Consider the following 57,161-nt stretch of genomic DNA (forward strand, 5'->3'; position numbering starts at 1 on the left):
AAGTCACACCATAAGTGGTGCTGCAGAAGGTTTTGATCTCTTCGTTGCTGCCCGGTTCCTGCTCCAGAAACTGGTTGCAGGGGAAACCCAGCACGCTAAAGTTTTTGTCCTGCCAGGCTTTCTGCAGTGACTCAAGCTGCTCATACTGCGCCGTCAGCCCACATTTTGACGCCACGTTGACCACCAGCAGTACGTTGTCCTGATACTGTGCCAGCGTCGTTTTTTCGCCGTCCAGGGTAACCAGTTCTGTCTGATAAATGCTCATTGTCGATTCCTGTTGTTGAGACCAAGATGCCAGCCATTGCTAGCGCGAAGATTTCACTAATAGCACGATAAACAGCGGTGCGCCGAGGGTGGCGGTGACCACGCCAATCGGCAACTCTGCCGACGTCAGCACCAGTCGGGCGATAATATCTGCCCCGAGGAGCACCGCAGCCCCTGCCAGCGCCGAGGCGGGCAGCAGGTATCGGTGATCGCTAAAACCGCTTAAGCGTAACAGATGAGGGATGACCAATCCGACAAACCCGATGGCACCGGCCATCGCCACGCTGGCGCCAACCAGCCAGCCCATCGCCAACACTAACAGGTTACGCCATAACAATAACGGCAGGCCTAGCTGACGCGCCGAGGTTTCCCCCAGTGAAAGTAAATTCAGCGTCCAAGCGGTGGCTGTCAGCAGCAGAGTGACCGGCAACAGCGCCAGCATCATCCAGCCATAGCGCCAGTCAATACCGCCAAAGCCGCCCATCATCCAGTACATTAACTGCCGTAGATCGAGGCTGGTGCTAAAGTACACGGCCCATGTCATCACTGCGCTACAGATAATGCCGAGCGCAACTCCCGTGAGCAATAAGCGGCTAGCTGAAAGCTGACGATGGGCAAAGTGCAGCAGGATCAGCGTGATCAATAATGCGCCCGCCATCGCCGCCAGCGTCAGGCTCCATAATGAGCCATTGCCCAGCATGACACCCAACACTAACCCAATGCCCGCGCCATTGGATACGCCAAGCAGGCCGGGTTCTGCCAGCGGATTGTTGAACAGCGCCTGCATCACCACACCACACACCGCCAGCGCAGCGCCCACCAGCAGCACCGCCAGCGTCCGCGGTAAGCGCAACTGCCAGACGAAGAGTTCACCGTTAGAGGAAAACCATTGGGTTGGCGATATCCAGATGTCTCCGGCGCACAGGCTGAGAATAAACAGCAGCAGCAGAATGGCACCGAGCAGCATCAGCCAGCGCTGGCTACGACGATCGGCCTGACGGGCAAGCTGGTCCAACAGAGTCATAGATAAGATTGGCGGAGAAAACAGAGATTTGATTGTAGTGGGATTGTGGCAAAAAGAAAGCGGCACCGAGTGGGTGCCGCTAAGCAACGCTTACTGATGAGGCGGGATCGGTTGACCGTGATTATCACGCTTGTCGTGGCTATCACGCGAGTCATGATGCTGGTCGCGCGGCTGCGGTTTGTTATCGTGGTGCGGCGCATTGCCCGGGTGCTGTGGCTGCCAGCCGTTACCGTTCCAGTAACCGTGCGGGCCTTTGGTGCCGATGCGTTGATTGTGGTGCTGTTTCCACCAGGTTGGCGCACGCCAGTCGTAGCCATCCCAGTAGTAGCCACGTTTATCTTGATCACCGATATGAATAGAAACACCCGGTGTGTTGATGTTAACGGAAACATTGGCGTTAGCCAGCAGCGGCATGCCTAACAGGATGCCCAGTAAAAGTGCTGTCTTTTTCATCAGCAATACCCCTTGTTATGTGATGGCGCTGTTATAACAAATGGATTGCCGCAGTCACTATCAGCCAGTGCCGATTTTCATCCTATTTTCCGGATACTTACGAAATCCTGACATTATGGAAAGATTGCGCAGAACGGCCATTTTACAGCCAATAAAAAAGGCCGCTAAGCGGCCTTTTTGTCATACTGAAATTAGTCAGCGTCCTTCGGTGTCGCGTTCTCAACGCGACTTTTCAACTTCTGTCCCGGACGGAAGGTCACCACTCGGCGGGCAGTGATAGGAATATCTTCCCCCGTCTTCGGGTTACGGCCCGGACGTTGATTTTTGTCACGCAGATCAAAATTACCAAATCCGGACAGTTTAACCTGTTCTCCGTTTTCTAACGCGCGGCGAACTTCTTCAAAGAAGAGCTCAACCAACTCTTTGGCATCGCGTTTGCTCAACCCGAGTTTTTCAAACAGGTACTCTGACATTTCAGCTTTTGTAAGCGCCATAGGTTCAATCCCTCAAGGTTGCCTGGAATCGCTCTTTTAATGCCGCAACGCATTTGGCAACGGTCGCGGCAATCTCCTCTTCTTCGAGTGTCCGGCTGGTATCCTGCAAAATCAGGCTAATCGCGAGGCTCTTTTCGCCCTCGTTCACGCCCTTACCACGGTACACGTCAAACAAGTTTACGCCAACTACCTGATTTACGCCAACTTTCTTACACTCCGCGATGATATCTGCTGCAGGCACGTTTTCAGCCACTACCACAGCGATATCACGACGGTTCGCCGGGAAGCGTGAAATCTCGCGCGCGTCAGGCAGGACGCGGTCTGCGACCTTATTCCAAAGCAGTTCAAACACTAAGGTGCGGCCGTTGAGATCCAGCTTACGTTCCAACTCCGGATGAACCACTCCGATAAATCCGATTCGTTCGCCGCGTAAATAAATTGCCGCGCTCTGTCCCGGATGCAGCGCCGGATTGACTTCTGCACGGAAAGAAATCTCATCGAGTTTACCGGTCAAATCCAGTAACGATTCTAAATCGCCTTTTAAATCATAGAAGTCAACTGTCTGACGCGCCAGATCCCAATGCTCTTCATAGCGATTACCGCTCAGAACGCCCGCCAGCATAAGATCCTGGCGGATACCGAGATCGGCCTGCGTATCAGGAACAAAGCGCAAACCGCTCTCAAACAGGCGCACACGGCCTTGCTGACGATTCTGGTTATACACCACCGCACCAAGCAGACCGGTCCACAGTGACAAGCGCATTGCCGACATATCGCTGGAAATCGGGCTTGGCAGGATCAGCGCTTCTTCACCCGGATGCAACAGCTGCTGCACTTTCGGATCAACGAAGCTGTAGGTAATCGCTTCCTGATAGCCTTTATCGACGAGCAGGTTACGCGCACGCTTCAGCGACAGATCCGCTTCGCGATGCTTCGTCATAATCAGGCTGGCTTTCACCGGCACGTCTGGAATGTTGTTGTAGCCGTATACGCGGGCCACTTCCTCAACCAGATCTTCTTCAATCGCCATATCAAAACGCCAGCTTGGTGCAACGGCTGTCCACTCACCATTGCCTACGGTCACTTCGCAACCGAGACGCGTCAGGATATCGGTAACCTGCGCATCGGCGATCACGTGACCAATCAGGCGGTCGAGTTTTTCGCGACGCAGCGTTATGGTGGCGCGCTCAGGCAGTTTGCTGGCGTCGGTTTGATCGATAACCGGACCCGCTTCACCGCCGCAAATGTCCAGCAGCAACTGGGTCGCACGCTCAATGGCTTTGAATTGCAGTGCCGGATCAACACCACGCTCGTAACGGTGTGACGCATCGGTATGCAGGCCCTGACGACGAGCACGGCCGGTGATCGCCAGCGGTTCAAAGAAGGCACACTCGAACAACACATTTTGGGTTTCTTCGTTCACACCAGAGTGCTCACCACCAAAAATGCCGCCCATCGCCAGCGCTTTCTGATGGTCAGCAATCACCAGCGTGTCGCTGCTGAGTTTCGCTTCGGTGCCATCCAGTAAGGTCAGGACTTCACCCTCTTCCGCCATGCGTACCACAATGCCGCCGTCAATGCGGTCGAGGTCAAAGGCGTGCATCGGCTGACCGAGTTCCAGCAGAACGTAGTTGGTGATATCCACCACCGGGTCGATAGAACGGATGCCGCAGCGACGCAGTTTTTCACGCATCCACAATGGCGTTGCCGCTTTCACATTGATGCCTTTTACAACGCGGCCCAGATAACGTGGGCAAGCGTCGGTGGCATCTACGCGAATCGGGAAGGTATCGGTAATGGTCGCTTTAACCGGCTCAATCGTTGGCTCGGTGAGCGGCAGACCGTTGACTACCGCCACATCGCGCGCAATACCGATAATACCAAGGCAATCGGCACGGTTTGGCGTCACGCTGATTTCGATGGTGTTGTCATCCAGCTGCAGGTAGCTGCGGATGTCAGTGCCGATAGGCGCATCAGCAGGCAGTTCAATAATGCCGCTGTGATCGTCGGAAATACCCAGCTCAGAGAACGAGCACAGCATGCCTTCGGAAGGCTCACCACGCAATTTCGCCGCTTTGATTTTGAAATCGCCCGGCAGCACCGCGCCTACGGTCGCCACGGCGACTTTCAAGCCCTGGCGGCAGTTTGGCGCGCCACAGACGATATCCAGCAGGCGCTCGCCGCCCACGTTGATTTTGGTCACGCGCAGTTTGTCTGCGTTCGGATGCTGGCCGCACTCCACCACTTCACCCACGACCACGCCATGGAACGCACCGGCGACCGGATCCACGCCGTCCACTTCCAGGCCGGCCATGGTGATTTGCTCAGACAGCGCAGCGCTGTCCAGGGCTGGATTTACCCATTCGCGTAACCAGAGTTCACTGAATTTCATTGGATAACCTGCCCTTATTTAAATTGTTTGAGGAAACGTAAATCATTTTCGAAGAAGGCGCGCAGATCGTTCACGCCGTAACGCAGCATGGTGAGACGCTCCATTCCCATGCCGAAAGCGAAGCCAGAGTAGACTTCCGGGTCGATGCCCACATTGCGCAACACATTTGGATGCACCATGCCACAGCCCAGCACTTCCAGCCACTTGCCGTTTTTACCCATCACATCCACTTCCGCGGAGGGTTCGGTGAACGGGAAGTAAGAAGGACGGAAGCGAATCTGCAGGTCTTCTTCAAAGAAGTTGTTCAGGAAATCGTGCAGCGTGCCTTTCAGGTTGGTGAAGCTGATGTCTTTATCGACAATCAGACCTTCCATCTGATGGAACATTGGGGTGTGGGTTTGATCGTAGTCGTTACGATACACGCGACCTGGCGCGATGATGCGGATCGGCGGCTGCTGGTTTTTCATGGTGCGGATCTGCACGCCAGACGTCTGGGTACGCAGCAGACGGGTGGCATCGAACCAGAAGGTATCGTGGTCAGCACGCGCCGGATGGTGGCCAGGAATGTTGAGTGCGTCGAAGTTATGATAGTCATCTTCGATTTCCGGACCAGTGACCACCGCAAAGCCCAACTCGCCGAAGAAGTTTTCGATACGATCGATGGTGCGGGTCACCGGGTGCAAACCGCCGTTCTCAACGCGACGACCAGGCAGCGAGACATCAATGGTCTCTGCGGCGAGGCGCGCATTCAGCTCAGCGCTTTCCAGGGTGTCTTTACGTGCGTTAAGACGATCCTGCACCTGCTGCTTCGCTTCGTTAATCACCGCGCCTGCTGCCGGACGGTCTTCCGCTGGCAGTTCACGCAGGGTGGTCATTTGCAGCGTCAGATGCCCTTTCTTACCCAGGAATTCGACGCGCACGGCGTCCAGGGCGGCGATATCCGACGCCTCGTCGATAGCGGCCGTGGCACGGGCCACCAGGTCTGCGAGTTGGGACATGATTTCCTCTTCTTCCAGCCGGGCTGGTCAGTTCTTGTAAGGACCGTGAGATCCGATTAAGTGTCGCCAGAAACAAAAAAGCCTCCACGAGGGAGGCTTTCAGCGCGATTTTTCGTTTCTTTTCTTATGCGCAAAAGCCCCCGATTGTCAGGCGCTAAAGTAAAAAAAGAAACGGAAAATAGCAGCGTGCATGCTTGCGTTACCTTGTCTTGATAGAAACCGCACTATTGAAAAGCCCAGCGGTTAAAATGTCAATCTTTTGCGTGAGTTGCAGGCAATAAAAAAGGGAGCAAGCTCCCTTTTTCATCTGACTTACGCCAGAGCTGATTTTGCTTTTTCGACCAGTGCCGCGAAGGTCACTTTGTCGAATACAGCGATGTCAGCCAGAATCTTACGGTCGATTTCAATAGAGGCTTTTTTCAGGCCATTGATGAAACGGCTGTAAGAGATACCGTTCTGACGGGCCGCAGCGTTGATACGCGCGATCCACAGCTGACGGAACTGACGCTTACGTTGACGACGGTCACGGTAAGCATACTGACCAGCTTTGATAACAGCCTGGAAAGCAACGCGGTAAACACGTGAACGTGCACCGTAGTAGCCTTTAGCTTGTTTTAAGATTTTCTTGTGACGTGCGCGAGCAATTACACCACGTTTTACGCGAGCCATGTGAGCTCTCCTATATCATATTCTGTGATGCCCTATTCCCTGCAGTACGCAAAGTGTTCAGGCAGATTTATAAAAAGTTTACTTATGCGTACGGCAGGCAGGCAACAACCAGACCCAGATCGCCTTTAGACACCATGCCTTTCGGACGCAGGTGACGTTTACGCTTGGTAGACTTCTTAGTCAGAATATGACGCAGGTTCGCGTGCTTACGCTTGAAGCCGCCAGATGCGGTCTTCTTGAAGCGCTTAGCCGCGCCACGGACAGTTTTAATCTTTGGCATTTTTACAAATATCCACTTCGCATTGTTAATAAAATGAATCAGACAGGCGAATAAGATTCCGCACAGCGCGAACGCTGCGCGGAATTATTACTTGAAGGCCTACTGTTTCTTCTTCGGTGCGAGCACCATGATCATCTGGCGGCCTTCGATCTTAGTCGGGAAGGACTCGACAATGGCCAGATCCAGATCTTCACACAGGTCTTTACGGACGCGGTTAAGCACTTCCATACCGATCTGCTGGTGCGCCATTTCACGACCACGGAAACGCAGCGTGATTTTGGCTTTATCGCCCTCTTCCAGAAAGCGAATCAGGTTGCGTAGTTTGACCTGATAGTCGCCATCATCGGTACCAGGACGGAATTTAATTTCCTTAACCTGGATAACTTTCTGCTTCTTCTTCTGTTCCTTAGAAGATTTACTCTTTTCATAAAGGAACTTGCCGTAATCCATAATACGGCAAACCGGCGGTTCGGCGTTCGGGCTGATTTCAACTAAATCTACGCCAGCTTCTTCGGCTTTCTCAATTGCTTCGCGCAATGTCACAATGCCAAGTTGCTCGCCGTCTACGCCAGTTAAGCGCACTTCGGTAGCACGGATTTCGCCGTTGATACGGTTCGGACGCGTCGGTTGTACTCGTTTTCCGCCTTTAATAACCTTATTCCTCTAATTGGTGAAGATGTCGGCTGCGAATCTCTTGTTGCAGCTTCTCAACAAACACATCTACGTCCATGCTCCCGAGGTCTTTACCACGGCGGGTGCGCACGGCAACTTTGCCTGCTTCCACCTCTTTCTCACCGCAAACCAGCATATAAGGGACGCGACGTAATGTGTGCTCGCGGATTTTAAAGCCTATCTTCTCGTTTCTCAAGTCTGCTTTGACACGAATGCCAGCTTTCTGCAATTTCTTTGTCAATTCACTGACATATTCTGCCTGACTGTCGGTAATATTCATCACCACAGCCTGCACGGGGGCCAGCCAGCTCGGGAAGAAGCCCGCGAACTCTTCGGTCAGGATGCCGATAAAGCGCTCCATTGAACCGAGAATCGCACGGTGAATCATTACCGGCGTCTGACGATCGTTGTTTTCGCCCACATAAGTGGCGTCCAAACGTTTTGGCAGGGAGAAGTCTAGCTGAACGGTGCCGCACTGCCATGCGCGGTCGAGGCAATCGTACAGGGTAAACTCAATTTTCGGGCCGTAGAAGGCACCCTCTCCTGGCTGATATTCGAACGGAATTTCGTTCTCCTTCAGCGCTTCTGCTAAATCCACTTCCGCACGGTCCCACATTTCATCGGTACCGATACGTTTCTCCGGACGGGTCGACAGTTTCACCACGATTTTTTCAAAACCGAAGGTGCTGTACATGTCGTACACCATACGAATACAGCTGTTCACTTCATCACGAACCTGATCTTCGGTACAGAAGACGTGCGCATCGTCCTGGGTAAAACCACGGACGCGCATCAGGCCGTGCAATGCGCCTGATGGCTCATTACGGTGGCAGCTACCAAATTCAGCCATACGCAGCGGCAGGTCACGGTAGGATTTCAGACCCTGATTAAAGATCTGAACGTGGCCAGGGCAGTTCATTGGCTTGATGCAATATTCACGGTTCTCTGAAGAGGTGGTGAACATCGCTTCTTTGTAGTTTTCCCAGTGGCCGGTTTTTTCCCACAGCACACGGTCCATCATAAACGGACCTTTCACTTCCTGGTAATCGTACTCTTTCAGCTTGGTACGGACGAACACTTCCAGTTCACGGAAGATGGTCCAACCGTCGTTGTGCCAGAACACCATACCTGGCGCTTCTTCCTGCATATGGTACAGGTCGAGCTGCTTACCGATTTTACGGTGATCGCGCTTCGCCGCTTCTTCCAAACGCTGCAGATAGGCAGCCAGCTGCTTCTTGTCGCCCCACGCTGTACCGTAAATACGCTGCAGCATTTTGTTGTCGCTGTTGCCGCGCCAGTAAGCACCGGAAATTTTCTGCAGTCTGAAGTGATGGCAGAAACGCATGTTCGGCACGTGCGGACCGCGGCACATGTCGATGTATTCTTCATGATGATACAAACCAGGTTGATCATCGTGGCTGATGTTTTCGTCAAGAATGGTGGTTTTGTAGCTTTCGCCACGCTCAGCAAACACATCACGTGCTTCCTGCCAGCTCACCTTCTTCTTCACCACATCGTAATTAGTCTCAGCCAGCTGGTGCATACGCTTTTCCAGCAGCTCAAGATCTTCCTGCGTCAGTGTGTGATCCAAATCGACGTCATAATAGAAGCCGTTATCGATCACCGGACCAATCGCCATTTTGGTATTCGGCCACAGTTGTTTAATCGCATGCCCTAACAGGTGCGCACAAGAGTGACGAATAATTTCCAGACCGGCTTCATCTTTGGCGGTGATAATTGCCACCTGAGCATCTTCGGTGATCGGATCAACCGCGTCCACCAGCTCGCCATTAACACGACCGGCAATACAGGCTTTCGCCAGGCCCGGTCCAATATCCAGAGCGATGTCCATCACGCTGACCGGACGGTCAAATACGCGCTGGCTGCCATCAGGAAGAGTAATTACTGGCATTTCATATCCTTAATTGCAGTGGTAAGCCACACGAAAGCCTACATGCAACATTGAGTTCTGTTTGAGTAACCCGGCGTAATGTCAGACCCACGTTGTCGGAATGACGCCAGGAATGTAAAGCGCCGGAGATAATAGCAGCTTTCTGCCGCGATCTAAACCCGCGAAAAATGCGCTAAGCCATCGACAGATAAAAAAAAACCGCTGCGCGGCGCTAGCCGGCAACGGTTTTTTCATCACGGCTCGCTTACATCGCGTAAGAAAGCTGGATGGTGGTTTTGGTGTCGGTACGATCCGGCGCAGACTCTGGCGGATTATTATTCCAGGTCACGTTGTAAGCCAGCTTCAACGCGAAGTGTTCGTTGATGGCCACCTGCAAGCCGGTTTCGGAGTTCAGCGTTGTATCTTCACCGAAGCTGCTTAACACGGAAACACCCTGGATGAATTTGGTCGTGTCAGTCAGTTGCCACTGGTAGCTCACAGCACCGTATCCCAGCGCCTTGGTTTCGTGACCACCTTCATGGAAATCATCGTAACGGACACCGGGACCGAATTCAGCTCGCAGCGAGTGCACAGGACCGTTCAGCAACTGGCGACCATAACCGGCAGTCAGTACATCGCGCGAATCATAACCGTTGAAACGGTCGCTCAACCAGCTCGCCTGACCGAACAGATAGTCCGCACTGTTCATATTGTAACGAGTACGACCACCGATGTTGTAAGTCTCTGAGGAACGCTCATCGTTGGATGAGTTGTTCGCGGCGTTGCCCCATAAGCTGTAAGCGGTGTTGGTCTGATACCACGTCATATTGGTTGAGGCGCTCAATGATGAACTGGTGGTATTCCCTGTCTGTGCCAAATAACCGGCTGACGCGCTGCCTTCAAACGGTTTTTTTGCCGTTGAAGGGTCATCCATAGAGGTAAAAACGGTGTTATCAGCAAATGCCTGGTGACAAAATGCTCCAGCAGAGAGCAATACAACAGCGGACAGCTTATTAAAGGCTTTCATTAAATGTGACCCGTACGGCAGTTTAAAAAAGAGTGAGTCTGAAGAGTTTTCCCGGCCAATCAATGCAATTTACGGTAAGTTTTGTAAAAAAGTATGAAGGTGCCAGAAATGCCAGGTTCCGCGCTGGAACCGCATGGTTAATAGGAGCTTTCCCATTTCCGCTGCGCATTATAAGAGGCAATTAACCAAATAGCAGCCCAATTGATACAAGAATTTTCTGAAGCCAGTTGACGCAGATTTACGCCCCCTTTTCTATCTCAATTGCGCAGAATTCGCTCTATTCGCAGCGCTGGTCTACGCTGGAATTTGTTCCATAACAACGAGGTGAATGATGAGTGACCACGATTTGAAACGTTACATTGTCACGCTAAGCTATTCCGATGAGAGCTTAGGCGATCTGCAATCTCTGAACAGTGTGATGGTCAATGGCGGATACACCACGACCCTGTATGACGACGAAGGCCGTTCACATGAATTGGGGACCAACAGTTTTGGCATCATCACTGCCCTGGAACAACATGAGATTGCGGAATACGCCGCCGGGCTGGCCGATGTTGCTTTGCACCGCCAGGCAGAGGTGAAAATCAGCACGCTATCCGAATTTCTTAAGGCAAAACCCTGACGCGCCACAAATAATCGCCTCACCACTGGTTTTGCTGAAGTTTTGAACGCTACAATCAAACTTACGCAGCGAATAAAGAGGATTACCCAATGTGGTCAGCCATTAGTCGTCTGTTAAGCGAACACGCCGGTGAAGCTGAAATCACTGAACGTTACGAACTCCCTGGTGGCGATGTGCATCCTGCCTGGCACCTCCGCTACGGCGATCTCGACGTTTTCGTTAAATGTAATACGCGCGATATGCTCACTCTGTTTAGCTGGGAAGCGGACCAGCTGGGCTTGCTGGCGCGGACACAGACGGTCCGGGTGCCTAAAGTATATGGCGTCGGGAATGACCGCGACAGCAGCTTTTTGCTGCTGGAATATATCCAGCCAGAGGCGCTGAACGAACAGAGCGCCTTCCAGCTTGGCCAGCAGTTGGCTCACCTCCATCAATGGAGCGAGCAACCGCAGTTTGGACTCGATTACGATAACAACATCACCACCTCCCCCCAGCCCAACAGTTGGCTACGACGCTGGTCGGTGTTCTTTGCTGAACAGCGTATTGGCTGGCAACTGCAACTGGCCGCTGAAAAAGGGGTGCAATACGGCAATACCGAATTGATCGTCGATTGCGTGCAACGCGCGCTGGCCAATCATCATCCTCAGCCTTCTCTACTTCACGGCGATTTATGGCCTGCTAACTGCGCGGATAGCAGCAGTGGGCCATGGCTGTTTGACCCCGCCTGCTATTGGGGCGACAGGGAGTGCGATCTCGCGATGTTGAATTACTACGTCGAATTGCCACGCCAGATTTACGAGGGATATCACTCGGTGTGGCCGCTGGCGGAAGGGTTTTCGCAGCGACAGCCCGTGTATCAGCTCTACTATTTGCTCAACCGCGCCAACGTGTTTGCCGGTAACTGGACAAACGCCGCACAATTCGCGATTGACCAGTTGTTAAATGAAGATGCATTGGGACAACGTCAGGCCAGGCCGGCCTGACGCCTTACAGCATGCCCAGTAATTTCAGGACAAAATAACCCGCAATAGCAATCACAATTGGCAGGATATAGAGCGGGAAAATTTGCAGCAAAATAGTATGTCGCGGGACATGGATCTTCTCTTCCAGCTGAGCACGTGTGCGCCCTTCAGCTCCTTTGGCTTGTTCAAGAATCAACTGATCTTCAATACCTTCCTTGATGTGACGCGACTGACGCCACATGCGCGCGCCTGACGCCTGCAGCGCAATGCCGACGAAAATCAGGATGTAGATGACCCAGAAGCCAATATTGGCACCGCCATGAAACTCCGGTACCGGTGAGTTTTGCCAAAACAGGTTCAAAAACGGCGTATTGAACTTGATCATGTCGACCATGACATGGACAAAATCAAGCATCACTGCATCAATGCCCGGCTGCTTTTCACTGTGTTTAAACATGAAGCCGAGAATTGAGATAATGGTGGATAGCAGCGCCGGAATAAAAATTACCCAGCCAGCCACTCGCTTAAGGATGGCGATGCGGCCAGCCTGTTGGTAAGTCATGGTGTCTCCCTTCACATACAATAGTTTTGCCCTAAGTCTACCTGCACTGCGGCTTTTTTTCCTGAAAAATGCGTAACCTGCCGTGAGTCGGATTTCCCGGCTGCGCATGATAAGGTAGGGCAAATTTCAAACGGAGCTGTTGTATGTCTTATCGTCGCCCGGTGTTGGCCGCTATTTTTGATATGGACGGATTGCTGATCGACTCTGAACCCTTGTGGGATCAGGCAGAACTGGATGTGTTTGCGAGTCTGGGTGTGGATATTACCCGCCGCCATGAACTGCCCGATACGCTGGGTTTGCGCATCGATCAAACCGTCCGTATGTGGTTTGAAGCTTTGCCGTGGAACGGCCCGGATCAGGCGGAAGTGACGCAACGTATCATTGCTCGCGCACTGGCATTGGTTGAGGAGACGCGTCCATTACTGCCCGGCGTTGAACAGGCATTGCAACTTTGCCAGCAGCAGGGATTAAAAATCGCCCTCGCCTCTGCCTCACCGCTGTTTATGCTGGAGCGCGTGCTGGAGATGTTCGACCTGCGCAAATACTTCGACGCCATTGCTTCAGCCGAAAGCCTGCCGTACAGCAAACCTCATCCACAGGTCTATCTGGATGCGGCGACGAAGTTGGCGGTGGATCCGCTTAACTGTGTGACTCTGGAAGATTCGTTCAATGGCATGATCGCCACCAAAGCCGCGCGCATGCGTTCGATTGTGGTGCCAGCAGCCGAGTACGCGGATGATTCGCGTTGGGCGCTGGCCAATGTGAAGCTGGCGAGTTTGGCCGAGTTGAAAGCTGAGCATCTGTTCAATTAATTCTGATACACCTGTGCCGGGCCAGGACTCAGCCCCTCCATTCTCGTTGCCCATCTGTGGGCAACGCTTTGCATTGTTCCTGACACCCACTACGCCAATAACTGCGCGTATTTGATCACCCACACAATTAAATAAAACAACGTTTCATTTTTATTGAATTCACATCTCATCCTGCCTAAGATGCCCAAAGACCCGCTTCGGGACACTTCCTTCAACTTTGAGAGGTCTGAGATGGACGTTCGTCAAAGCATTCATACTGAGCATGCAAAAAATCTGGACACCGCCGGCTTACGTCGCGAATTTTTGATCGAGAAAATTTTTGAGGCAGACCATTACACCCTCACTTACAGCCACATTGATCGCATCATCATTGGTGGTGTCATGCCAATCCAGCAGTCGGTGACGATCGGTGAAGAAGTCGGCAAACAACTGGGCGTGAGCTATTTTCTCGAACGCCGCGAACTGGGCGTGATCAATATTGGCGGGCCGGGCTTGATTGACGTCGATGGCAAAACCTGGGAGGTGGGCCATCAGGAGGCGCTGTATGTTGGCCAGGGAGCCAAAAGCGTGGTTTTCCGCAGCAGCAACGCCAACCTTCCAGCGAAGTTTTACTACAACAGCGCACCCGCACATACCCGTTATCCGGATAAAAAGATCACCCTGCAGGATGCAGTCAAAGCCACGTTAGGGGATGCCGCGACCTCAAACCGTCGCACCATTAATAAATTTATTGTGCCGGATGTGTTACCCACCTGCCAGCTCACCATGGGACTCACGCGTCTTGATGACGGCAATCTCTGGAACACCATGCCGTGCCACACCCATGAACGTCGTATGGAAGTGTACTTTTACTTTGATATGGCAGATGACAGCGCCGTTTTCCACATGATGGGCCAGCCGCAGGAAACGCGCCATTTGCTGGTGCACAACGAGCAGGCGGTGATTTCACCAAGCTGGTCAATTCATGCCGGAGTGGGCACACAGCGCTATACCTTTATCTGGGGCATGGTGGGCGAAAATCAGGTGTTCGATGACATGGACCACGTCAGCATCAGCGCACTGCGCTAACAGGAGCGAAAGATGATCCTTAACGCATTTAATCTTGAAGGCAAAATTGCGCTGGTCACCGGCTGTAATACCGGTTTAGGTCAGGGGATGGCCTTAGGGTTGGCGCAAGCCGGCTGTGACATCATTGGCGTTAATCGTGCCGGTCCTGCCGATACACAGTCTAAAGTTGAAGCCCTGGGGCGCCGCTTTTGGTCGATTCAGGCCGATTTGACTCAGCCGAAAGGGGTGCCGCAGATTGTTGAACAAGCCGTGGCTCAGGCCGGACGTATCGATATTCTGGTGAATAACGCGGGCATCATCCGCCGTGAAGATGCACTCAACTTCAGCGAGCAGGACTGGGACGATGTGATGAACATCAACAGCAAAAGCCTGTTCTTCCTGTCTCAGCAGGTGGCGCGTCAGTTTATCGCTCAGGGCAACGGCGGCAAAATTATTAATATCGCCTCAATGCTCTCCTTTCAGGGCGGCATTCGCGTGCCCTCTTACACTGCGTCGAAAAGCGCGGTGATGGGTTTAACGCGGCTAATGGCAAATGAGTGGGCGAAACACGGCATTAACGTGAATGCCATCGCTCCTGGCTATATGGCGACCAATAATACCGAACAACTGCGTAATGATGAGTCGCGCAACGAAGAGATCCTTGGGCGCATCCCTGCCGGACGCTGGGGTGTTCCGGATGACATGATGGGTCCGATCGTGTTTCTGGCTTCTGACGCTGCAGATTATGTGCACGGCTACACACTGGCCGTCGATGGTGGATGGTTAGCACGCTAACCTGTTCTTTTCCCGCGTCATTATGACGCGGGAAAGCGAAAAATATTAACGCTTCGTTACAGCGTCACCGTTCTATTTCACTGGATAAATCCCTATACTGGATGCATCGACAGTTTTTGCAGCCAGGTTTCATCATGACGGCCGAAGGCCATATCATTTTTGCCATTGCCAGCGCGATTTTTGCTAAGCGTGCGGAGCTGACGCCAGTCATGGCCAGCGCCGACTGGTGGCATCTCGTGCCTGCTGCACTGCTGACCTGTCTGCTGCCTGATATTGACCATCCTAAATCTGTGTTAGGCCAGCGCCTGAAATGGATCTCACAACCCATTGCGCGCGCCTTTGGTCATCGTGGATTTACCCACAGTTTGCTGGCGGTGGCGATAAGCCTGTGGCTATTCCAGATTAACGTTCCGGCGGACTGGTTCCTGCCTGCTGATGTTTTACAGGGGATGACGCTGGGTTATCTCAGTCACATCGTCGCCGACATGTTGACCCCCGCAGGCGTCCCCTTGCTGTGGCCGTGCCGCTGGCGTTTCCGTTTGCCGCTGCTCAATAGCCAGAAAGGCAATCAACTAGAGCGCGCACTTTGTCTCGCATTGGTCGGATATGCATTGTGGTTTCCCGCAGGTATGCCCTCTTTTGGTGCCAACGGTTGGCCCGAGCAACTGTTTAATACGCTGCAAAATGGTGTCGGTCGGCTAGTTAATGGCCAAAGTGGTCAATAACCAGGCAAATCAATCAATAAAGTTATAAACCATTCCTTTTGAGTATAAGCCTGCACTTTCCTGAACTGGTAACATTCCTGACATTCCCTGACGGGAACTTACTGTTTTCCGTGCCAGCCAAACGTGCTGCGCGGCACACCTCTGGAGTCGAGTATGGATTTTCCCCTCATTATTAATATCATCGCCTTCGTTGCGTTGCTGATTCTGTTGAATCGTATTGGCAACCAAAGCTGGAGCCTGTCGAAACGCGTGCTGACTGGCTTAGTGATTGGCGTGCTGTTCGGTCTGGCGCTGCAAACCATTTATGGCGAAAACAGCCCGGTGGTGAAGGATTCAATTAGCTGGTTCAACATTGTCGGCAACGGTTATGTCCAGTTGCTGCAGATGATTGTGATGCCGCTGGTGTTTGCGTCAATCCTGAGCGCTGTCGCGCGCCTGCATAATGCCTCTTCACTCGGCAAGATCAGCGTGCTGACCATTGGCGTATTGCTGTTCACCACCGCGATCTCCGCGTTGGTGGGTGTGATGGTCACCGGGCTGTTTGGCCTGAGCGCAGAAGGTCTGGTGCAGGGTGCGCAGGAAACCGCACGTCTGAGCGCGATCCAGAGCAACTATGTAGGCAAGGTTGCCGATCTCAGCACGCCGCAGCTGCTGCTCTCCTTTATCCCGAAAAATCCGTTTGCCGATATGGCGGGTGCTAACCCCACCTCGATCATCAGCGTGGTGATCTTCGCTGCCTTCCTCGGCGTGGCTGCATTGCAGTTGCTGAAGGATGACAAAGTCAAAGGCGAGCGCGTACTGGTGGCAATTGATACGCTGCAGTCCTGGGTGATGAAACTGGTGCGTTTGATCATGAAGCTGACGCCGTACGGTGTGCTGGCGCTGATGACCAAAGTGGTGGCGGGTTCTAACCTGCAGGACATCATCAAGCTGGGTGGTTTTGTGGTGGCCTCTTATCTCGGTCTGGCGATCATGTTTGGTGTGCACGCCCTGCTGCTGTCAGTGAACGGCATCAACCCGATGCGCTTCTTCCGCAAAGTATGGCCGGTGATCACCTTCGCTTTCACCAGCCGTTCCAGTGCGGCCAGCATTCCGCTGAACGTCGAAACGCAGACGCGCCGTCTTGGTGTGCCCGAATCGATTGCCAGCTTCTCGGCTTCCTTCGGTGCCACCATTGGTCAGAACGGTTGCGCCGGTTTGTACCCGACCATGCTGGCGGTGATGGTTGCGCCAACGGTCGGCATCAACCCGTTTGATCCGATGTGGATTGCGACGCTGGTCGGTATCGTTACGCTGAGCTCAGCCGGTGTTGCCGGTGTCGGCGGCGGTGCCACCTTCGCAGCGCTGATTGTGCTGCCTGCGATGGGCTTACCGGTGACCCTGGTTGCGCTGCTGATTTCCATTGAGCCGCTGATCGACATGGGCCGTACCGCATTGAACGTCAATGGTTCGATGACGGCCGGTTCACTCACCAGCCGCTGGCTCGGTTTGACCGATAAAAGAGTGCTGGAAAGCGACGAGCACGCTGAACTGGCGCATCGCTAATTCCGACGCAGCAGAACAACGGCAGGCCTCATCGCCTGCTGTTTTTTTATGGCTGAAACTCCGCAATTCCCCCCGATCGTGGCGCTAGCGTCAGGAAAGCGTTAAGCATGGTAAACAGACGAAAAATCAGCCACTTTTCACTTGAGTTTTGTCGTCAGAAGGCTAATTCTGCTATCAGTCATAGCAGGAGAATCACCGATGAAAAACGTTATCGCCTCGGTGCTGGCGTTAACCTTATTAACGCCCGCCATTAGTTTTGCCCACCCTTACGGCTGGGGCCCCGGCCCAGGTCCACATTGGGGTGGTGGCCCACGTTGGGGCGGTCCTGGTCCGCTGCGCTTCTTACCTGAGGCGGCGACAGCGGTGCTGATAGGCGGTCTCACTTATTACATGCTGAATGGCAATTACTACCAGCGTCAGGGCGATACCTACGTGGTGGTTCAGGCGCCTGAAGCGCCGCCAGAAGGCGGGATGCGCGTGCTCGATTTCAACGGAAAACGCTATTACGTGCAGGAAGGTCACTACTATCAGCGTGAGATGGGCGGCAATTATGTTGAAGTGCCACGCCCTTACGGACTGTAAGCGTAAAACGAAAAAAGGCCCGTCATTGACGGGCCTTTTTGCATTCGGCAAGAATTACTGAGCAGCTTGCGGATCGGTATCGTAGTCTTTACAGCTCTGGAAACCGTAGTTCATGACACGGCCCACATCGTTGTAACTGACAAAGTAGGTCTGTGCTTTACCATCACGCTCGCCAATCACGTAAGTCTGGCAAGTACCACGGGCGTGTACCATGGTGATTTCAGTTGATGGAGCACCCGCAATCTGGCGAACCTGATCGCGCGTCATTCCTTTTTTCACATCCTTAACCACCGGCTTAGTCACATAGCTTTCCGCTTTGTCATAAGTCGTACAACCTGACAGAGCTACCAGCGTCACAGCGGCAGCGATACATCCCAGCACTTTATTCATCTTTATATTCCTCATTCTTTGTCCATGTCACACTAAGCCTGGAACATAAATCCAGATTAATCAAATCAATGGCAATGTTTTAGGCAATTTCTGAAACGTTAGTTTTTCGTAAAGTTGCTGTGTTGCCGCTTCACGCTTCGTATAATCCCCCGGCAAAAAAATCTCAAGACATCAAGAAAACAGAGGATCAATGACACCTGCACACTCTAATCGGCTGGTTTACGCCATTACGCTGGGCCTGCTCGCGGCACTTGGACCGCTCTGTATCGACTTGTACTTGCCCGCCTTACCTGAACTGGCGCGCGATCTGCATACCGAAACCGCCACCGCGCAGTTAAGTTTGACCGCAGGATTACTGGGCCTCGGCGCAGGACAATTGCTGTTTGGCCCGATGAGCGACAAGTTTGGCCGTATCCGCCCGTTGTTACTGTCGCTGGTACTGTTATTTATCGCGTCGATTGGCTGCGCGCTGGCAAAAGACATTCACTCTCTGTTGGTAGCGCGTCTGTTTGAAGGTCTGGCGGGCGCAGGCGGTGCGGTATTATCACGCGCTATCGCTCGTGATATGTACAGCGGCCATGAACTGACTCGCTTCTTTGCCCTGCTGATGCTGGTGAATGGCCTTGCGCCAATTGGTGCACCGGTGCTCGGCGGTGTGTTAATGACGGTGCTGAACTGGCGCGGCATTTTTGTAGTGCTCGGTTGTATCGCTGTACTGCTGATCTTCCTTGCGCGCTGGAAACTGCATGAAACGCTGCCCGCCGAACGTCGCAGCCAGGGCTCAATCTTTTCCGCCTGGGCAGCACTCGGCCAGGTGATAACTCATCGTCCCTTCATGGGCTTCTGCCTGACGCAGGGCTTTATGATGTCCGGCATGTTTGCCTACATTGGCGCTTCCCCGTTTGTATTACAGCAAATCTATGGCCTGTCGCCGCAGGCGTTTAGCTTCTGCTTCGCCGCCAATGGCTTCGGCCTGATTATTGCATCTCAAACCAGTGCACGCTTGTGCCCGCTGTGGGGTGAATATCGCGTGCTGAAAGGTGGACTGACGCTGGCATTCGTGGCGTCAGGTTGCTTGCTATTAGCTGGCCTGACCGGTGCACCATTGCCAATAATTCTGCTGGCACTGTTCTTCACCATCGCCAGTAACGGTGTGATTGCCACCACGGCTTCGTCATTGGCGATGCAAAGTCAGGGACACCGTGCAGGCAGCGCCTCGGCGGTGATTGGCGTCACCATGTTCACCTTAGGTGCCATTAGCGTGCCCGTCACCGGTTTGGGCGGCACCTCAGTATTGAGCATGACGGGCACTATCTTTGGCTGCTTTATGCTGGCAATTTTGATGTTCATCCTGTTGGCGCAAAAACCGAAAAGCGCCTGAAAAGCCTGCAAATAAGTGCGACAACAAGCCATGCGGCTTGTTGTTTGCCAGCGGAGGCGTTAGCTTTAACAGATGATTCGTATTGTGCCGTCAGGCTACTGACTTGAGGAGAGGTTCATGTCACTGCAGCAGGAAATCATTGAAGCGTTGGGTGTTAAACCCGTTATCGATCCGCAACAGGAAGTCCGCGTCAGCGTCGATTTTCTGAAATCCTACCTGAAAGCCAATCCATTCCTGAAAACCCTGGTGCTCGGCATCAGCGGCGGACAGGACTCCACGCTAACCGGCATCTTGTCACAAACCGCCATTCGCGAGTTACGTGAAGAGACCGGCGACAAAGATTACACCTTTATTGCGGTACGTCTGCCGTATGGCGTGCAGGCCGATGAGCAGGATTGTCAGGATGCGCTGGCGTTTATTCAGCCGGATCGCACCTTGGTCGTGAATATCAAGGAAGCGATTCTCGCCAGCGAGCGCGCGTTGAAAGAGGCGGGCATCGTGGTTTCAGATTTCGTGCGCGGCAACGAAAAAGCGCGTGAGCGTATGAAGGCACAATACAGCATCGCCGGCATGACCAAAGGCGTGGTGGTGGGCACCGACCATGCGGCCGAAGCCGTGACCGGTTTCTTCACCAAATACGGTGACGGCGGCAGCGATATCAACCCGATTTTCCGCCTGCACAAAGGTCAGGGAAAACAGCTGTTAAAAACCCTCGGCTGCCCGGAACACTTGTATCTGAAGCATCCTACTGCCGACCTGGAAGACGATCGTCCTGGCTTGCAGGACGAAGTGGCACTCGGCGTCACCTATCAACAGATTGACGCTTATCTGGAAGGCAAAACCATCGATGCCGCCGCCGCGAAGATCATTGAAGGCTGGTATCTGAAAACCGAACACAAGCGTCGTCCGCCGATCACCGTGTTCGACGACTTCTGGAAAAAGTAACCGCTCTACGTTTCCCGCCGCTGTTGCGGGAAACGCCCTCCTCCTGCCGCTGACTGGCGAGAAAAGCATCACGCTGATATACTGGACAGACAACCAGTAATCGGAGTGTGTTTTGGTCAGACGTGCAGCCAGCCACCGCCTCGAATTTGATGCGGCCGCGATTTATCAATATCCCGAACATTTACGCCAATGGCTGGAAGGTTTGCCCAATCAGCCTGGCGTTTACACCTTTCACGGTGACAGCGCTAACCTGCCGTTATATATCGGCAAAAGCGTCAACCTGCGCAGTCGGGTGATGTCACATTTTCGCACCCCGGACGAAGCCAACATGTTGCGCCAGGCGCGACGCGTCACCTGGATCCCTACCGCGGGCGATCTTGGCGCGCAACTGCTGGAAGCGCAGATGATCAAAACGCAACAGCCGCTGTTTAATAAGCGCCTGCGCAAAAATCGTCAGCTCTGTTCATTGCAGCTTGGCGATGGCCCTCCGCAGGTGGTGTACGCCAAAGATCTCGACTTCTCGTGCTCACCGAATCTTTACGGCTTATTTCGCAGTCGCTTTGGAGCCATGGAAAAACTCAAGACGATCGCCGATGAACAGCGCCTGTGTCATGGATTGTTGGGGTTGGAGCGGTTAACGCCGGGACGCGGCTGTTTTCGCGCCGCACTAAAACGCTGTGCCGGGGCGTGTTGCGGTAACGAATCCTTTGAAGCCCATCAGCAACGTTTGCATCAGGCATTGGAAAAGATGCGCGTGGTGTGCTGGCCGTGGCAAGGCCCGGTTGGCATGGTGGAAGTAGGAACGGCGATGACGCAGATTCACGTTATCGATCACTGGTTCTGGCTGGGATCTGTTGCTACCGAAGCCGAAGCCCGTCAATTGCAGCGCGCACGCCAGGGTTTTGATCATGACGGCTATAAAATTTTGTGCCGCCCGCTACTGTCCGGGGTTTTCCCGCTGATAGAACTCTAAAACAAAACCGCCGACGCTGCCCAAAGCATTAGATGCAGTGGACAACGTCGGCGGTCTCAAACCGATTAGCTAAACGGCTTATTCACCATCAGCCGGCGGTGGCGGCATTTTACCGTCATGCGGGCCTTTCTCTGTCAGACGTTTCTCAAAGTTGGCGTTGTACTGTTTTTTCTGCTCAGGCGTCAGCACGTTGTAAATCTTGTTCTGTGTTTCCATCATGCTCACCGCACGATCTTTCGCGTTGGCGGTCATTTTCTCAGCCTGCGCTTCGGCTTTCGCTTTATCGAAAGTATCTGAAGCGATGATGCTGTGGTTGGCACGACGCTCTTCCAGAGATGGACGTTTCATCTCTTTATGGCTGTCACGCATGATGGTCTTGATCTGCGCTTTCTGCGCATCCGTTAAATTCAGGCCTTTGAACATCATCTCCATACCGTGATGATGCATTGGCGGCTTGTGCATCGGTTTTTCGCTACCTGCTGGCGGTGGTGTCAGATTGTCCGCTGCAGCGTGGACGATGTTGGCAGCACCAAGAGCCATTGCAGTAGCCAGGAACAGGGAAGTGAGTTTACGCATAATATTTGTCCTTACTATTCAGTTTCATGACGACAAGGTGTGTCGCGTCTTCGGAAACAAGCATACGACGCCAAACGTCAACTACTCAGAGTCTGAGTAAAGCCCTGAAAGCATAAAAGACAGTAATCAGGCAATCATGGAGAGAAAGAGAAGAAATGCGTGAGGAATTGCAAAAGAGTATGACAATCAAACGGAAATGCGCAGGAATTAAGGAGGAGTGTAACGGTATTGTCGGATTTGCGGAAGGGAAAAATGGGTGAATTTTCTTCACCCACCTTATTTATAATGTCAGTGCCTGCGTTTGCTCGTTTTCTTCCACCAGCATCAGGCCAGCACGCAGTCCTGCGGCAACATTTGGGTTGGGAAACAGCACATATTCGCGCGCCTGTTGCACGTAATAGCGCGTGTCACCCTCTTCTGCCAGCAACGTGCCCTGCGGGAAGGCGGTAAAGTTCAGGGTCTCTGGCCCCATGTGCAGCACAAACGCGTCGCCGTGGCGGGTAATCTGCTGCGCCACGCGATAGTGGCGGGGTTGTTCCCGCACCTCTGGCAGTGGCTCACCGTACAACAATGCCGCCAGCGCCAGCTGCACGGCCGCAAACTGGCTGAGATCATTTTCACCAAACGGCAGCGCTTTACCCAGCTCCAGCGTGCAACTGGCCGCATCGTGATGTTCACAGCTGTAATGGGTAAAGGTGCCGCCTGGGGAACGATGAAACACCAGCGCTTCCAGCTCAGCCGCCGCCAGCCAGTGCAGGAAATCCTGCGGCCACGGCTGAGGATTCAGCGGCATCACGCCGAAACGCGCATGGTATGAGCCGCGAATTGCGGTATGCAGATCGAGATGCCAGCGCACTTCATGATCGCGACACTCGCGCCAGAACTGTTCCAGCGCCTGCTCCAGCCGCAGCGTGCGTTGAGCTTCAGGCAAATCGGAGACCTTCTGCCAGCGCCCTCCGAACAAACGGTTAATGTCATATTGCTGATAGCGCTTGCCGCTACGTAGCGCATCGGGATTGCCCAATATCACCAGCAAGCGCACCGCTAACGGTTGTTCTCCGCGTAGCAGTGGCGTCAGCAACAGGTTAAGAATCTCAACCGGGGCCGTTTCGTTGCCGTGGACGCCCGCTGACAGTACCAGCGCCTGATGCGTCGGTGCATGGGGGGTCAGGGATAGAATGCCCTCATCATGCCACTGCCACTGTAAATGGGCATTGCTGCCCTGCCGCTGCTGCGGCGGCTTACCTGACAGGGTTTGTTGTAGAAAATCCTGCATGTACACTCCTTTTCAACTCAGAAGCTTCACTTACCCTCTGAGGTTAACGCTGAAATGCGTAGACACTGCCTAAGTCTAGCAGCTGTGTCAGCTCATCCAGCGCGGTGCGTCCTTCACGCAGTAATTGCGGATCGGCCAAATCGGCTTGCGTGAGGCGATCGCGGTAGTGGCGATCCACCCAGCTGTTCAGGGTGTTGAACAGGCGATCATTCATCAATACCGCTGGATTCAGGGCCTGACGCTCTGCTTCATTCAGTACCACGCGCAAACGCAGACAGGCTGGTCCGCCGCCGTTACACATGCTCTCACGCAGATCGAACACCGTGAGTTCGCGAATTGGCCCGCCGCTCTCCACCAGCCCGGTCAAATAGCGCCATACGCCGGCGTGCTGGCGTGACTCTTCTGGCAGCACCAGTCGCATGCCACCTTCAGGATGCTGCAACAGTTGGCTGTTAAACAGATAGGTATTCACCGCGTCGGCTACTGACACTTTATCGCGCGGCACCACAATCGGCTGGAAACCGGGCACCCGCGCAGCCAGCTGTTGTAATAACGCCGGCTGATCGACAAACGCCTCTTCATGGCAGAACAGCACCTGCTGGTTGCTGACGGCGATGACATCGTTGTGGAATACGCCCTGATCGATCACCAGCGGGTTTTGCTGAGCAAACAGCGTGCGATCGTCGTCGAGCTGATGCAGGCGCGCCACCGCGGCACTGGCTTCCCGCGTCTGACGTGCCGGATAGCGTGCCGGTGCAGCACCCTGCTGTTGACCATCACGACCATAAACAAACAGCTGAACACCCGCATCGCCGTAGTCCGCACCAAAGCGGTTATGGTTGGCAGCACCTTCATCGCCAAACAGCACCACCTGCGGCAAAGCATCATGCACGCTGAAATGTTGCGGATCGCGGAAAATGGCGCGCAGCAAGTCGGCGGTTTCCGGCGCTTCGATGGCACGGTGGAATTTATTGTTGAGGTTAGCCACGGTGAAGTGCACGCGGCCATCGGCGCTATCAGCCGAAGGCGATACAGTGGCAGCATTGGCCACCCACATTGCCGAGGCAGAACTGGCCGCGGACAACAGCTGCGGCGCCTGCTGAGCCGCTTTCGCCAGCACCTGTTCGTCCGTGCCAGCAAAACCGAGCTGGCGCAGTAGCGGGATATTCGGCCGTTCATGCGGCGGGATCACCCCTTGCACGTAGCCCATGTCCGCCAGCGCCTTCATTTTCAACAGGCCCTGCTTTGCGGCCAGGCGCGGGTTAGAAGGCTGCAGCTGATTGCGTGTCGACGCTTCATTACCAAAGGAGAGCCCGGCGTAATGGTGCGTCAGGCCGACCAGACCATCAAAATTGGCTTCAAACGCTTTCATTATTCGGCTCCTTTCGCGGAGAAATCGAGTCCCGGCGATAAGCTGCCCGGTAAGGCCAGGCTTGGGCTCTCTAAAGATGCCATCGGCCACGCGCAGTAATCCGCAGCATACCAGGCACTGGCGCGATGGTTACCGGACGCACCCACACCGCCAAACGGCGCTGAACTGGCGGCACCGGTTAACGGTTTGTTCCAGTTAACAATGCCGGCACGCGCTTCCAGCAGCAGCTGATCGAACTGCGCACGCTGCGGAGAGATCAAGCCGCAGGACAAACCGTAACGCGTCTGGTTAGCGATACGAATTGCCTGATCGTACTCGTCGTAACGGATCACCTGCAGCAGCGGACCAAACACCTCTTCGTCAGGCAGTTTCGCCACGTCGGTCATCTCAATGATGCCTGGAGTGATAATGGCGCTGTCGCGATCCGGCCAGTGCATCGCTAGCAACACCTTACCGCCCAGATCGATACGCTGCTGCCAGGCTGCGTAAATATGTCCGGCGGCGGCAGGTGAAATCACGCTGCCCATAAAGGGTTGCGGTTCAGCATTCCATGCACCAGGTTGCAGACGTCCGGCCACTTCCACCAAACGCTGCAGGAAGGCATCGCCTGCTGCTCCGCTTTTCACCAGCAGACGACGTGCACAGGTGCAGCGCTGCCCGGCGGTAATAAAGGCAGACTGAATCGCGATGTGTACTGCACCATCAAGCTCTGAAGGATCTTCAACAATCAGCGCATTGTTACCCCCCATCTCCAGCGCCAGCATTTTCTCAGGCTGACCGGCAAACTGGCGATGCAGGTGATAGCCTGTTGCGGCGCTGCCGGTAAACAGCAGACCATCGATTTGTGGCTCATGCGCCAGTGTCTGCCCGGTTTCGCGCGCGCCCTGCAACAGCGCTATCACGCCCGCTGGCAGTCCCGCCTGCTCCCACAGTTCAACGGTTTTTTCCGCTGTCATCGGCGTGAGTTCACTTGGCTTAAATACCACACAGTTACCCGCCAACAGCGCAGGAACGATATGACCGTTCGGCAGATGACCAGGGAAATTGTAAGGACCAAACACGGCAAGCACGCCATGCGGGCGATGGCGTAGCGAACTTTCGCCGTCGGCCTGCTCTCCGGTACGCGTGTGGTAGGCTTTCACCGAGATGGCGATTTTGTTGATCATTGCCTGCACTTCGGTCAGGGTTTCCCAGCGCGGCTTACCGGTTTCTTTGGCGATGGTCTCTGCCAGTGCAGTTTTGTGGCTCTCGAGTAATGCGGCGAAGGCTTCCACTACCGCCTGACGCTCCGCAAACGGCTTGCGTGCCCACGCGGGAAAGGCCGCGCGTGCCGCTTCACAAGCCGCCGCCACTTGCGCACCTGTCGCTGCCCGACCCTGCCACAATGTTTCACCGTTCACCGGGTTTTGTTTGGTTAACGCTTCCGCGCCGCCTGTCAGCCATTGACCATTAATGAAGTGCGTCATGCTTTTTTCTCCTCGCGGCACAGCGTGACCACACGCAATGCATCGCCATAATCGCAGCGCAACGCCGTGCGCTGATGTTCATTGATGCGGACTTTTCCGCTCGCCATATCGACAGGCAGCAGCGCCACACGGAAATGCTGGTAATCACCGTTGGCGACCAGACACAGCGGCCAGCTTTCGTCCGCTTCCCCGGCTTCGGCCTGAAGCAAATGGCTTTTACGAATGGCGCGAATGCGATCAATCTCGCACTCCAGCGTTGGGCCGCCGTCGAAGATGTCGACGTAATTGAGATAACGAAACCCTTCGGCTTCCAGCACGGCGCGCGCGGGGGCCGTTTTCGGATGCACTTCACCAATCACCTTCTGCGCCGCTTCGCTGAGATAGTGGATATACAGCGGATGCTTTGGCATCAGCTCGGCAATAAAGGCTTTCTGCCCGGTGCCGCTGAGGAAATCGGCCTCACGAAACTCCATGGAGAAGAAACGGCTACCGACGCTGTCCCAGAACGGGGAATGACCGGTGTCATCGCTGACTCCGCGCATCTCCGCCACCACATGCTTCATAAAGCGGTCGCGGAAATTTGCCATAAACAGGAAACGGGATTTCGACAGCAGATGGCCATTTTTGCCATCACGATAATCAGGATCGAGGAACAACGTGCACAGCTCGCTGCTGCCGGTGTGATCGTTACTTAACGACAGTGTTGGCAAGCTGGCATAAACGTTTAACTCTTTCGAAGCGTGCACCTGGGTGCCCACACGGAAGTTGTACCACGGGTCTTGCAGGCCCACGGCCACCTCAATGGCACAGATGCCGACAGCGCGATTGTCTTCGCTGTCGGCCAGCACAAATACATAGCCTTGTTCAGCACGCGATAGCGCGCCCTGCCAGGTGAGCAGAGAACGCTCGATGCGCGCTTTCAGTGTATCGCTATCGGCGGGCAGCGAAGTTAAGCCGCCCCCGGTTTTGCCCGCCAGCGACAGCAACTGCGCAAGGTCGTCACGTTCGACGGGGCGAATCACCATCATGATGCAGCTCCTGTGAGCACACGAGCGCAGGCACGTTCAAAGCGCGCCAGTCCCTCTTTCACTTCCGCTTCGCTGATATTCAGCGCTGGCGCGAAACGCACCACGTTAGCACCGGCAATCAGCACCATGACACCTTCTTCAGCCGCCGCCAGGTTGAATTGCTTCGCTTTCCCGGCAAAATCTTCATTCAGCACGGCTCCAATCAACAGCCCAAGACCACGAACTTCTTTAAAAATCGGCAGGCGCTGATTCATCTCCTGCAAAGCATCGACAAACCACTGGTGGCGCTGCGCCACGCCCGCCATAAAATCGGGTTGGTTTATCAACTCCATCACTTTACCGGCGACGGCACCCGCCAGCGGGTTACCGCCGTAGGTGGTGCCATGGGTACCCACGCCCATCACCAGCGCCAGATCTTCGCGCGTCAGCATCGCGCCAACCGGGAAGCCGCCACCGAGCGCTTTGGCGGTGGTCAGGACGTCCGGCGTCACGCCATAATGCATGTAAGCATACAGCGAGCCGGTACGACCCACGCCGCTCTGTACTTCATCGAATATCAGGGTCGCCTGATGTTTGTCGCACAGTTCACGCAGGCCGCGCAGGAAAGCAGGATCGGCAGGCAAGACACCGCCTTCGCCCTGAATCGGTTCAACAATCACGGCACAGGTCTGGTCATTGATCAGTGCTGCCGCAGTGGCGAGGTCGTTGAAGTTGGCGTGCTGAATCGCCGGAGGCAGCGGTGCAAAATCACGTGAGTAAGCCGGTTGTCCACCCGCTGAAACAGTAAACAGCGTGCGTCCGTGGAAAGCATTATTGAAGGCTACAATGCCGTTTTTCTCTGCGCCAAAACGATCGTGCGCCACTTTACGGGCCAGCTTCAGTGCAGCCTCATTAGCTTCCGCCCCGGAGTTACAGAAGAACACGCGATCGGCGAAGGTGGCGTCAATCAGCTGTTTAGCCAGACGTAAAATAGGTTCGTTAGTATAGCCATTGCCGGTGTGCCACAGCTTACTCGCCTGCTCGGTCAGTGCCTGTTGCAAAGCCGGGTGTGCATGTCCCAAAGCATTCACCGCGATGCCGCCTGCAAAGTCGATGTAATCCTTACCTTGCTGATCCCAAAGGGTTGAGCCTTCAGCACGCACCGGTACGAAAGCCGCAGGGGCGTATACCGGCATCATCCATTGATCAAAATCGTGACGTGAAACCTGCAGTGACATAGCCATTTCTCCTGCTCCACCTGAGTGAAGCTATTGTTTTAAAATTGTTAAAATCTGATGTGTCGCAGCACTACTGTAGAGTGCAGTAAGCGTGCCAGCTAGCGGAAAAAATGCATAAACGGGTTTGGGTAACGCAATATCAATGAGTTACACCAGATCACTATTCACATAAAATGCATAAAAAGTGAATATCAGTCTGATGAAGATGGGAGAGCAGCAATTTATTTAGCAGATTTATGCATTCACAAAATGAAATAGCGCTTTTGTGATCGCACAGGGAATATTTCGCCAAAATGTCGCGGCTGTCGCCCTGTTTTAGGGCAATTTGTGCATTTATGGTGCGCAAGTGTGCAGGAAGTGTGCAGCCAAATGGGAAAGTAAAGGCAGGGCCGATTCGCCGCTGATTAACAATCTCGTTGCATATTTGGCTGTATTTTGAACAGCCATTTAATTAAACGTGAGTTAAACGATATTTAGTGACTAAGGTTATTATCAGAACAAAAATAAAAGGATACAAACACATTAACCAGATAATTACCATGCTAATGATTAGGTGGTTTTCTATATTTGTTATTGAACAATAATGCATAGGCTTGTGCTATTTAACCCTCAAGTAAAAGCGGTGATTTACTTTTCTTTAATTTCACTAAAAACCAATAAAAACAATGCTATATGTATTTATATTGGTCAAATGAATGACGGAATTGAGATAAGTTTCTCCAATATAAAATCCCATATAATGGAAGTTAAGATTAAAAATCACACAAAAAGCCAATTAGAAATATTTAGTTACATATATTGCACTGTTGATCTTGAACCTTTTGTGTCATTTTCTTTTCACCCCGACTACGGGGACACAATTAAAAAATATCACAGGGTAAATTATAAATGATGAAGCGCTCCTTACTGGCAGCAGTGATGCCTTTACTGCTGGGACTTTCTTCGGCTCAGGCCGCCGAAATCTATAACAAAGATGGCAACAAACTGGACCTGACCGGCAAAATCAACGTTTCGCATCTGTTTTCGGATAATGACAGCCAGAACGGTGAAGTCTCTTCCTATGCCCGTCTGGGCTTTAAAGGCGAAACCAAAATTAATGACCAACTGACCGGTTACGGCCAGTGGCAATATCAATACAGCCTGAGCAACTCAGAAGGCAGCGATGCTAACACGGGTAACAAAACCCGACTGGGCTTTGCAGGTCTGAAAATCGCGCAGTTCGGTTCAATCGACTACGGCCGCAACTACGGTCTGGTGTATGACGTTCTGGGTTACACCGATATGCTGCCATACTTTGGTGGTGATTCCGGTTACACCGATGCCTTCCTGTCAGGCCGTTCTACCGGTGTGCTGACCTGGCGTAACAAAGATTTCTTCGGTCTGGTGAAAGGCTGGAACTTTGCCGCGCAGTACGAAGGCAAAAACGAGCGCTCTGATAGCGCGACTGCCAGCAACCTGGCGGTACGTCGTTCGAATGGCGACGGCTTTGCGCTGTCAACCTCTTATGACTTCGATTTCGGCCTGAGCCTTGTCGGTGCTTACGCTAATCTGGATCGTGTCACTGCACAGAACACCGCGACCTACGGCCGTGGCGATAAAGCGCAGAGCTGGGCAGCCGGTCTGAAATATGATGCTAACCAGATTTACCTGGCGACCATCTATGGCGAAACGCAGAATGCAACGCCGATCGGTAACAACGGTTTCGCTAACAAAGCGGTTAACTTTGAAGCCGTTGCACAGTATCAGTTCCTGAACGGCCTGCGTCCTTCACTGGGCTATGTGTCTTCTCGCGCGAAAGATGTTGAGAACAACGTGGGCGATACCGATCTGTTCAAATACGTTGCCGTTGGCGTGACTTACTACTTCAACAAGAACATGTCTGCTTATGCAGAATATAAAATCAACCTGTTGAAAGATAATAACGCGTTGAACATCAACACTGACGACGTAACTGCTGTTGGTCTGGTGTATCAGTTCTAAGAGAGTATCCCTCATTACATACCGGCTAGTGTCGGCTGGGTATGAGCCAGGGGCAGCGTAAGCTGCCCTTTTTTGTTGTCGTTATACAGGTACTCAATCGTGATTGAGGACGCGATAACTGACTGTTTCCGTTATTACTCTTCATGATTTTACACTCATGGAGACAACGCTAATGATTCGATTTTGTATTTGTGCACTTATGCTGATGATGTGTGCGTCGCTTGCACAGGCCGCAACGGGTTTTCGTCAGATAACACTTGATAGTCAAGGTAATCGTCCGCTCAATGTTGCGTTTTGGTATCCCACTGCCGCCACGGGCGTCTTTGAAGATGTGGGTGAGAACCCCGTGTTCTATGGTGAGCCGATGTTACGCAATGCAACGCCTCGTCCAGGACAGCATCCTTTAGTCCTTCTGTCTCACGGCTATGGCGGTAGCTGGCGTAACCTCAACTGGTTGGCGCATGCACTCACTGTACAGGGATATATCGTCGCTGCCCCCAATCATCCCGGTACAACAACTGAGAATCACGATCCTGCTACTGCCCGGAAACTTTGGCTGCGTCCAGATGATATCAGCCGGGTACTGGATCGGTTATTGGCAGACGAACACCTGGCAGGAAAGGTCGATTCGTTGCGCATCGCCGCAATCGGCCACTCACTCGGAGGGTGGACAGTAATGGAGTTAATCGGTGCCCGGTTTTCGTCGAACAGATTTGTTCAGGATTGTCAGAACCACGCGCAACTAGCAGACTGTCAATTGATTGAAACGTTGGGTATCAGCAATACAAATACCGCTTCTTTATTAGATGCTCAATTACGTAATCCACGTATTAAAGCGGCCGTATCGCTTGACCTTGGTCTGGCGCGCGGATTCACACCTGAGAGCCTGGCAAGGGTTTCTGTGCCAGTGCTGGTGTTATCCGCAGAACAAGACAGTGTTGAACTTCCCGCCTCACTGGTATCCGGCTATCTGGCGCAGTATCTTCCGCCGCAACAGACATCGTTTTCACGTATAAGAGGCGCAACCCACTTTAGTTTTATGCAGCGCTGTAAACCACATGGTGCTGAGTTAATCGAACAATCTTCCCCTGGTGAGGGCTTCGTTTGCCGGGATCAAGGCAGCCTCACCCGCGCCGATATTCATCAGGAGTTAATCGCCCGTATCACTCGCTTTCTGACAGCGGCATTGAACTCGCCTGCTGACGAAATGCACTCGGCGTCTGTCCGCTAATGCGTAAAAACTCGCGATTGAAATTTGATTTAGTGGTGAATCCTGACGCCAGCATCACCTCCGTAACCGGCAGTGAACTGCTTCGAAGCAACTGCTGCGCATGAGCGATGCGAAAACCATTTATCCACTGAGAAACATTGCAGTGGTAAGTCGCGTTGATCGCACGTGAGATATGACGCGAGGGAATACCGGATTTGCGTGCTAACAGATTCAACGTGAGTTGTGTATTAAGGAACAGGTCATCCTGCCGCAGTCGATTTTCCAGTTGCAGGCACAAGGCTGCCTGCTCAGGCGTCTGCAACGGAGAAGAATCGGGCAGTACTGTCTCAATACTCACTTCCCGGGGGCGGGTCCGTGCTGCAAGTACAATCGCCAGACTAAGCAAAGGCAGCATTAAACTTTGCAGTATCGCGATGATTTGCGGCACAAGCTTGCCCTGATGCAAAGTGAATTCGAGCGCCACCAGCAAATCTGTCATACCAGAGAAGCAAAGAAAAACACCGGCGGTAAGAGCCATTCTTGCCGCCAGCCCGACTTCACCAATGCGCGCATCGCTAAATCGATCCCCACTGCCTAAGCCCATAAGAATCAATGTCGCCCCGTATCCGATATAAAGCACAAATAGCGCGCTATCAATGGCTTCTGGCCAGCACTGCATAATGATGATGGCCAGCGCGGGCGGGACGATTTTCCAGCGTGAATATTGATGAGTCGTATGCGGGCTGAAACAGTGCCAGGCCAGCGCCGGGATTAGCGTTGCTAATAACACGCGCAAAGCCATGAGTGGTGTTGACGGCCAGATCCAACGTAATGCTCCCACCGCCAGTAACAGTGAGCAGACGACCAGAAATAGCAGCGTGGTTTGGTGGCGTTGCTTATCGTTCGCCGCTAAGGTCACGATTAAAATTAGCAGCACCAGTAGCGTAACCAGCGGAACCGGAATTGAAGGCATGTAGTAAGAATCCATTCTTGACAATAAGCCGCTATATTACCAGGTTCATGCACTGAAGTGGCGGGAGTTTCTTCGATGGCCGTTACTAAGGCGTCATCAGATCGAAACGATTATCCTCACCGGAATCGATGCTAAACGGTTCCTGAATTTGCAGCGTAATCCAGTTGGAGGTCACCCGACTGCCCTTGCTGTCTTCCAGTGTCACAGACAGACGATAGCTGTTAGTGGCGTCAGATGCGCTGTTCCACGCGGGCATAATGATGCTCCAGCCTTGCGGATCATTCGGATTAGCGCCCGGCGTGAGGCTTAACGCCTGGGTATCGCCCTGCCACGTCACCCTGGTTATCGGATTCGCATTACGGATTTGCAATTTCAGCGGCAGGCTTTCGCCGCCGTTTAATTGCCATGGCGGTGTGGCGAGGAATACCGATAAGGTTTTGCGCTGACGATACTCCACCACCGGCGTATTGTTGCGCGTCACCATGTCGTAACGGCTGCCGCGCAGAGAACGCGCTTCGGCCACGTTATCGGCACTCAACTGCTGGCTCAGCGGCACACCAAAACGATAGTTGAGATGCAAACCCAGTTGATCCTGACTTTCACCTTCATTACTGGTTTTGTGGCTAGCAGAAAATGTCACCAGCGGTACTGGGGTGTATGAGACGCCAAAAGTTAGCGCCGAAGGATTGTGATAGGTATTGCCGCTGCTAAACAGATCCACATCATTGCCCAGGTACTGCTCCCAACTCACTGACATACCAAGCTGGCGATAAAACGGCAGGTAGCCCTGAGTGGTGAAATCGTAGCCGCGTGCTAAACGCTGCTGCTGAAAGGGATCGCGGTTTTGCCAGCCCGATAGCGGTGTGTAGTAGTTAGCCGAGAAGCGCAGGTAATCACCCCAGGCTTCTGTGCCCACTGAAGCGCGCTGCAATCCGCTGTTGAACATGCGATCGACAAAACCGTTGTAACCAAGCAGCCATTTGCCCGCCGTCCAACGTTGTCCTAAGCCGATATTGCCCACCAGCCCATCATCCGTTTGGTGGAAGCCCACCTCACTAAACGTCAGATATTGATAGCGATCGGCCCACGGCGTAAGCAGAGAAGCGCCACTGCCGGTGAAGTTACCATCCATATCAACGTTAAAATCGATCTGCGCTTTACCATAAGGCGATAGCAGAGATTGGCCCTCATCCACCACGCGGTTTGCCACCTCATCGCGGAAATGGTTAAACGCCCAGATACCCGCCTGATGACCAAAAGTGTTGTCACTGGTGCTGTCCTGACTGGCTTCACCAATGCTCTTAGCGATGGTCGCCAGATTTTTGCTGAAAGCCGCATTTTCATCTTCATAGCCGAGTGCAGGCAGATCGCTGGCCATTTTCTGGAAGCGTTCGGGATCGCTAAAAGGCGCATCAGCGACATGCGTGTCAGTGACGAGCGCCAGAGCAGGCGCGGTGAAAAGCAGCCCCGTTGCAGCGGGCAACATACGCAGTGATTTAAAAGCAGAGAAAACAGATGTCATAGCAAAAACAGGCTTTTATCCAGTTTAGAATTTGAAGTGGCTCACAAAACTGTACTGGAATACCCTAACACATTCTGCCATTATTGCAGAAAAAGCCGGGCTGAATTAGGACATTGCCTGATTCGCAAAAGGCATCATCTTATCTTGATAGCCACATCGCTCCACAGAGCGCCCTGCGTAAAGCCCCGCAAGACGCTCACGGCTGCTGCGATTAGGAGAAGATCAACCCGCCATCCACATTGATGGTTTGGCCGGTGATGTAGCGCGCATCATCCGACGCGAGAAACGCCACCAACCCGGCGACATCTTGCGGCTGTCCGGCGCGTTTCAGCGGAATATTTTCCACCCACTCCGCCATCAACTCGCCTTTGCCATACTGCTTTTTATCGCTGCTAAGGATTTCTCCCCACACGCGATCGTTGTAATCCCACATCTCACTTTCGATGATACCCGGACAGAAAGCATTCACGGTGATGTGCGACGGCGCCAGTTCCAGTGCCAGGCTCTGAGTAATGCCGATAACACCCATTTTACTGGCCGCATAGTGTGGCGTGTAAATAAAGCCCTGTCGCCCCTGCCCGGATGAGGTGTTGATCAGGCTGCCGCTGCCCTGCTTCACCATGTACTTTGCCGCCTCACGGCAACACAGCCAGACGCCGGTGGTGTTCACAGCCAGAATTTTTTCGAAATCGCTCTTTGGCATCGCGTCAAAGCGATCAATAGTGATCACTCCGGCATTCTGAATCGAGACATCAATGGTGCCAAAGCGCTCCGCCGCCTGCTGATAAAGCTGCTGCACTTCGGCCTCATTGGTCACATCCACCTGCAGCGCCAGAATCTCGCTGCCATACTGTTCTTCCAGCGCCCGCGCTGTGGTGAATACCCGGTCCGAGTTGGACACCATTACCAGCCGAGCGCCATCGCGCGCAAATCGTGCGGCGATGCCCGCGCCAATGCCGCGGCATGCGCCGGTAATCACCACCGTTTTCCCACTAAAATCGCGTGTCATATTGCCTCCTGTTATCCGTGCGTTGCTTCAGGCAGGGCGGCCGATTGCTGCTTTTTTTCATGTCTGCGCAGCAGCACCACCTTACTTTGTAATTTTTGCTGGAACTGGTCGATGACCACGGCGGTGACGATCACCAGTCCTTTAATCACCATTTGCCAGAAATCGCTGACGCCCATCATCACCATGCCATCGGCGAGGAACACGATGACAAAGGCACCGATGATCGAACCTGATACGCGCCCGCGCCCCCCTGCTAACGCCGTTCCGCCCAATACGGTTGCACCGATGGCGTCCATCTCGAACATGTTGCCGGTCATCGGGTGCGCGGTTTGCAGTTGGGATGCGACGATCAATCCCACCAGCGCAGCACATAAACCGGAGAAGGCATAGACAAACACTTTGACCTTAATGATCGGCACACCGGCCAGGCGTGCCGCAGATTCATTGCCGCCGGTGGCATAGATATAGCGGCCCAGCGGGGTTTTACGTGTCAGATAAAGGCCGAGCAGCAGGAAGCCGATCATTAACCAGATTGGGATGTAGACGCCAAGCACACTGCCCGATCCCAGCAACGCGAAACCGGTATTACCCAATGCTGGCATCCCCACCAGATTGGCGTAGGTACTGCCATCGTTGAACAGCAGCGCGGCCCCACGAGCCACATACATCATGCCGAGGGTGCAGATAAAGGGTGCCACGCCCAGACGCGTCACCACGGTGCCGTTGATCAACCCCAGCACGATGCCGAACAGCGCCACCACCAGAATCACTTCCGGCACGTTAAAGAACAGCGTGTTGCCGCCCCACAGCGGCACACCATTGGTGAGCAAAGCCCCCGCCACCATGCCGCAAATGCCCGCCACCGCACCGACCGACAGATCGATGCCACCCGTCAGGATCACTAGCGTCATACCAATCGCCAGCAGCCCGGTGATGGCAACATGCTGCGTCATGATCAGTAAGTTTGAAGTGGTCAGGAAATTAGGCACCATAAAGCTAAAAAAGCCGACCACGATCAGTAACGCGATAAAGGTTCGCGCTTTCAGCAAGTACATATAAAGCAGGTATTTCTGGTTCATTTATTGCTCTCCTGCGGGCTCAATCATGCGGTGTTGAGGCGCTAATCAGCGCTTCTCGCGTTGCCGCGCTGCGCGGTAAGTCGGCGGTAATACGGCCATCGGCCATCACCAAAATGCGATCGGCCAGTGCCATCACCTCGTCCAGTTCAGAAGAGGAGAACATCACCGCCAGACCTTGCTGTGCGAGATTGCCAATCAGGTGGTACACGTCCGTTTTGGCCCCCACATCGATCCCACGCGTGGGTTCATCCAGCAAAACCACTTGAGGGCCCGTCATCAGCGCTTTTCCCAGCACCACTTTCTGCTGGTTACCGCCGCTGAGTGAGGTAATCGGCAGTTCTGGATCGCTCACTTTGATGGCGAGATGACCAATCATTTCATCGACGCGACGTTGCTCTTTGTGGGGATTGAGTAAGCGCAGCGCACGGCGAAAACCGCGCAAGCTGAGATCGCTTAACGTCATGTTGGCGGTGATCGACATCAACTGCACCACGCCTTCGGTTTGTCGGTCTTCCGGTACCAGCGCAATGCCTTTTTTCAGGCGCTGCTGGAAGTTGCGTTTATCCAGCACTTCGCCATTCAAACTGACGCTGCCAGACTGGCAGTGCATCATGCCAATCAGCCCTTTAAACAGCTCGGTGCGCCCCGCGCCCAGCAAACCGTAAATACCGATCACTTCGCCCTTACGCAATGAGAACGACACATCATTGAGCTTATAGCCACCATTCTGATGCAGCGCCGTCAGGCCGTTGACGTGCAAAATCGTTTCGCCCTGTGCTGCGGGCTGATAGTCGAAGTGCTTTTTCTTGTCACCGACCATCTGTTCGATGATCCAGGGAACTGACGCATCACGCACTTCCCGCTCGCTGATAAAACAACCGTCACGGAAAATGGTGATGTGATCGCCAATTTCCATCAGCTCTTCCAGCCGATGCGAGATATAGATGATGGTCACACCACGCCGCTTCAGCTGGTCAATCACGTTGAACAACACTTTGACTTCAGACTGGCTCAGCGCACTGGTGGGTTCATCCATGATCAGCACACGCGTATCTTTGGACAGCGCTCGGGCGATCTCGACCAGTTGCTGATGGCCGATCCCCAGTTCGCCCAGTGGCGCATAAGGGTCAACATCCAGCTCCAGCCGCTCCAGTAATGATTTCGCCAGCGCATACTGATATTTTTCGTTGATCACACCGCGCTGGAAAAACTCGTTGGCGATAAAGATGTTGTCCATCACGTTCATGTTGGGGAACAGGTTAAGTTCCTGAAAGATGATGCTGATACCGTGTTTTTCCGCCTGATGAGTGGAGCTTAGCGACACCACTTCTCCGTCCAGCAGAATTTCACCGGATGAAGGCGTTTCCACGCCCGCCAGCATCTTCATCATGGTGGATTTACCGGCACCGTTTTCGCCAATCAGCACGTTCACTTTGTTGCGATAGACGCGGTAATTCACCTGATCGAGGGCAGTCACGCCGGGGTAAATACGTGACACATTACGGGTTTCGATGATCACGTCACTTTGAGGATTTTGCATACCCGCTCCTTACTGCCGCACGATGGCAGCAGGTGTGACATTCGGCACCTGCTCAGGCGTATCGAAGCTGCTAAACACGCCGGAAATTTGCACCTTATCGCCGACTTTGGGCTTGAAGGCGCTCATCATGTTGGCAGCCTGCTGATTAATGGCGCGGCTGTAGTCGCCAAACAGCACCTGATCGTTAAAGTCCTGATAGCTGGCCCCTTTATAGGCATCACGCAGCACCGTGCCAGGGAAAATCGGACCGACCTGCACCGTCACGTTATCGCCGGAAACATCTTTCACCGTCATGCGGCCATTGCGCGAAGTGGTATTCACCGCTGTCACCTCACCGCTGACCTTGACGCTAAAGACACAGGGGTTCTCTTCCTGTGCGCGGTAGCCGTAGGTTTGACAGGCGCTGTCAAAATCTTTGGCGGACTTTAGCGCATTCAGCAGTTCCGCCACCGGCTTCGCATCGTGCTGAATCTGCGGCACCAGTTTCTGCTGCCAGGTCTGAGCAATATTGGCCATTTTGGGATTGGGGGGATTTTTCAGGTCGGCCAGCTCCTGCTGCGACACAATGCGGCAACCGCTAAGGATCACGATAGGAAGCAGTAACCAGAGTCGTTTGTGCATCTCATTCTCCTGGGCGCCTGCTGTGCAGGCGCACCGATTATTGATTACGACTTGTAGTTAAAGTCCTGCACACCTTTAGCATTGTCCGGGGTGATTAAAATGCCGCGGAACATCACGCGCTGCTTCTCCGGCTTCACCCCTTTCTGGATTAAGTTGTCGAGATCGGTCACGCCCTGCGCAGCAATAGCCTGCGCCTGCAACATTACCGTAGCTTTCAGATCGCCTTTTTCTACCGCATCACGCTCGTCGTTGCTGCCGTCGATACCCACCACGGTGACATCGTTGCGGCCTGCGGCTTTAAGTGCCGCAATCGCGCCCAGCGCCACCGGACCGTTACCACAGATCACGCCTTTTACATCGGGATGGGCCTGCAGAATGCTGTCCATAATGCGTTTGCCATCGATAAGGGTGCCTTTCGCATCCTGACGCGCGACAGATTTCATATCCGGATACTGATCCAGCACCTGGTGGAAGGATTTCGAGCGGGTGACACAGTTATTGTCCGCGAGGTTACAGGTCAATTCGGCATAGCTGCCTTTTTCACCCATCTTCTCCACAAACACGTTGGCCACATCAGAACCCGCCTGGAAGTTGTTGTGGGTGATCTGCGCCAGCGCCACATCGTCGACCGGAATTTCACGGTTGATCAGCACCACGGGGATCCCCGCATCTTTGGCTTTTTTGATTGCTGCGACGCTGGCGGTGGAGTCGGCGTTATCCAGCACAATGCCCTGCACTTTTTTACCGATGGCGGCATCGATCAGTTCGCTCTGCTTCTTAACGTCTTCACCGTGCGACAGCACGCTGGTTTTATAGCCCAGCTCTTGCGCTTTCAGGTTGGCGCCTTTGGCTTCGGAAGCGTAATAGGGGTTATCCAGTGAGTTCACCAGAATCATGATGGTGCCTTTGTCGGCAGCGAAACTGGATTGGGCGATCAGGCAACTGGCAATGGCAGTGAATAACAGGGTACGTTTTTTCATGTTCGTGCTCTCTCATTGTTTTGTTGTTATTGCAGGGTTGAGGCCTTACTGGTGCTGGCGCGGCATTACCAGATGGTGAAGCCGCCATCGATCATTAAATCTGCGCCGGTGATCATGTCGCTGCCGTTGCTGGCGAAGAACAACACGGCAGCGGCAATTTCATCGGTGTAAGCAAAACGCCCTAGCGGGATCAGTTTTTTCATCTGTTCGCCCTTCTCACCGCGCCAGGCCTTTTCGCCCATCGGCGTCAGCACCACGGTGGGTGACAAGGTATTGACGTTGATACGGTGTGGTGCGAACTCTTTGGCCATCACTTTAGTCATACCGAGTAGACCCGCTTTGGCAGAGGTATAGGCCACGTGGTTATCAATGGCGATGGAAGCGGCCTGTGAAGCGATATTGATGATCTTGCCGCCATTACCGGCGCGCACCATGCGTTTGCCCGCCGCTTGTGAGCAAAGAAAAGGACCGGTGAGATTGACGGCGATCTGCTTTTGCCACTCGGCAAAGTCGGTTTCCAGTACCGGCTGTAACATCACATAACCCGCGCAGTTCACCAGGATATCAATGTGGCCGTAATGCTGTTCAACCTGGTTGAACGCCGTCTCGACTGAGCCAGCATCGGTCACGTCACAGCACACCAGCAGTACACGATCGGCAGAGAATTGTTCCTGCACAGCCGCCACGCGATCGCTTTCGAATGGAGGGTAAAGCAGGGCCAGCCGTGCACCTTTCTCTAACAGCATGGCGTTACTGGCCATGGCAATTCCACCGAGGCCACCGGTCACCACCGCCACCTTGCCGGTGAGGTCCAGATCGGTATTTACGCCGTAGCGCAGGTTGACATCGTATTCCCCACTCATCCCTTCTCTCCTGTGTGCATGTTCAGCGGCTCTGGTTATCTCTGGCCGGATAGGTTTGCAGTAACATTGATTTTCGAACAAAAATATAAGCTATCGTTTCGCAATGGTTTGTGGGTGAGATCAAATTTCATACAAATGATGCAAACTATTTTTATCTTACTGTATTTTAAGTAAATAACTAAATATCACGTTTTGTGATATAGAAATAACGGCTGGCAGGTCTATGGGAAATCAATTGCATGGCTTTATCTTATTTTCATTCGAAAATGCATATTTGTGCGAGCCGCCTCGCAAATCCCTGGTGCGCAGAGTAAAATCATCACGGGTTTTCTTATTGCCAAAACCAGACCGTGATTGGAAAGAGGGAGCATTTCGATTGAAAAGCAAATCTGAGCAGCTGGCTGATATGCAGCAGCGTCGTGAGAAGATCCTGGAGATGATCCGCGAAGACGGCACAGTCACGGTTAAAGCGCTTACCGATACCTTTGGCCTGACCGAGGCAACCATCCGCACCGATTTGCGTATGCTGCAAAAAGCCGGGCATGTGCAGCGTTATCACGGTGGCGCCACGCTGATGACCGGTAAGCAGAACACCGGCGCACTGCTGCTTGAGCGTCAAACTCACCTTGATGAGAAAGAAGCCATTGGCCGGCTGGCCGCGCAGTATGTGGAAAATGGGGATACGGTGATTTTCGATTCCGGCACTACCACCACCGCGATTGCGGAAGCAATTGGCCACATCCGTCGTTTATCGGTGATCACCACGGCGGTGAATATTGCGCTGAAGCTAGGGGGGGAACCGGGGATTAATATCCTGCTGACGGGGGGGACCTTCAAATTTCCAACACTCTCGACGTCCGGTGAGAAAGCCGCTTCTTTCTTTGAAAACGTGCTGGCCGAAAAGCTGTTTCTCGCCACCGCCTGTATTTCGCCGCGCCTCGGGTTAAGCTTCCCCAGCGAGACGGATATCAAAGTGAAGATGGCGATGATCAACTCCGCCAGTACGGTATTTGTGGTGGCAGACTCCAGCAAAATCGATAAGGTGTCGATGTTTGCCCTGCCCTGTGACTGGAGCAAAATCCATTATTTGATTACCGATCGCGGGATCACGCCAGCGCAGATCGCGGCGTTTGAAGCGTTGGGGGTACAGGTGCTGGTGGCAGGTATTGAAGAGGCAAAAAAACGCGCGGTGTTTTGAACATCAATTCAGGGGCGGCCCGCTCGCAGCCGCCCCTTCAATGCTGATTAGAAACCTAAGCTATCCAGCAAGTCATCCACCTGATCCTGGTTCGCTACCACGCCAGGTGCATTGGCATGGATCTGTGGACCATTCAACAGGCTGCTGGCGTCTTTACGCGCGGCAGCGTTGGCTTCAGGCATATTCTCCAGCAACACCATCAGCAACTGACGCTCGATCTCCTGGATCACATCCATCATGCGCTTGATCACCTGACCGGTAAGGTCCTGGAAATCCTGCGCCATCATGATCTCAAGCAGCTGCTTGTTGGTGTACGAGGTATGCGACGGCACATCACTGAGAAATTCGCGCGTATCCGAAACCAACTCGCGTGCATCCGCCAGCTCAATCGGGTTTTCAAACCACGCATCCCAACGGCCTTTCAGCTTGTTGGCGTTGGCTTCCATTTGGTCCTGGTGTGGCTGCGCGGCTTCAACGCAGTTGAGTGCGCGTTCTGCCGCTTGCGCCGTCATCTGCACCACGTAATCCAGACGGTCACGCGCGTCCGGAATCGCTTCCGCCGCTTCGGCAATCGCCTGGTCTAACCCCAATTCGCGCAGGCTGTCGCGCAACATACGCGTCAGCGAGCCGATACGGGTAATAATGTCGTGTGCCGAGGCTTCTTCGGTTGGTTTCGAAAGGTCGCTCATCACATCTCCTTACATACCCAGTTTTTCGAAAATTTTACCCAGCTTTTCTTCCAGCGTGGCTGCGGTGAACGGCTTCACTACATAACCGCTGGCACCGGCCTGGGCAGCTGCAATGATGTTCTCTTTTTTCGCTTCGGCGGTGACCATCAGCACCGGCAGTTTGCTCAACGCCGCGTCCGCACGAATGGTCTGCAGCAGTTCCAGACCGTCCATGTTGGGCATGTTCCAGTCGGATACCACGAAATCAAAACCACCCGCACGCAGTTTGGTCAGTGCATCAACACCGTCCTCTGCTTCTTCAACGTTGTTGAATCCCAGCTCTTTCAGCAGGTTGCGGACGATACGACGCATCGTATTGAAGTCATCCACCACCAAAAAGCGCATGTTTTTATCAGCCATATCTACTCCTGTGTTGTCTCGTCCGGCAGGACGGGCTCGTTAAATTCGCAATGCCTGTCCGGCGCTAATTTTTGCCAGCATGTGCTGACTGATGTGTCCTAAATCGACTACTTCACTGGTGCCGCCCATCGCAATCGCTTCGCGCGGCATACCAAAGACGACGCAGCTGGCTTCATCCTGCGCGATGGTCCAGGCACCGGCGCGATGCATTTCCAGCATCCCGGCGGCACCGTCGTTACCCATCCCGGTAAGGATGACACCCACGGCATTTCGTCCTGCGTGCACCGCCACGGACCGGAACAGCACGTCAACAGAGGGCTTATGACGGTTCACCGGCGGGCCATCATTCAGTTTCACCACGTAGTTGGCGCCACTACGGCTCAACTCCATGTGCATCGCGCCCGGTGCGATATAGGCATGACCGGGCAAAATACGTTCGCCATCTTCCGCTTCTTTCACGGTGATCTGGCAGAGCTTGTTCAGGCGCTCAGCAAACGAGCGGGTAAAACCTGGCGGCATATGCTGCGTGATCAGCAGCGCCGGGCTGGTCGCGGGCAGCGGCTGCAGTACATGGCGAATCGCCTCGGTGCCGCCAGTGGAAGAGCCAATCGCAATCAGCTTCTCACTACTCAGCAGCGGGCCAGCTTTCAGCATCACCGGGCCGGGTGTGGCCGGGCGCGCATGCAATTTGGCTCGCGCCGCTGCGCGAATTTTGTCGGCGATCATCTGGCTGTACGCCAGCATGCCTTCGCGAATACCCAACTGCGGCTTAGTGACGAAATCCACTGCGCCCAATTCCAGCGCGCGTAATGTCACTTCCGATCCTTTACCGGTCAGCGATGACACCATCACGACTGGCATCGGACGCAGGCGCATTAACTTCTCAAGGAAGTCGAGGCCATCCATACGCGGCATCTCGACGTCCAGTGTCAGCACCTGTGGGTTGTATTGCTTGATTAAATCCCGCGCCACCAACGGATCGGGCGCGGTAGCGACCATCTCCATATCGGCGTGGCTGTTGATGATCTCCGTCATCAACTGTCGCATTAGCGCGGAGTCATCCACGCACATCACGGTGATTTTGCTCATCGTCTTTCCTTGGTCAATCCATAGACTGTCTGTCCACGCAGCCAGAACTCTTTACTGATCTGGCTGAAGTTCTCTGAGTGTCCAGCGAACAGCACACCGCCGGGCTTCAGCAGGGGAACGAAACGGCGCAGAATTTTTTCCTGCGTCTCTTTATCGAAATAAATCATCACGTTGCGACAGAATATTGCGTCGAACGGACCCGGCAACGCCCAGTCGTTGGCCAGTAAATTCAGCTGCGAATAGTTCACCATGCTGGCGAGATCGGAGCGTACGCGTACCATACCTTCATGCGGGCCGGTGCCACGCAGGAAAAAGCGTTGCAGCTGCGATTGCGATAAGGTGCGCAGCTCTTCCTGGCGGTACACCCCCGCCACGGCTTTTTCCAGTACCTGTGTATCAATGTCGCTGGCGTGCACCTGGAACTTACCCGGTCCGGTACCCAGCGTTTCCGCCAGCGTCATGGCAATGGAGTACGGCTCTTCGCCGGTTGAGGCGGCGGTACTCCACACGCTGTAACTGCCACTGCGCTTACGCGCATGATCCGCGAGGATCGGGAAATGGTGCGCCTCGCGGAAAAATGAGGTCAGATTGGTGGTCAGTGCGTTAATAAACGCCTGCCATTCTGCACTGTTCTGGTCTTGCTCCAGCAACGCCAGATAACGACCAAAATCATCAATGTTCAGCGTGCGCAAACGGCGCACTAAGCGGTTATAAACCATCTCCCGCTTGTGATCGGCCAGCACGATGCCTGCGCGTTGATAGATCAGCTGGCTGATACGACGAAAATGCGTATCTGAAAGCGGCAGGCGCTGCACCATTTGCGAGAGCAGCGTTGTTGCTTCACTTTGATCCAATAACGTCGATTTCTTCATGTCAGGTCACCCGGCAACAAACTGATTAAATTGTGATACTGCGATTACTGCTGCGCTGCCAGTTGGGCCGCCTTGCGGCGGCCATACGGATTAAAAGGTTTCCCAGTTATCGTCCGCGCTACGTGCACCTGCGGGTTGAGCCAGCGCTTTGACTGCGGCTGGACGCAACATTTTTGGCGCTGTAGATAGGTTAACGGCCTGAGCGACAAATTCTTTACCAATATTGAACACCGCAACCGACTGTTTCAGTCGACTGGCCTGATCTTCCAGTGCGGCAGCCGCCGTGGCTGACTCTTCTACCAGCGCGGCGTTCTGCTGTGTCACGCGATCCATCTCGTTCACGGCCAGACCCACCTGGTCGATTCCGCGACTCTGCTCATCCGACGCCGAGGCGATTTCGCCCATGATGTCGGTGACGCGAGTGACGGCGTTGACGATGTTGGTCATGGTTTCGCCTGCGCTCTCCACCAGTACCGAACCGGTGTTGACGCGACTCACCGAATCTTCGATCAGACCTTTGATCTCTTTCGCTGCCTGGGCGCTGCGCTGTGCCAGACTGCGCACCTCACCCGCCACCACCGCAAAGCCACGGCCCTGTTCACCCGCACGTGCCGCTTCAACCGCCGCGTTGAGTGCCAGAATGTTGGTCTGGAACGCGATGCCATCGATCACACTGATGATGTCGGCGATTTTCTTCGAGCTGCCGGTGATCTCTTTCATGGTGGTGACCACGCCATCCACCACTTTGCCGCCGTGCTGCGCGGTTTCAGAGGCAGTCAGCGCCAGTTGTGAAGCCTGACGGGCGTTTTCGGCGTTCTGCTTCACGGTCGCGGTCAACTGCTCCATGCTGGCAGCCGTCTCTTCCAGAGAAGCGGCCTGCTGTTCAGTACGTGAAGAGAGATCGTTGTTACCCATGGCGATTTCGCTGGCACCGGTGTAGATAGCGTCTGAACCATCACGCACGGTACGCACGGTATTCGCCAGCTCCTGCTGCATGTGCTGCAGTGAGCTGAGCAATTCACCCATCTCGTTGCGCATGCTGACATCGATATGCTGTGTCAGGTCGCCGCGTGCGATGTGACGGATATGGTCGATGCTCTGTTTCAACGGACGAATCAGCACGTTGCGCATGCCGCTCCACACCATTGCAATTACCAGCAACGTCACCAGCAAGGTGCCAAGTACCAGCATAATGGAGTGTTGATAGGCGCTTTCGTTGGCATCAATACCCTGCTTTGCCAGCACGATGTTGTAGTTCAGCCATGCGGTATAATCCTTCTCGAATTTATCCTGCATACCCTGCGTTGGTTGATCGACAAAGCCTTTAAAGTTCCCGTTACCCAGGAAATCAATCAGCTCGGCCAGTCCACCACGGAAGGCGTTGTAGTTGGCCTGCAGCGTCTTAACGTTCTCTGCGCTTTTGCCCTTCTCAGACAAATTCGCGTTGAACTCGGCAAAAGCCTGGTCAGCGTTTTTCAACTCCTCACTTGCCAGCGCCACCAGTTCTTTCACGGTCGCACCTGATCCAGCCTGCTGGCTATCCAACAAATAGCGGATCCCTGCACGGTTCAGCGTGTTACGCGCCTGAACCAGCGATACCCAAGAGGTGCCCATCGCCCGTTGCAGCGTGCTGAGACGCTGGTTGTAGGCAAAATTCTCTTTATCGGCTTTCACCGTGGTAAAAAACATCCCTCCGGAAAACAGCTGCAGCAAGGCAAACAGTGCCAGCACACATAACAGCCCGGAAACGACACGAATACGACTAAACATAAACACCTCATTGGTTGGCGGATCGCTCCTGTTATCGGCGTTCGCAGGGGGATCTTTAAGTTGTCTGCAACGGGTTGGACCAGCGGGAATTAGGGAGGATCAGGGATAAATTAAAGTGTGCCGACAGGTGTGCGGGCGCACCTGCGTGCGCCCGGTTAAAAACGTTTAAAATGTCTCCCAGTTGCTGTTACTGACGGGCGCCGTCACGGCTTTGCGTGGTGCACTCAGCATTGGCTGCGCGCTCTGTGGCTGACGCACTGCGGCAGTGGCCTGTGAAGCACGCGGCACGCGGAACACCGCCACTGACTGGCTCAAACGGCTGGCCTGCTCTTCCAGTGACGCCGCTGCAGCGGCGGATTCTTCCACCAGCGAGGCATTCTGCTGGGTCACGCGATCCATCTCGGTGACGGCCTGGCCGACCTGATCGATACCGCGACTCTGCTCATCAGATGCTGAAGCAATTTCGCCCATGATATCGGTCACGCGCGTCACCGCACCGACGATATCATTCATGGTTTCACCGGCAGTACCCACCAGCTGTGAACCGCTGTTCACCCGGTTCACCGAGTCTTCAATCAGGCCTTTAATCTCTTTGGCTGCCTGCGCACTGCGCTGTGCCAGATTACGCACTTCACCGGCCACCACCGCAAAGCCACGCCCTTGCTCACCGGCACGCGCCGCTTCTACCGCCGCGTTCAGTGCCAGAATATTGGTCTGGAAAGCAATGCCATCGATCACGCTGATGATATCGGCGATTTTCTTCGAACTGCCAGCAATGTCATGCATGGTGCGCACAACACCATCCACCACTTCGCCACCTTTACGCGCGGTATCAGAAGCACTGAGCGCCAGCTGAGATGCCTGACGGGCGTTCTCGGCATTCTGCTTCACGGTAGCCGTCAGTTGCTCCATGCTGGCCGCCGTCTGTTCCAGCGAAGCCGCCTGCTCTTCAGTACGAGCGGAGAGATCGTTGTTGCCCGCCGAGATTTCGCTCGCGCCGGTAAAGATGGCATCAGAGCCGTCACGCACGTTGCTGACGGTACGCACCAGCGACTGCTGCATCTCATGCAGGCTGGCCGCCAGTTGGCTCATCTCGTTGCGTCCTTCCACGGCAATATGCTGCGTCAGATCGCCAGAAGCGATATGGCGGATATGGCCCAGCAGCTGATGCAATGGCTGGATCAGTACCGCACGCAGGCCAAACCAGCAGCCGACAATTACGAACACCACCACCAGCGCCACCACTGCCAGCAGCCACATCATCATATGGAACGCTTGCTGATTTTGCGCCACGCCTTCCGCCGCCAGTGTGCTTTGCGCCGTGCGCCACTCAGCATAGGTGGCCTTCATCTTCACCTGTTTGGCTTCAATGTTCTGCGCAAACATGCCTTGCAGATCGTTAGCTTTCAAACGTTCCAGCATCGCTTTCAAACCATCGTTGAAGGCGGCGTAGTCCGTTTCCAGGCGATCGCGCAGTGCGTCCGGCAAGCCTGGCGTACCCGGCAGATCGTAGTAACGCTGGTAGTGCCCGGCAGCCACATCCAGCTGCTTTTCAGTCTGTGCAATCAGCGCCTGAAGCTGGCCGCCGTTGGACTGTGCCGCCATGCTGCCCTGCATGCGCAGCATCGCGCGGTTTAACACGGTACGGGTCTGGTTGAGTTCGATCCAGGCATCGGACATCGCGCCGACGTTGTTGGTCGACGTCTGTGCCACGGCAAAAGCTTCTTTATCTTTTTGTAAGGCAGACCAGAACAATCCGCCGGAAATTAACTGCAAAGCACCAAAGACCAGCAAGACTGCGATCAGGCTGGTGACAACATTGATTCGTTTTAACATGAGTTCTCCAAAGAGTGAGGCATTTCGGCTCCCGCTGTTATCGACCGCAGTTGTTAAATTTTGAGGGGCTTTAACGGATTTTACGAAATATAATTCTGCCAATAACTTTCTTTACAGAGTTTTATAACTAAAGAAATTGTCATTAAAAAAAATGCGCCTTTATCGGGCAAACGATAAAAGCGCATTGATGCTTTTGGAATAAAAGGATATTGCGGCAGTGGGTGCGCCAGCGCACACCACTGCAAACGATTAAAACGTTTCCCAGTTACTGTCGCTGACTGGTGCAGTCACAGCTTTACGTGGTGCACTCAACACCGGCGGCGCGATCTGCGGATGGCGCACCACGGCACTGGCCATGCCAGGCTGTTCGGCACGCGGCACACGGAATACCGCCACAGACTGGCTCAGACGGCTGGCCTGCTCTTCCAGCGAAGCCGCTGCCGCAGCAGACTCTTCTACCAGCGAGGCGTTCTGTTGGGTCACGCGGTCCATTTCCGTCACAGCCTGACCGACCTGATCGATACCACGACTCTGTTCATCAGACGCTGAGGCGATTTCGCCCATAATATCGGTCACACGGGTGACCGCATTGACGATCTCACTCATGGTTTCACCGGCGGTACCCACCAGCTGCGAACCGCTGTTGACGCGATTGACAGAATCTTCAATCAGACCCTTAATCTCTTTCGCCGCCTGGGCGCTGCGCTGTGCCAGGTTGCGAACTTCACCTGCCACCACCGCAAAGCCACGCCCCTGCTCGCCAGCGCGCGCCGCTTCCACCGCGGCGTTCAGCGCAAGGATGTTGGTCTGGAAGGCGATACCGTCAATCACGCTGGTGATATCAGCGATCTTCTTTGAACTCCCGGCGATATCGCTCATGGTGCGTACGACGCCTTCCACCACGTTGCCGCCCTTCTGTGCGGTTTCAGAGGCACTCAACGCCAGCTGTGACGCCTGGCGGGCATTTTCGGCGTTCTGTTTCACTGTCGCGGTCAGCTGTTCCATGCTGGCTGCGGTCTGTTCCAGCGAGGCAGCCTGCTCTTCCGTACGAGCGGAGAGATCGTTGTTACCTGCCGAGATTTCACTCGCACCGGTGAAGATGGCATCAGATCCGTCACGCACGTTACTGACAGTACGCACCAGCGACTGCTGCATGTCATGCAGGCTGCTCGCCAGTTGGCTCATCTCATTACGGCCTTCAACGCTAATGCTCTGGGTCAGGTCACCCTGCGCGATCGACTGAATGTGGGCAATGTTAGTGTTCAATGGATTAATCAGGATGCGACGCAGGTTCACCCAGCACAGTCCAATCACCACTAATACCACCACCATGATAGCGCCCAGAATCCAGCTCATGCGGCTGAAGGCATCGGCATTTTTTTCCTGGCCTTGTGCTGCCAGTTTCGCCACATCCGCACGCCAGTCGGTGTAAGTTTTCAGGAACTTACTTTGGCTCGGTGCCACCGGCACGCTGCCCGCTTTCGATAAATCGTTGGCGAGAAGCGCATCCTGCATCTGGCTCAATGCCGTGGCGTAAGCGGTATAGCCCTCATCCAGTTGACCTGTGAGTTCCTTATTTTGTCCCGGTGTATCCGGAATCGCTTTATAGAGTTTGAAATTATCCGCTGCTTTTTGCTGGAACTGTTTGCTGTCGTTGAACAGCCCCTCAATATCCGGCTCTTTGTTGGCCAGTTTACTGGTGGCGATACGCAACTGGATGCGCGTCAACACAACACGGCTTTGGTTGAGGCTCATGTAAGCATCATTCAGCGCCGAAAGGTTTTGGCTCGCTAACTGCGACACATTGAAGCTGGATTTGTCGTCGTTTAAGGCTTTGAGGAATATTGAACCGGATATGACCTGCAGCAGGCCAAACATCAGTAGCACCACCAGCAGACTGGTGACGACGCGAATTTTTTTTAACATAGATAGCCCTGGGAAAAGTAAGTAAATGGAACGCAATATTTATCGGCGGGCGAGGCAGGGAGTTTAATGAAAGTTGTGTGAATAAATATTGTTATTATCTGATTTTTATAGGGATTATTTCAGAGCGGAATTATCACGGGCCGATGCTGCCAGCCCGTGATTGTCGATGATTACGCGCTACGCAGCGTATCCACCAGCGCCATCTCTTCGCTGCTCAGCAGCTTCTCGATGTCGACCAGAATCAGCATACGTTCGCCCAGTGCGCCGAGGCCGGTCAGGTACTCGGTGGACATGGTGACCGCGAATTCCGGTGCCGGACGAATCTGTTCCTGCATCAGAGACAGCACGTCAGACACGCCATCCACCACGATACCCACGACGCGGTGCTCAAGATTCAGCACGATCACCACGGTGTTTTCGTTGTATTCCACATCCTGCTGCGCGAACTTCACACGCAGGTCGATGATTGGCACGATCACGCCACGCAGGTTCGTCACACCCTTGATGAATTCTGGGGTGTTGGCGATACGCGTTACCTGATCGTAACCCCGAATCTCCTGCACTTTAAGAATGTCGATGCCGTACTCTTCGTCACCCAGGGTGAAAACTAAGAATTCCTGGCCCACGGTTTCGCCAGCGATTTTGGTCACGGTTGCCATGTCAGTCATTTTTTTGCCCTTTATTTATCTATTACGCTGCGGCACCGGCCACACGCTTTTCACGGTTCAACGATTGCAGTGCAGAGACATCCACAATCAGCGCCACACTACCATCGCCGAGGATGGTGGCGGCAGAAATGCCCGGCACTTTGCGGTAGTTGCTTTCCAGGTTCTTCACCACCACCTGATGCTGGCCAATCAGCTGATCCACCAGCAGTGCATAACGACGGCCTGCGCTCTGCAGAATCACCACGATGCCCTGGGTCGCGTCGGTTTTGGCATTCTGCACATCAAACACATTCCACAGCTCAACCAGCGGCAGGTATTCGCCACGCACTTCCAGCACGCGCTCGCCACCGGCCAGCGGTTTCAGCTCTTCAGCCGTTGGCTGCAGGGATTCCATCACCGCGTTCAGCGGCAGAATGAACACTTCATCCGCCACGCGCACTGACATGCCATCAAGAATGGCCAGCGTCAGTGGCAGCAGGATGCGAATAGTGGTGCCTTTGCCCTGCTTCGAAGAGATTTCGACGTGACCGCCCATCTCCTGAATGTTTCGTTTTACCACGTCCATGCCCACACCACGGCCGGACACGTCAGTGACCTGCTCCGCCGTTGAGAAGCCCGGTGCGAAGATCAGCATGCCGACTTCTTCATCGCTCATGCTGTCGCTGACCGGCAGGCCAGAGGACAGGGCTTTCGCCAGAATACGTTCACGGTTCAGACCGGCACCGTCATCGATCACTTCGATGCAGATATTGCCGCCCTGATGTTCCGCTGACAGCGTCAGATTGCCCACCGCTGTTTTGCTCGATGCCAGACGCTTCTCTGGCGTTTCGATACCGTGGTCAAGGCTGTTACGCACCAGATGCGTTAACGGATCGATAATGCGCTCGATCAGGCTCTTATCCAGTTCAGTAGAGCTACCCAGCAGCGTCAGCTCCACTTCTTTGCCCAGCTTGCTGGCCAGATCGCGCACCAGACGCGGGAAGCGGCTAAACACATACTCCATCGGCATCATACGAATCGACATCACCGACTCTTGCAGGTCACGCGCGTTACGCTCCAGCTGGCCCATGCTGTTCAGCAGGTCGCCGTGAGCCACAGGATCCAGTTCGCCAGAACGTTGTGCCAGCATTGATTGGGTAATCACCAATTCGCCGACCAGGTTGATCAGCTGATCCACCTTCTCAACCGCAACACGAATACTGCTGGATTCGCTGGTTTTGGCCGGCGCTGCCGCACGTTTCGCTTCACGTTTGGCTGGCGGGGTGATGTCGGTTACGGTGGCGGTTTGCACCGGTGCAGGGGCTTCCACCGCAACGGCTTCGGCAGGTGCTGCTGCGACGGCGGCCGCGCCTTCCGGGAAGTGAATCTGCGCTTCATCAATCACAAAACAGAGCACCGCAACGATGTCGTCTTTACCGACGCCATCAATGGTCACTTCCAGCGAGTTGGTGCCTTTCACCACGTTGGAGACAGTGCCGAGATTACCCAGCTCCTCCAGCATCAGTTCCGGCTCTTTCTCTTTCAAATCGATCAGTTGCAGGCGTAAACCCGCGGCCGCTGCCGGGGCGGCGGCGATCTCCACCACGTCGGCCACTTTTGCCGGCTCGGGTGCGATTCCTTTGGCTTCCAGCGCCAGCTGACGCAGTGCTTCGCAGATATATTTGAAGTTTTCTGCGTTGGGTTCCTGCGCCGTTTTATAGGCATCGAGCTGTTCTTGCATAATATCTTTGGTTTCCAAAAACAGGTTGATGATGTCGGTGCTAAGCTGCATTTCGCCGCGGCGCGCACCATCCAGAATGTTTTCCAGGATGTGGGTGGTTTCCTGTAAAACCGTAAAGCCAAACGTACCGGCTCCGCCCTTAATGGAGTGGGCGGCGCGGAAGATGGCATTCAACTGCTCGGAATCGGGCTCCTGGGGATCCAATCCCAACAGGTGTTGCTCCATATCCGCTAACAGCTCATCGGCTTCATCGAAAAACGTCTGGTAAAAATCGCTGATGTCCATGCTCACGGGATCACCTCGGCTGTGAGGGTTGGTCTGGTGTCACCGCGCCTGCCGCTGGCTGCGCTGCTGGTGCAGGCGCCACCGCACTGGCCGGCGAAGCCGGAGTCGCGGTAGAACTTGCGGGTGCAGCAGATGCAGCGGGACCGGTCGGTGCGGTAATGTCGGGAATAATTTGTGCCGGGTCAGTTATCTGCGCGGCATCGCTCTCAGAGTTCTCTTTCTCAATCGCAGCCTGGGTGTCATGGTTCAACACCAGCAGACTGATACGACGGTTTACAGCATCGTTCGAACCACGATTCTTTAACTTCATGGTGTCAGCCATGCCCACCACGCGCAGCATTTTGCCCCCATCCAGCCCGCCAATCACCAGTTCACGGCGTGAGGCATTGGCACGGTCGGCTGAGAGTTCCCAGTTACTGTAGCCGCGATCGCCCGTCGCATACTGGAAGTCATCCGTATGGCCAGCCAGGCTGATTTTGTTCGGAATATCATTCAGAACCGGCGCAATGGCGCGCAGGATGTCACGCATGTACGGCTCCACTTCTGCGCTACCGGTTTTGAACATTGGGCGGTTCTGGCTATCAATAATCTGAATGCGCAGCCCCTCTTCCACCATGTTGATGATCAGATGCGGACGCAGTGCTTTCAGACGCGGATCGGCTTCAATCAACTGGTCCAGCTTTTCGCGCAGACGATTCAGACGAATCTCCTCCAGCTTTTTCTTCTGCGCATCCATATCGACCACTTTCTTCACTTCGCCGTCTTTACGTGTTGGATCGTCACCGCCACCGGGAATCGGGCTTTCGCTGTCGCTGCTGCGCTGGCCACCGGTCAGCGCGACTTTCAGCGGTGTACGAAAGTATTCTGCAATCTGAATCAACTCTTTCGGGCTGGAAATTGAGAGCAGCCACATCACCATAAAGAACGCCATCATCGCCGTCATAAAGTCGGCATAGGCAATCTTCCACGAGCCGTGGCTGCCATGATGACCTTTATGTTTGCGCTTTTTAACCAGCACAATGGGGCGATTGCCTGCCTTCATGAGTTCTGATCCGAGGTTTGTTTCGCAGGATTTTTCGCGTTACGCACATGTTCTTCCAGCTCGGAGAACGACGGACGCTCAGCGGAATACAGGGTTTTACGCCCAAACTCCACGGCGATCTGCGGTGCGTAACCATTCAGACTGGAGAGCAAAGTCACCTTGACGCACTGCATCATTTTGGTGGTTTCAGCACACTTCTGACGCAGCACTGACGCCAGCGGCGAGATAAAGCCATAAGCCAGCAAGATACCGAGGAAGGTTCCCACCATGGCGTGTGCGACCAGCGCGCCCAACTCTGCTGCCGGGCGATCGGCTGAGGCCAGTGCGTGTACCACGCCCATTACCGCCGCCACGATACCGAAGGCAGGTAAGCCATCGCCCATGGCCGATATACTTTGCGCCGGCACTTCACACTCGTGCTCGTAGGTCTCGATCTCTTCGTCCATCAGCGCTTCGATTTCAAACGCATTCATATTTCCGCTCACCATCAATCGCAAATAGTCGGTAATAAAATCCACCAACTGTTTATCGGACAAAATACGCGGATAGTTAGCAAAAATTTCGCTCTGGCTGGGATCTTCAATGTCACGTTCTAATGACAGCATGCCTTGCTGACGTGATTTCGCCATCAGGCGATACAGCAGTGCCATTAAATCCATGTATACAGCTTTGTTATATTTCGAGCCGCGCATTAACATTGGCAAGGCTTTTAATGTTTTCTTGATCGACTTGCCATTGTTGCCCACTAAAAAGGCACCAATACCGGCACCGCCGATAATAATCAGCTCGGCAGGTTGATAAAGCGCCCCCAGATGGCCACCGACCATCATATAGCCGCCCAACACGGAGCCGACGACCACGATATAACCCAGAATAATCAGCACAAAAAATCCTTACGTCCGTAACGTGTTGGTAGAAGTTAAGCCAGAGAGCCGCAGGTGTTATTCGTAAATCGTGGGCAAAAAAAAAGCAGCGGACTAAGCCGCTGCTGGATGTTTTCCACGATGCGAACAAACTTAAACGGCGCGTTTAACCTGTTCATCCAGCAGTTGTGGAAAGGTATCGGCAGAATCTGCAGAAAGTTTACGTCTTTTTACGGCACGTGATGGCGGCTGGCACAGGCTGCAAACAAAGCTGCCAACAGGCTGATGAGCATGATTAATAAAGCTCCCGCCACAGCATTTACAGTCAGACAATTCCAGCATGCCGCTTTCAACGAATCGCACCAGGGTCCATGCACGCGTTAGCGCCAACAGCGGGCCCTCGTCCGATTGCGGACACTGCTCAAGATACAAGCGATACGCTTTGATGACCGCTTCAACACCATTGCTCAGCCCGGTTTTCAGCAGGAACTGCCAGGCATTACAGAACATGGATGAGTGAATATTTTGTTCCCAGGTCATGAACCAATCGGTTGAGAATGGCAGCATGCCTTTCGGTGGTGGTGCACCACGCAGCTCTTTATACAGTTTAATCAGGCGACCACGGCTCAACTGGGTTTCGCTTTCCAGCATTTGCAGTCGTGCGCCCAACGTAATCAGCTCCATAGCCAGCTGAATATCGCGCGCTTCCTGAACAATACTTTTCTCGGTCATTAAACCGCCCTCTTCTTCGCAGAAGCATCATCTTTTGACGCGTTCCGCAGTAAACGGCTGGATAATAAAATGCCGGTGTGGATTTGCTGCAGGTCATCCACGCGTGATTCTTGAGTCAAACGGTTAATATGGTTGTGATCGGTAAAGCGGAACTGGCAAACCAGTTGATTGGTTTCCGCTAATTTTACCATCTCAGGCAAGGTTAATTGCGACAATGCATCTGCCATCGATTCATCGATGCCTAAACGAAACATTGCTGAAGCTTTTTCCTGGTTAATTAAACGCTGAGCAAGAAGCAAATATGACAGATTGATGTCATATATATGTTTTAGTAATTCTGATGTACCCATTTTTTTCCATCCTGATAGACGCGACACATATACGGCCACAGAATTAAAAGTTCTATGGTTCGGGTTGCTGGTTGGTAAATCTAAAGATGGCAAAAAATAATCAGGCAAAGCCAACGTGTACTGAACTGTTTCACTTCCCGCCGGGACACTGATCAGTAGTAGTCAAAACTCCAGGCCAATCTTTTCTTGAGTTGTAACCATCTTCCGTGACGTCTGCTTACAGTTTTTTAAGACTAATCCGAAAACAACGCAAATCTATATCGTCTGATTTCTACATACAACGTGAGTGGTGCGAAATTTTAGATAAAGTGTGATCTGCGTCACACTTTTAAGGCAAATTTTTTCCTGGAAGCTTCAGTATTGCTTTTCTGTTGTGCGTTTTTTGAGCGAATTTGAATTGTTTAGCTAATATTTCACTCTAAAAAGCCCCTTTTTAGCCTGTGTGGTCGATTGTCATGACAACGCGATCTTTTATCTGTTTAGTTGGTTTTAAATGGAGACATGAAGCCACTTAAAACCATAAAGGCAGCATAATGTGCTGATTTTGGTAAAAACTATTTGCTTCTAAATTAATCACTTACAGGGAATATTGCTGAAATGCACTACCACCATGATGATAGATAAGCGTGAAGACTGGACGCAGCGCGCCTGGGAACTGTTAGGGCTTTGTAGGGAGTGTTTAGCGAACGGCAGTGGATGTAACAGTGCGTTACATTAGTGATATGAATGAATTGGGGATTTGACGCATTGATTTGAGATAACTATCGGCCTGACCAACCAAACCTTTAGGGCCGACATGAAAAAAAAGCTTTTTTCACGTTCGATTGCACGCTTTTTAACCAAAACGTGCGATTTTAGCTGCCGTGTCAGGCAGTTACTCCTTAAGGAAATGAAAACGATTTCGCAGGTTTAAGATGGGCAGTGAAAACGGTGCGCAGCATTGCGCACCGGGAAGCAGATTTAAGCGAGTTTCGGGAAGGTCGCCACTTTATTGGCGATACCATGATCGGCGCTGCGCGCAGGTAACGCATTTAAATCACGCAGGAAGCTCTCACGCCATTGCGTAATATCCTGCTTGCGCAACACCGCCATCATGTCGTTGTAGCGCGAGATACGCTCGGTGCGCGGCATGGTGAGCGCTCTGTCGAGTGCGGCGGCGACTTCATCACGATCGTAAGGATTGACGATCAGTGCCGATGTCAGTTCGTTCGCCGCCCCGGCAAAGCGTGACAGCACCAGCACGCCCGGATCGTCCGGGTCCTGCGCGGCAACATACTCTTTCGCCACCAGGTTCATGCCGTCACGCAGTGGCGTGACCAGACCCACATCGGTTAAGCGGAAGATTTTCATCAATAGGCGGCGATCAAAGTGCTGGTTCAGATAATAGAGCGGTGTCCAGCCGAGCGTGCCGTACTTACCATTAATACGCCCCGCTTCTGTCTCTAATTGATGGCGAATATCCTGATAGGCCTGCACATCGCCACGGGACGTCGGCGCGATTTGTG

Annotated in this window: 56 protein-coding genes and 1 other annotated feature (2 of these 57 only partly in view); of the genes, 14 read left to right on the plus strand and 42 right to left on the minus strand. The window is 53.7% G+C overall.

Features of this window, described 5'->3' with window-relative positions:
• From QMZ65_RS10645 to QMZ65_RS10700, 12 genes are all read right to left on the minus strand, one after another.
• Positions 1 to 265 carry the 5' end (the start) of a glutathione peroxidase gene (locus tag QMZ65_RS10645; RefSeq protein WP_160834583.1) on the minus strand. It extends 281 nt beyond the left edge of the window, so only the first 265 of its 546 coding nucleotides appear in the window; its start codon is at positions 263 to 265; its stop codon lies off the left edge, out of view.
• 39 nt (positions 266 to 304) lie between these two features.
• Positions 305 to 1,288 carry a vitamin B12 ABC transporter permease BtuC gene (gene btuC / locus QMZ65_RS10650; RefSeq protein WP_097119264.1) on the minus strand — a complete coding sequence of 328 codons (984 nt, stop codon included), beginning with the start codon at positions 1,286 to 1,288 and terminating at the stop codon, positions 305 to 307.
• A 90-nt stretch (positions 1,289 to 1,378) separates the two neighbouring features.
• Entirely contained in the window at positions 1,379 to 1,741 is a 363-nt protein-coding gene (locus tag QMZ65_RS10655) for a DUF2502 domain-containing protein (RefSeq protein ID WP_097119263.1), read from the minus strand.
• 191 nt (positions 1,742 to 1,932) lie between these two features.
• Positions 1,933 to 2,235, minus strand: a complete 303-nt coding sequence (gene ihfA, locus QMZ65_RS10660) for an integration host factor subunit alpha (protein ID WP_007892687.1) — start codon at positions 2,233 to 2,235, stop codon at positions 1,933 to 1,935.
• Between the two features lie 4 nt (positions 2,236 to 2,239).
• The gene (gene pheT, locus QMZ65_RS10665) at positions 2,240 to 4,627 is read right to left on the minus strand and encodes a phenylalanine--tRNA ligase subunit beta (RefSeq protein WP_283215960.1); all 2,388 of its coding nucleotides are present in this window, start codon (positions 4,625 to 4,627) and stop codon (positions 2,240 to 2,242) included.
• A 14-nt stretch (positions 4,628 to 4,641) separates the two neighbouring features.
• Complete coding sequence (gene pheS / locus QMZ65_RS10670) at positions 4,642 to 5,625, minus strand: phenylalanine--tRNA ligase subunit alpha (RefSeq protein WP_034821723.1); 984 nt, start codon at positions 5,623 to 5,625, stop codon at positions 4,642 to 4,644.
• 71 nt (positions 5,626 to 5,696) lie between these two features.
• Positions 5,697 to 5,822, minus strand: a sequence feature (Phe leader region).
• Positions 5,773 to 5,817 (minus strand): pheST operon leader peptide PheM, encoded by a 45-nt coding sequence (gene pheM / locus QMZ65_RS10675; RefSeq protein WP_121626058.1) that lies wholly within the window; start codon positions 5,815 to 5,817, stop codon positions 5,773 to 5,775. It overlaps the preceding feature by 45 nt.
• Before the next feature lie 115 nt (positions 5,823 to 5,937).
• Positions 5,938 to 6,294 carry a 50S ribosomal protein L20 gene (gene rplT, locus QMZ65_RS10680; protein ID WP_211727835.1) on the minus strand — a complete coding sequence of 119 codons (357 nt, stop codon included), beginning with the start codon at positions 6,292 to 6,294 and terminating at the stop codon, positions 5,938 to 5,940.
• 82 nt (positions 6,295 to 6,376) lie between these two features.
• Positions 6,377 to 6,574 (minus strand): 50S ribosomal protein L35, encoded by a 198-nt coding sequence (gene rpmI, locus QMZ65_RS10685; protein WP_006118955.1) that lies wholly within the window; start codon positions 6,572 to 6,574, stop codon positions 6,377 to 6,379.
• 99 nt (positions 6,575 to 6,673) lie between these two features.
• The gene (gene infC, locus QMZ65_RS10690) at positions 6,674 to 7,225 is read right to left on the minus strand and encodes a translation initiation factor IF-3 (protein ID WP_034821726.1); all 552 of its coding nucleotides are present in this window, start codon (positions 7,223 to 7,225) and stop codon (positions 6,674 to 6,676) included.
• A gap of 4 nt (positions 7,226 to 7,229) precedes the next feature.
• Positions 7,230 to 9,158, minus strand: coding sequence for a threonine--tRNA ligase (gene thrS, locus QMZ65_RS10695; protein ID WP_283215961.1), 1,929 nt, complete (start codon positions 9,156 to 9,158; stop codon positions 7,230 to 7,232).
• 244 nt (positions 9,159 to 9,402) lie between these two features.
• Positions 9,403 to 10,164, minus strand: a complete 762-nt coding sequence (locus tag QMZ65_RS10700; protein WP_097119261.1) for a DUF481 domain-containing protein — start codon at positions 10,162 to 10,164, stop codon at positions 9,403 to 9,405.
• A gap of 328 nt (positions 10,165 to 10,492) precedes the next feature.
• On the opposite strand from QMZ65_RS10700, the gene ghoS reads away from it, so the two are divergent.
• Positions 10,493 to 10,786 (plus strand): type V toxin-antitoxin system endoribonuclease antitoxin GhoS, encoded by a 294-nt coding sequence (ghoS, locus tag QMZ65_RS10705; RefSeq protein ID WP_283215962.1) that lies wholly within the window; start codon positions 10,493 to 10,495, stop codon positions 10,784 to 10,786.
• An 89-nt stretch (positions 10,787 to 10,875) separates the two neighbouring features.
• The gene (locus tag QMZ65_RS10710; protein WP_283215963.1) at positions 10,876 to 11,769 is read left to right on the plus strand and encodes a fructosamine kinase family protein; all 894 of its coding nucleotides are present in this window, start codon (positions 10,876 to 10,878) and stop codon (positions 11,767 to 11,769) included.
• Positions 11,770 to 11,773: 4 nt separating this feature from the next.
• On the opposite strand, the gene QMZ65_RS10715 is transcribed toward QMZ65_RS10710, so the two are convergent.
• Positions 11,774 to 12,310 carry a YniB family protein gene (locus QMZ65_RS10715; protein ID WP_034821741.1) on the minus strand — a complete coding sequence of 179 codons (537 nt, stop codon included), beginning with the start codon at positions 12,308 to 12,310 and terminating at the stop codon, positions 11,774 to 11,776.
• Between the two features lie 143 nt (positions 12,311 to 12,453).
• Here QMZ65_RS10715 and hxpB point away from each other — a divergent pair, with 143 nt between their 5' ends.
• The 6 genes from hxpB (at position 12,454) to QMZ65_RS10745 (ending at position 17,816) form a co-directional block, all read left to right on the plus strand.
• Entirely contained in the window at positions 12,454 to 13,122 is a 669-nt protein-coding gene (gene hxpB, locus QMZ65_RS10720) for a hexitol phosphatase HxpB (RefSeq protein WP_211727832.1), read from the plus strand.
• A gap of 231 nt (positions 13,123 to 13,353) precedes the next feature.
• Complete coding sequence (gene kduI / locus QMZ65_RS10725) at positions 13,354 to 14,190, plus strand: 5-dehydro-4-deoxy-D-glucuronate isomerase (RefSeq protein ID WP_034821747.1); 837 nt, start codon at positions 13,354 to 13,356, stop codon at positions 14,188 to 14,190.
• A gap of 12 nt (positions 14,191 to 14,202) precedes the next feature.
• Positions 14,203 to 14,964, plus strand: coding sequence for a 2-dehydro-3-deoxy-D-gluconate 5-dehydrogenase KduD (kduD, locus tag QMZ65_RS10730; protein WP_097119257.1), 762 nt, complete (start codon positions 14,203 to 14,205; stop codon positions 14,962 to 14,964).
• A 134-nt stretch (positions 14,965 to 15,098) separates the two neighbouring features.
• A complete protein-coding gene (locus QMZ65_RS10735; RefSeq protein WP_058959772.1) occupies positions 15,099 to 15,689 on the plus strand; it encodes a metal-dependent hydrolase in 591 nt (196 codons plus the stop codon).
• Between the two features lie 153 nt (positions 15,690 to 15,842).
• On the plus strand, positions 15,843 to 17,234 hold the full coding sequence (locus QMZ65_RS10740) for an L-cystine transporter (RefSeq protein WP_160834589.1): 1,392 nt from the start codon (positions 15,843 to 15,845) through the stop codon (positions 17,232 to 17,234).
• A gap of 198 nt (positions 17,235 to 17,432) precedes the next feature.
• Positions 17,433 to 17,816, plus strand: coding sequence for a DUF6515 family protein (locus QMZ65_RS10745; protein WP_034821757.1), 384 nt, complete (start codon positions 17,433 to 17,435; stop codon positions 17,814 to 17,816).
• 54 nt (positions 17,817 to 17,870) lie between these two features.
• On the opposite strand, the gene osmE is transcribed toward QMZ65_RS10745, so the two are convergent.
• Positions 17,871 to 18,206 carry an osmotically-inducible lipoprotein OsmE gene (osmE, locus tag QMZ65_RS10750; RefSeq protein WP_034821760.1) on the minus strand — a complete coding sequence of 112 codons (336 nt, stop codon included), beginning with the start codon at positions 18,204 to 18,206 and terminating at the stop codon, positions 17,871 to 17,873.
• 190 nt (positions 18,207 to 18,396) lie between these two features.
• Between osmE and QMZ65_RS10755 the strand changes: the two genes are divergently transcribed.
• From QMZ65_RS10755 to cho, 3 genes are all read left to right on the plus strand, one after another.
• Positions 18,397 to 19,587 (plus strand): multidrug effflux MFS transporter, encoded by a 1,191-nt coding sequence (locus QMZ65_RS10755; RefSeq protein WP_211727830.1) that lies wholly within the window; start codon positions 18,397 to 18,399, stop codon positions 19,585 to 19,587.
• A gap of 117 nt (positions 19,588 to 19,704) precedes the next feature.
• The gene (nadE, locus tag QMZ65_RS10760; protein WP_058959728.1) at positions 19,705 to 20,532 is read left to right on the plus strand and encodes an NAD(+) synthase; all 828 of its coding nucleotides are present in this window, start codon (positions 19,705 to 19,707) and stop codon (positions 20,530 to 20,532) included.
• 112 nt (positions 20,533 to 20,644) lie between these two features.
• Positions 20,645 to 21,505 (plus strand): excinuclease Cho, encoded by an 861-nt coding sequence (gene cho / locus QMZ65_RS10765; RefSeq protein WP_283215964.1) that lies wholly within the window; start codon positions 20,645 to 20,647, stop codon positions 21,503 to 21,505.
• Positions 21,506 to 21,583: 78 nt separating this feature from the next.
• On the opposite strand, the gene spy is transcribed toward cho, so the two are convergent.
• The 6 genes from spy to QMZ65_RS10795 all read right to left on the minus strand — a co-directional run bounded on the left by spy (position 21,584) and on the right by QMZ65_RS10795 (position 28,440).
• Positions 21,584 to 22,081: an ATP-independent periplasmic protein-refolding chaperone Spy gene (gene spy, locus QMZ65_RS10770; RefSeq protein WP_034821771.1), complete on the minus strand. Its 498-nt coding sequence runs from the start codon at positions 22,079 to 22,081 to the stop codon at positions 21,584 to 21,586.
• A 280-nt stretch (positions 22,082 to 22,361) separates the two neighbouring features.
• Positions 22,362 to 23,357 carry a succinylglutamate desuccinylase gene (gene astE, locus QMZ65_RS10775; protein ID WP_045813955.1) on the minus strand — a complete coding sequence of 332 codons (996 nt, stop codon included), beginning with the start codon at positions 23,355 to 23,357 and terminating at the stop codon, positions 22,362 to 22,364.
• A gap of 43 nt (positions 23,358 to 23,400) precedes the next feature.
• Positions 23,401 to 24,729, minus strand: a complete 1,329-nt coding sequence (gene astB / locus QMZ65_RS10780) for an N-succinylarginine dihydrolase (RefSeq protein WP_283215965.1) — start codon at positions 24,727 to 24,729, stop codon at positions 23,401 to 23,403.
• A complete protein-coding gene (gene astD, locus QMZ65_RS10785; RefSeq protein ID WP_283215966.1) occupies positions 24,729 to 26,195 on the minus strand; it encodes a succinylglutamate-semialdehyde dehydrogenase in 1,467 nt (488 codons plus the stop codon). Before astD ends, astB begins: the two co-directional genes overlap by 1 nt.
• Positions 26,192 to 27,223, minus strand: a complete 1,032-nt coding sequence (astA, locus tag QMZ65_RS10790) for an arginine N-succinyltransferase (RefSeq protein ID WP_097119250.1) — start codon at positions 27,221 to 27,223, stop codon at positions 26,192 to 26,194. Before astA ends, astD begins: the two co-directional genes overlap by 4 nt.
• Positions 27,220 to 28,440, minus strand: coding sequence for an aspartate aminotransferase family protein (locus QMZ65_RS10795; protein WP_283215967.1), 1,221 nt, complete (start codon positions 28,438 to 28,440; stop codon positions 27,220 to 27,222). The genes astA and QMZ65_RS10795 overlap by 4 nt, the downstream gene beginning before the upstream one ends.
• Positions 28,441 to 29,328: 888 nt before the next feature.
• On the opposite strand from QMZ65_RS10795, the gene QMZ65_RS10800 reads away from it, so the two are divergent.
• Complete coding sequence (locus tag QMZ65_RS10800) at positions 29,329 to 30,420, plus strand: porin (RefSeq protein WP_097119247.1); 1,092 nt, start codon at positions 29,329 to 29,331, stop codon at positions 30,418 to 30,420.
• A 172-nt stretch (positions 30,421 to 30,592) separates the two neighbouring features.
• Entirely contained in the window at positions 30,593 to 31,651 is a 1,059-nt protein-coding gene (locus tag QMZ65_RS10805; protein ID WP_283215968.1) for an alpha/beta hydrolase family protein, read from the plus strand.
• On the opposite strand, the gene QMZ65_RS10810 is transcribed toward QMZ65_RS10805, so the two are convergent.
• The 8 genes from QMZ65_RS10810 to QMZ65_RS10845 all read right to left on the minus strand — a co-directional run bounded on the left by QMZ65_RS10810 (position 31,584) and on the right by QMZ65_RS10845 (position 40,217).
• On the minus strand, positions 31,584 to 32,603 hold the full coding sequence (locus QMZ65_RS10810) for a helix-turn-helix domain-containing protein (RefSeq protein WP_283215969.1): 1,020 nt from the start codon (positions 32,601 to 32,603) through the stop codon (positions 31,584 to 31,586). The genes QMZ65_RS10805 and QMZ65_RS10810 overlap by 68 nt on opposite strands.
• 85 nt (positions 32,604 to 32,688) lie before the next feature.
• The gene (locus QMZ65_RS10815; RefSeq protein ID WP_097119244.1) at positions 32,689 to 34,125 is read right to left on the minus strand and encodes a YchO/YchP family invasin; all 1,437 of its coding nucleotides are present in this window, start codon (positions 34,123 to 34,125) and stop codon (positions 32,689 to 32,691) included.
• A 211-nt stretch (positions 34,126 to 34,336) separates the two neighbouring features.
• Positions 34,337 to 35,134 (minus strand): SDR family oxidoreductase, encoded by a 798-nt coding sequence (locus QMZ65_RS10820; RefSeq protein WP_058959720.1) that lies wholly within the window; start codon positions 35,132 to 35,134, stop codon positions 34,337 to 34,339.
• Between the two features lie 11 nt (positions 35,135 to 35,145).
• Complete coding sequence (locus QMZ65_RS10825) at positions 35,146 to 36,213, minus strand: ABC transporter permease (RefSeq protein WP_034821800.1); 1,068 nt, start codon at positions 36,211 to 36,213, stop codon at positions 35,146 to 35,148.
• A 19-nt stretch (positions 36,214 to 36,232) separates the two neighbouring features.
• A complete protein-coding gene (locus tag QMZ65_RS10830) occupies positions 36,233 to 37,753 on the minus strand; it encodes a sugar ABC transporter ATP-binding protein (protein WP_160834646.1) in 1,521 nt (506 codons plus the stop codon).
• A gap of 9 nt (positions 37,754 to 37,762) precedes the next feature.
• Positions 37,763 to 38,374, minus strand: a complete 612-nt coding sequence (locus tag QMZ65_RS10835) for a DUF2291 family protein (protein ID WP_034821806.1) — start codon at positions 38,372 to 38,374, stop codon at positions 37,763 to 37,765.
• A gap of 44 nt (positions 38,375 to 38,418) precedes the next feature.
• Positions 38,419 to 39,354 (minus strand): D-ribose ABC transporter substrate-binding protein, encoded by a 936-nt coding sequence (locus tag QMZ65_RS10840; RefSeq protein WP_283215970.1) that lies wholly within the window; start codon positions 39,352 to 39,354, stop codon positions 38,419 to 38,421.
• Between the two features lie 65 nt (positions 39,355 to 39,419).
• On the minus strand, positions 39,420 to 40,217 hold the full coding sequence (locus tag QMZ65_RS10845) for a GolD/DthD family dehydrogenase (protein ID WP_034821811.1): 798 nt from the start codon (positions 40,215 to 40,217) through the stop codon (positions 39,420 to 39,422).
• 376 nt (positions 40,218 to 40,593) lie between these two features.
• Here QMZ65_RS10845 and QMZ65_RS10850 point away from each other — a divergent pair, with 376 nt between their 5' ends.
• On the plus strand, positions 40,594 to 41,415 hold the full coding sequence (locus tag QMZ65_RS10850; protein ID WP_160868183.1) for a DeoR/GlpR family DNA-binding transcription regulator: 822 nt from the start codon (positions 40,594 to 40,596) through the stop codon (positions 41,413 to 41,415).
• Positions 41,416 to 41,462: 47 nt separating this feature from the next.
• Here the strand turns inward: QMZ65_RS10850 and cheZ are convergent, their stop codons facing one another.
• The 14 genes from cheZ to otsA form a co-directional block, all read right to left on the minus strand.
• Positions 41,463 to 42,104, minus strand: coding sequence for a protein phosphatase CheZ (gene cheZ / locus QMZ65_RS10855; protein WP_160834648.1), 642 nt, complete (start codon positions 42,102 to 42,104; stop codon positions 41,463 to 41,465).
• A gap of 9 nt (positions 42,105 to 42,113) precedes the next feature.
• Complete coding sequence (gene cheY / locus QMZ65_RS10860; protein WP_007892562.1) at positions 42,114 to 42,503, minus strand: chemotaxis response regulator CheY; 390 nt, start codon at positions 42,501 to 42,503, stop codon at positions 42,114 to 42,116.
• Between the two features lie 39 nt (positions 42,504 to 42,542).
• On the minus strand, positions 42,543 to 43,592 hold the full coding sequence (locus tag QMZ65_RS10865) for a protein-glutamate methylesterase/protein-glutamine glutaminase (protein WP_160834649.1): 1,050 nt from the start codon (positions 43,590 to 43,592) through the stop codon (positions 42,543 to 42,545).
• Positions 43,589 to 44,464: a protein-glutamate O-methyltransferase CheR gene (gene cheR, locus QMZ65_RS10870; RefSeq protein WP_034821825.1), complete on the minus strand. Its 876-nt coding sequence runs from the start codon at positions 44,462 to 44,464 to the stop codon at positions 43,589 to 43,591. Before cheR ends, QMZ65_RS10865 begins: the two co-directional genes overlap by 4 nt.
• A 90-nt stretch (positions 44,465 to 44,554) precedes the next feature.
• The gene (locus QMZ65_RS10875) at positions 44,555 to 46,234 is read right to left on the minus strand and encodes a methyl-accepting chemotaxis protein (protein WP_283215971.1); all 1,680 of its coding nucleotides are present in this window, start codon (positions 46,232 to 46,234) and stop codon (positions 44,555 to 44,557) included.
• 165 nt (positions 46,235 to 46,399) lie between these two features.
• Positions 46,400 to 48,070 (minus strand): methyl-accepting chemotaxis protein, encoded by a 1,671-nt coding sequence (locus QMZ65_RS10880; protein ID WP_283215972.1) that lies wholly within the window; start codon positions 48,068 to 48,070, stop codon positions 46,400 to 46,402.
• A gap of 249 nt (positions 48,071 to 48,319) precedes the next feature.
• Positions 48,320 to 49,996: a methyl-accepting chemotaxis protein gene (locus QMZ65_RS10885; protein ID WP_034821834.1), complete on the minus strand. Its 1,677-nt coding sequence runs from the start codon at positions 49,994 to 49,996 to the stop codon at positions 48,320 to 48,322.
• 170 nt (positions 49,997 to 50,166) lie between these two features.
• On the minus strand, positions 50,167 to 50,664 hold the full coding sequence (gene cheW, locus QMZ65_RS10890; protein WP_034821837.1) for a chemotaxis protein CheW: 498 nt from the start codon (positions 50,662 to 50,664) through the stop codon (positions 50,167 to 50,169).
• 22 nt (positions 50,665 to 50,686) lie between these two features.
• Positions 50,687 to 52,669: a chemotaxis protein CheA gene (gene cheA, locus QMZ65_RS10895; protein WP_196250088.1), complete on the minus strand. Its 1,983-nt coding sequence runs from the start codon at positions 52,667 to 52,669 to the stop codon at positions 50,687 to 50,689.
• Between the two features lie 10 nt (positions 52,670 to 52,679).
• Positions 52,680 to 53,711, minus strand: a complete 1,032-nt coding sequence (gene motB, locus QMZ65_RS10900) for a flagellar motor protein MotB (RefSeq protein ID WP_034821843.1) — start codon at positions 53,709 to 53,711, stop codon at positions 52,680 to 52,682.
• A complete protein-coding gene (motA, locus tag QMZ65_RS10905) occupies positions 53,708 to 54,595 on the minus strand; it encodes a flagellar motor stator protein MotA (protein ID WP_034821846.1) in 888 nt (295 codons plus the stop codon). The genes motB and motA overlap by 4 nt, the downstream gene beginning before the upstream one ends.
• Before the next feature lie 132 nt (positions 54,596 to 54,727).
• Complete coding sequence (gene flhC, locus QMZ65_RS10910; RefSeq protein WP_034821849.1) at positions 54,728 to 55,306, minus strand: flagellar transcriptional regulator FlhC; 579 nt, start codon at positions 55,304 to 55,306, stop codon at positions 54,728 to 54,730.
• The gene (gene flhD, locus QMZ65_RS10915; RefSeq protein ID WP_034821852.1) at positions 55,306 to 55,656 is read right to left on the minus strand and encodes a flagellar transcriptional regulator FlhD; all 351 of its coding nucleotides are present in this window, start codon (positions 55,654 to 55,656) and stop codon (positions 55,306 to 55,308) included. The genes flhC and flhD overlap by 1 nt, the downstream gene beginning before the upstream one ends.
• A 960-nt stretch (positions 55,657 to 56,616) precedes the next feature.
• Positions 56,617 to 57,161: the final stretch of an alpha,alpha-trehalose-phosphate synthase gene (gene otsA / locus QMZ65_RS10920; RefSeq protein ID WP_097119233.1), read on the minus strand. The gene runs 895 nt beyond the window's last position; 545 of the gene's 1,440 nt are visible here — the last part of the coding sequence; the start codon falls outside the window, past its right edge — the gene reads right to left on this strand; the stop codon is at positions 56,617 to 56,619.

The organism is Pantoea sp. EABMAA-21, from assembly GCF_030053335.1.
GTDB classification, from domain to species: domain Bacteria; phylum Pseudomonadota; class Gammaproteobacteria; order Enterobacterales; family Enterobacteriaceae; genus Pantoea; species Pantoea communis.

What these genes read in the sequence shown, in the direction of transcription:
- btuC (WP_097119264.1), bottom strand. Translation starts at nt 1,288, where the DNA reads ATGACTCTGTTGGACCAGCTTGCCCGTCAGGCCGATCGTCGTAGCCAG.
- QMZ65_RS10655 (WP_097119263.1), bottom strand. Translation starts at nt 1,741, where the DNA reads ATGAAAAAGACAGCACTTTTACTGGGCATCCTGTTAGGCATGCCGCTG.
- ihfA (WP_007892687.1), bottom strand. Translation starts at nt 2,235, where the DNA reads ATGGCGCTTACAAAAGCTGAAATGTCAGAGTACCTGTTTGAAAAACTC.
- pheT (WP_283215960.1), bottom strand. Translation starts at nt 4,627, where the DNA reads ATGAAATTCAGTGAACTCTGGTTACGCGAATGGGTAAATCCAGCCCTG.
- pheS (WP_034821723.1), bottom strand. Translation starts at nt 5,625, where the DNA reads ATGTCCCAACTCGCAGACCTGGTGGCCCGTGCCACGGCCGCTATCGAC.
- rplT (WP_211727835.1), bottom strand. Translation starts at nt 6,294, where the DNA reads ATGGCTCGCGTAAAACGTGGTGTAATTGCTCGCGCACGTCACAAGAAA.
- rpmI (WP_006118955.1), bottom strand. Translation starts at nt 6,574, where the DNA reads ATGCCAAAGATTAAAACTGTCCGTGGCGCGGCTAAGCGCTTCAAGAAG.
- thrS (WP_283215961.1), bottom strand. Translation starts at nt 9,158, where the DNA reads ATGCCAGTAATTACTCTTCCTGATGGCAGCCAGCGCGTATTTGACCGT.
- QMZ65_RS10700 (WP_097119261.1), bottom strand. Translation starts at nt 10,164, where the DNA reads ATGAAAGCCTTTAATAAGCTGTCCGCTGTTGTATTGCTCTCTGCTGGA.
- ghoS (WP_283215962.1), top strand. Translation starts at nt 10,493, where the DNA reads ATGATGAGTGACCACGATTTGAAACGTTACATTGTCACGCTAAGCTAT.
- QMZ65_RS10710 (WP_283215963.1), top strand. Translation starts at nt 10,876, where the DNA reads ATGTGGTCAGCCATTAGTCGTCTGTTAAGCGAACACGCCGGTGAAGCT.
- QMZ65_RS10715 (WP_034821741.1), bottom strand. Translation starts at nt 12,310, where the DNA reads ATGACTTACCAACAGGCTGGCCGCATCGCCATCCTTAAGCGAGTGGCT.
- hxpB (WP_211727832.1), top strand. Translation starts at nt 12,454, where the DNA reads ATGTCTTATCGTCGCCCGGTGTTGGCCGCTATTTTTGATATGGACGGA.
- kduI (WP_034821747.1), top strand. Translation starts at nt 13,354, where the DNA reads ATGGACGTTCGTCAAAGCATTCATACTGAGCATGCAAAAAATCTGGAC.
- kduD (WP_097119257.1), top strand. Translation starts at nt 14,203, where the DNA reads ATGATCCTTAACGCATTTAATCTTGAAGGCAAAATTGCGCTGGTCACC.
- QMZ65_RS10735 (WP_058959772.1), top strand. Translation starts at nt 15,099, where the DNA reads ATGACGGCCGAAGGCCATATCATTTTTGCCATTGCCAGCGCGATTTTT.
- QMZ65_RS10740 (WP_160834589.1), top strand. Translation starts at nt 15,843, where the DNA reads ATGGATTTTCCCCTCATTATTAATATCATCGCCTTCGTTGCGTTGCTG.
- QMZ65_RS10745 (WP_034821757.1), top strand. Translation starts at nt 17,433, where the DNA reads ATGAAAAACGTTATCGCCTCGGTGCTGGCGTTAACCTTATTAACGCCC.
- osmE (WP_034821760.1), bottom strand. Translation starts at nt 18,206, where the DNA reads ATGAATAAAGTGCTGGGATGTATCGCTGCCGCTGTGACGCTGGTAGCT.
- QMZ65_RS10755 (WP_211727830.1), top strand. Translation starts at nt 18,397, where the DNA reads ATGACACCTGCACACTCTAATCGGCTGGTTTACGCCATTACGCTGGGC.
- nadE (WP_058959728.1), top strand. Translation starts at nt 19,705, where the DNA reads ATGTCACTGCAGCAGGAAATCATTGAAGCGTTGGGTGTTAAACCCGTT.
- spy (WP_034821771.1), bottom strand. Translation starts at nt 22,081, where the DNA reads ATGCGTAAACTCACTTCCCTGTTCCTGGCTACTGCAATGGCTCTTGGT.
- astE (WP_045813955.1), bottom strand. Translation starts at nt 23,357, where the DNA reads ATGCAGGATTTTCTACAACAAACCCTGTCAGGTAAGCCGCCGCAGCAG.
- astB (WP_283215965.1), bottom strand. Translation starts at nt 24,729, where the DNA reads ATGAAAGCGTTTGAAGCCAATTTTGATGGTCTGGTCGGCCTGACGCAC.
- astD (WP_283215966.1), bottom strand. Translation starts at nt 26,195, where the DNA reads ATGACGCACTTCATTAATGGTCAATGGCTGACAGGCGGCGCGGAAGCG.
- astA (WP_097119250.1), bottom strand. Translation starts at nt 27,223, where the DNA reads ATGATGGTGATTCGCCCCGTCGAACGTGACGACCTTGCGCAGTTGCTG.
- QMZ65_RS10795 (WP_283215967.1), bottom strand. Translation starts at nt 28,440, where the DNA reads ATGTCACTGCAGGTTTCACGTCACGATTTTGATCAATGGATGATGCCG.
- QMZ65_RS10800 (WP_097119247.1), top strand. Translation starts at nt 29,329, where the DNA reads ATGATGAAGCGCTCCTTACTGGCAGCAGTGATGCCTTTACTGCTGGGA.
- QMZ65_RS10805 (WP_283215968.1), top strand. Translation starts at nt 30,593, where the DNA reads ATGATTCGATTTTGTATTTGTGCACTTATGCTGATGATGTGTGCGTCG.
- QMZ65_RS10810 (WP_283215969.1), bottom strand. Translation starts at nt 32,603, where the DNA reads ATGCCTTCAATTCCGGTTCCGCTGGTTACGCTACTGGTGCTGCTAATT.
- QMZ65_RS10815 (WP_097119244.1), bottom strand. Translation starts at nt 34,125, where the DNA reads ATGACATCTGTTTTCTCTGCTTTTAAATCACTGCGTATGTTGCCCGCT.
- QMZ65_RS10820 (WP_058959720.1), bottom strand. Translation starts at nt 35,134, where the DNA reads ATGACACGCGATTTTAGTGGGAAAACGGTGGTGATTACCGGCGCATGC.
- QMZ65_RS10825 (WP_034821800.1), bottom strand. Translation starts at nt 36,213, where the DNA reads ATGAACCAGAAATACCTGCTTTATATGTACTTGCTGAAAGCGCGAACC.
- QMZ65_RS10830 (WP_160834646.1), bottom strand. Translation starts at nt 37,753, where the DNA reads ATGCAAAATCCTCAAAGTGACGTGATCATCGAAACCCGTAATGTGTCA.
- QMZ65_RS10835 (WP_034821806.1), bottom strand. Translation starts at nt 38,374, where the DNA reads ATGCACAAACGACTCTGGTTACTGCTTCCTATCGTGATCCTTAGCGGT.
- QMZ65_RS10840 (WP_283215970.1), bottom strand. Translation starts at nt 39,354, where the DNA reads ATGAAAAAACGTACCCTGTTATTCACTGCCATTGCCAGTTGCCTGATC.
- QMZ65_RS10845 (WP_034821811.1), bottom strand. Translation starts at nt 40,217, where the DNA reads ATGAGTGGGGAATACGATGTCAACCTGCGCTACGGCGTAAATACCGAT.
- cheZ (WP_160834648.1), bottom strand. Translation starts at nt 42,104, where the DNA reads ATGAGCGACCTTTCGAAACCAACCGAAGAAGCCTCGGCACACGACATT.
- cheY (WP_007892562.1), bottom strand. Translation starts at nt 42,503, where the DNA reads ATGGCTGATAAAAACATGCGCTTTTTGGTGGTGGATGACTTCAATACG.
- QMZ65_RS10865 (WP_160834649.1), bottom strand. Translation starts at nt 43,592, where the DNA reads ATGAGCAAAATCACCGTGATGTGCGTGGATGACTCCGCGCTAATGCGA.
- cheR (WP_034821825.1), bottom strand. Translation starts at nt 44,464, where the DNA reads ATGAAGAAATCGACGTTATTGGATCAAAGTGAAGCAACAACGCTGCTC.
- QMZ65_RS10875 (WP_283215971.1), bottom strand. Translation starts at nt 46,234, where the DNA reads ATGTTTAGTCGTATTCGTGTCGTTTCCGGGCTGTTATGTGTGCTGGCA.
- QMZ65_RS10880 (WP_283215972.1), bottom strand. Translation starts at nt 48,070, where the DNA reads ATGTTAAAACGAATCAATGTTGTCACCAGCCTGATCGCAGTCTTGCTG.
- QMZ65_RS10885 (WP_034821834.1), bottom strand. Translation starts at nt 49,996, where the DNA reads ATGTTAAAAAAAATTCGCGTCGTCACCAGTCTGCTGGTGGTGCTACTG.
- cheW (WP_034821837.1), bottom strand. Translation starts at nt 50,664, where the DNA reads ATGACTGACATGGCAACCGTGACCAAAATCGCTGGCGAAACCGTGGGC.
- cheA (WP_196250088.1), bottom strand. Translation starts at nt 52,669, where the DNA reads ATGGACATCAGCGATTTTTACCAGACGTTTTTCGATGAAGCCGATGAG.
- motB (WP_034821843.1), bottom strand. Translation starts at nt 53,711, where the DNA reads ATGAAGGCAGGCAATCGCCCCATTGTGCTGGTTAAAAAGCGCAAACAT.
- flhC (WP_034821849.1), bottom strand. Translation starts at nt 55,306, where the DNA reads ATGACCGAGAAAAGTATTGTTCAGGAAGCGCGCGATATTCAGCTGGCT.
- flhD (WP_034821852.1), bottom strand. Translation starts at nt 55,656, where the DNA reads ATGGGTACATCAGAATTACTAAAACATATATATGACATCAATCTGTCA.